Source organism: Pseudonocardia sp. Ae150A_Ps1 (assembly GCF_001932315.1).
In the GTDB taxonomy this organism is placed as follows: Bacteria; Actinomycetota; Actinomycetes; order Mycobacteriales; family Pseudonocardiaceae; genus Pseudonocardia.
The window spans coordinates 1,264,773-1,320,761 of sequence record NZ_MCIJ01000001.1 but is presented as its reverse complement, the minus strand read 5'-3'; the positions used below and the strand labels follow the sequence as shown (position 1 = coordinate 1,320,761).

At 74.7% G+C, this 55,989-nt stretch carries 51 protein-coding genes and 2 pseudogenes (1 of these 53 cut by a window edge); 22 read left to right on the top strand and 31 right to left on the bottom strand.

The genetic code is table 11. The annotated features are described in order from the left end of the window. Together Ae150APs1_RS05705 and Ae150APs1_RS05700 are read right to left on the bottom strand one after the other, a co-directional pair. A protein-coding gene (locus Ae150APs1_RS05705; RefSeq protein ID WP_010231968.1) for an SDR family oxidoreductase crosses the window boundary here: on the bottom strand, nt 1-76 show its 5' end (the start). It extends 686 nt beyond the left edge of the window; 76 of the gene's 762 nt are visible here — the first part of the coding sequence; the start codon lies at nt 74-76; the stop codon falls past the left edge of the window. A 12-nt stretch (nt 77-88) separates the two neighbouring features. Beyond that, nucleotides 89-1,090, bottom strand: coding sequence for an acetamidase/formamidase family protein (locus Ae150APs1_RS05700; RefSeq protein WP_029239618.1), 1,002 nt, complete (start codon nt 1,088-1,090; stop codon nt 89-91). An 81-nt stretch (nt 1,091-1,171) separates the two neighbouring features. On the opposite strand from Ae150APs1_RS05700, the gene Ae150APs1_RS05695 reads away from it, so the two are divergent. Together Ae150APs1_RS05695 and Ae150APs1_RS05690 are read left to right on the top strand one after the other, a co-directional pair. Next, nucleotides 1,172-1,609, top strand: coding sequence for an AraC family transcriptional regulator (locus tag Ae150APs1_RS05695; RefSeq protein ID WP_010231972.1), 438 nt, complete (start codon nt 1,172-1,174; stop codon nt 1,607-1,609). 10 nt (nt 1,610-1,619) lie between these two features. Beyond that, nucleotides 1,620-2,057: a VOC family protein gene (locus tag Ae150APs1_RS05690; RefSeq protein ID WP_010231974.1), complete on the top strand. Its 438-nt coding sequence runs from the start codon at nt 1,620-1,622 to the stop codon at nt 2,055-2,057. 484 nt (nt 2,058-2,541) lie between these two features. Here the strand turns inward: Ae150APs1_RS05690 and Ae150APs1_RS05685 are convergent, their stop codons facing one another. Both Ae150APs1_RS05685 and Ae150APs1_RS05680 read right to left on the bottom strand, forming a co-directional pair. Continuing rightward, nucleotides 2,542-2,970 carry a zinc ribbon domain-containing protein gene (locus tag Ae150APs1_RS05685; protein ID WP_075296258.1) on the bottom strand — a complete coding sequence of 143 codons (429 nt, stop codon included), beginning with the start codon at nt 2,968-2,970 and terminating at the stop codon, nt 2,542-2,544. A 77-nt stretch (nt 2,971-3,047) separates the two neighbouring features. Next, nucleotides 3,048-3,866: an N-acyl homoserine lactonase family protein gene (locus tag Ae150APs1_RS05680; protein WP_060575565.1), complete on the bottom strand. Its 819-nt coding sequence runs from the start codon at nt 3,864-3,866 to the stop codon at nt 3,048-3,050. Nucleotides 3,867-3,981: 115 nt separating this feature from the next. Between Ae150APs1_RS05680 and Ae150APs1_RS05675 the strand changes: the two genes are divergently transcribed. Both Ae150APs1_RS05675 and Ae150APs1_RS05670 read left to right on the top strand, forming a co-directional pair. Beyond that, a complete protein-coding gene (locus Ae150APs1_RS05675) occupies nt 3,982-4,602 on the top strand; it encodes an L-threonylcarbamoyladenylate synthase (protein WP_010231985.1) in 621 nt (206 codons plus the stop codon). Between the two features lie 287 nt (nt 4,603-4,889). Further along, complete coding sequence (locus Ae150APs1_RS05670; RefSeq protein WP_075296256.1) at nt 4,890-7,118, top strand: hypothetical protein; 2,229 nt, start codon at nt 4,890-4,892, stop codon at nt 7,116-7,118. 26 nt (nt 7,119-7,144) lie between these two features. On the opposite strand, the gene Ae150APs1_RS05665 is transcribed toward Ae150APs1_RS05670, so the two are convergent. Then, a complete protein-coding gene (locus Ae150APs1_RS05665; RefSeq protein ID WP_075296254.1) occupies nt 7,145-8,107 on the bottom strand; it encodes a pseudouridine synthase in 963 nt (320 codons plus the stop codon). Nucleotides 8,108-8,173: 66 nt separating this feature from the next. Between Ae150APs1_RS05665 and Ae150APs1_RS05660 the strand changes: the two genes are divergently transcribed. The 5 genes and pseudogenes from Ae150APs1_RS05660 to Ae150APs1_RS34190 all read left to right on the top strand — a co-directional run bounded on the left by Ae150APs1_RS05660 (nt 8,174) and on the right by Ae150APs1_RS34190 (nt 12,655). Further along, nucleotides 8,174-8,944: a hypothetical protein gene (locus Ae150APs1_RS05660; protein ID WP_075296252.1), complete on the top strand. Its 771-nt coding sequence runs from the start codon at nt 8,174-8,176 to the stop codon at nt 8,942-8,944. Nucleotides 8,945-9,018: 74 nt separating this feature from the next. After that, nucleotides 9,019-10,485: an SLC13 family permease gene (locus Ae150APs1_RS05655; protein ID WP_075296250.1), complete on the top strand. Its 1,467-nt coding sequence runs from the start codon at nt 9,019-9,021 to the stop codon at nt 10,483-10,485. Nucleotides 10,486-10,500: 15 nt separating this feature from the next. Further along, nucleotides 10,501-11,718 carry a CoA transferase gene (locus Ae150APs1_RS05650; RefSeq protein WP_010241745.1) on the top strand — a complete coding sequence of 406 codons (1,218 nt, stop codon included), beginning with the start codon at nt 10,501-10,503 and terminating at the stop codon, nt 11,716-11,718. Next, nucleotides 11,719-12,138 (top strand): annotated as a pseudogene (locus Ae150APs1_RS34195) (hydroxymethylglutaryl-CoA lyase); the annotation flags it as partial. Nucleotides 12,139-12,247: 109 nt separating this feature from the next. Further along, nucleotides 12,248-12,655, top strand: a complete 408-nt coding sequence (locus Ae150APs1_RS34190; protein ID WP_254849424.1) for a hypothetical protein — start codon at nt 12,248-12,250, stop codon at nt 12,653-12,655. An 18-nt stretch (nt 12,656-12,673) separates the two neighbouring features. On the opposite strand, the gene Ae150APs1_RS05640 is transcribed toward Ae150APs1_RS34190, so the two are convergent. The 3 genes from Ae150APs1_RS05640 to xylB form a co-directional block, all read right to left on the bottom strand. Next, nucleotides 12,674-14,290 carry a BCCT family transporter gene (locus Ae150APs1_RS05640; RefSeq protein WP_075296248.1) on the bottom strand — a complete coding sequence of 539 codons (1,617 nt, stop codon included), beginning with the start codon at nt 14,288-14,290 and terminating at the stop codon, nt 12,674-12,676. A 282-nt stretch (nt 14,291-14,572) separates the two neighbouring features. Continuing rightward, nucleotides 14,573-15,346, bottom strand: a complete 774-nt coding sequence (locus Ae150APs1_RS05635) for an IclR family transcriptional regulator (protein WP_010241742.1) — start codon at nt 15,344-15,346, stop codon at nt 14,573-14,575. After that, entirely contained in the window at nt 15,343-16,734 is a 1,392-nt protein-coding gene (gene xylB / locus Ae150APs1_RS05630; RefSeq protein ID WP_075296246.1) for a xylulokinase, read from the bottom strand. Before xylB ends, Ae150APs1_RS05635 begins: the two co-directional genes overlap by 4 nt. 72 nt (nt 16,735-16,806) lie before the next feature. On the opposite strand from xylB, the gene Ae150APs1_RS05625 reads away from it, so the two are divergent. Beyond that, a complete protein-coding gene (locus Ae150APs1_RS05625) occupies nt 16,807-16,998 on the top strand; it encodes a hypothetical protein (protein WP_075296244.1) in 192 nt (63 codons plus the stop codon). Between the two features lie 45 nt (nt 16,999-17,043). On the opposite strand, the gene Ae150APs1_RS05620 is transcribed toward Ae150APs1_RS05625, so the two are convergent. Further along, nucleotides 17,044-18,492 (bottom strand): cytochrome P450, encoded by a 1,449-nt coding sequence (locus Ae150APs1_RS05620; RefSeq protein WP_075301717.1) that lies wholly within the window; start codon nt 18,490-18,492, stop codon nt 17,044-17,046. A 101-nt stretch (nt 18,493-18,593) separates the two neighbouring features. On the opposite strand from Ae150APs1_RS05620, the gene Ae150APs1_RS05615 reads away from it, so the two are divergent. Further along, complete coding sequence (locus tag Ae150APs1_RS05615) at nt 18,594-19,154, top strand: TetR family transcriptional regulator (protein ID WP_075301715.1); 561 nt, start codon at nt 18,594-18,596, stop codon at nt 19,152-19,154. A gap of 9 nt (nt 19,155-19,163) precedes the next feature. Here the strand turns inward: Ae150APs1_RS05615 and Ae150APs1_RS05610 are convergent, their stop codons facing one another. Next, on the bottom strand, nt 19,164-20,219 hold the full coding sequence (locus tag Ae150APs1_RS05610; protein WP_075296242.1) for a phosphotransferase family protein: 1,056 nt from the start codon (nt 20,217-20,219) through the stop codon (nt 19,164-19,166). Between the two features lie 136 nt (nt 20,220-20,355). Between Ae150APs1_RS05610 and Ae150APs1_RS05605 the strand changes: the two genes are divergently transcribed. Genes Ae150APs1_RS05605 through Ae150APs1_RS05590 form a run of 4 tightly spaced genes read left to right on the top strand, consistent with a single transcriptional unit; the run spans nt 20,356 to nt 24,576 of the window. Beyond that, nucleotides 20,356-21,471, top strand: a complete 1,116-nt coding sequence (locus Ae150APs1_RS05605) for an LLM class flavin-dependent oxidoreductase (protein ID WP_075296240.1) — start codon at nt 20,356-20,358, stop codon at nt 21,469-21,471. Then, the gene (locus tag Ae150APs1_RS05600) at nt 21,462-23,012 is read left to right on the top strand and encodes a long-chain-fatty-acid--CoA ligase (protein WP_249266226.1); all 1,551 of its coding nucleotides are present in this window, start codon (nt 21,462-21,464) and stop codon (nt 23,010-23,012) included. Before Ae150APs1_RS05605 ends, Ae150APs1_RS05600 begins: the two co-directional genes overlap by 10 nt. Before the next feature lie 5 nt (nt 23,013-23,017). Next, the gene (locus tag Ae150APs1_RS05595; RefSeq protein ID WP_029239690.1) at nt 23,018-23,827 is read left to right on the top strand and encodes an alpha/beta hydrolase; all 810 of its coding nucleotides are present in this window, start codon (nt 23,018-23,020) and stop codon (nt 23,825-23,827) included. Between the two features lie 2 nt (nt 23,828-23,829). Continuing rightward, nucleotides 23,830-24,576 (top strand): SDR family oxidoreductase, encoded by a 747-nt coding sequence (locus Ae150APs1_RS05590; RefSeq protein WP_249266225.1) that lies wholly within the window; start codon nt 23,830-23,832, stop codon nt 24,574-24,576. Nucleotides 24,577-24,636: 60 nt separating this feature from the next. Here the strand turns inward: Ae150APs1_RS05590 and Ae150APs1_RS05585 are convergent, their stop codons facing one another. From Ae150APs1_RS05585 to Ae150APs1_RS05575, 3 genes and pseudogenes are all read right to left on the bottom strand, one after another. Continuing rightward, entirely contained in the window at nt 24,637-25,044 is a 408-nt protein-coding gene (locus tag Ae150APs1_RS05585) for a nuclear transport factor 2 family protein (protein ID WP_075296238.1), read from the bottom strand. Between the two features lie 4 nt (nt 25,045-25,048). Then, nucleotides 25,049-25,657, bottom strand: coding sequence for a TetR/AcrR family transcriptional regulator (locus Ae150APs1_RS05580; protein ID WP_010233322.1), 609 nt, complete (start codon nt 25,655-25,657; stop codon nt 25,049-25,051). Nucleotides 25,658-25,755: 98 nt separating this feature from the next. Next, nucleotides 25,756-26,788: pseudogene (locus tag Ae150APs1_RS05575) on the bottom strand (LLM class flavin-dependent oxidoreductase). Nucleotides 26,789-26,965: 177 nt separating this feature from the next. Between Ae150APs1_RS05575 and Ae150APs1_RS05570 the strand changes: the two are divergent. The 3 genes from Ae150APs1_RS05570 (at nt 26,966) to Ae150APs1_RS05560 (ending at nt 30,450) form a co-directional block, all read left to right on the top strand. After that, nucleotides 26,966-28,270 (top strand): helix-turn-helix domain-containing protein, encoded by a 1,305-nt coding sequence (locus Ae150APs1_RS05570; protein ID WP_075296236.1) that lies wholly within the window; start codon nt 26,966-26,968, stop codon nt 28,268-28,270. A 120-nt stretch (nt 28,271-28,390) separates the two neighbouring features. Continuing rightward, nucleotides 28,391-29,155, top strand: coding sequence for an SDR family NAD(P)-dependent oxidoreductase (locus Ae150APs1_RS05565; RefSeq protein WP_010229190.1), 765 nt, complete (start codon nt 28,391-28,393; stop codon nt 29,153-29,155). Then, nucleotides 29,155-30,450 carry an acyl-CoA dehydrogenase family protein gene (locus tag Ae150APs1_RS05560; protein ID WP_060575580.1) on the top strand — a complete coding sequence of 432 codons (1,296 nt, stop codon included), beginning with the start codon at nt 29,155-29,157 and terminating at the stop codon, nt 30,448-30,450. Before Ae150APs1_RS05565 ends, Ae150APs1_RS05560 begins: the two co-directional genes overlap by 1 nt. A gap of 16 nt (nt 30,451-30,466) precedes the next feature. Here Ae150APs1_RS05560 and Ae150APs1_RS05555 read toward each other — a convergent pair whose 3' ends face one another. Genes Ae150APs1_RS05555 through Ae150APs1_RS05540 form a run of 4 tightly spaced genes read right to left on the bottom strand, consistent with a single transcriptional unit; the run spans nt 30,467 to nt 32,571 of the window. Further along, a complete protein-coding gene (locus tag Ae150APs1_RS05555) occupies nt 30,467-30,976 on the bottom strand; it encodes a gamma carbonic anhydrase family protein (RefSeq protein WP_075296234.1) in 510 nt (169 codons plus the stop codon). A 34-nt stretch (nt 30,977-31,010) separates the two neighbouring features. After that, entirely contained in the window at nt 31,011-31,526 is a 516-nt protein-coding gene (locus Ae150APs1_RS05550; RefSeq protein ID WP_075296232.1) for an O-acetyl-ADP-ribose deacetylase, read from the bottom strand. Beyond that, a complete protein-coding gene (locus Ae150APs1_RS05545; RefSeq protein WP_075296231.1) occupies nt 31,523-32,296 on the bottom strand; it encodes a 5-formyltetrahydrofolate cyclo-ligase in 774 nt (257 codons plus the stop codon). The genes Ae150APs1_RS05550 and Ae150APs1_RS05545 overlap by 4 nt, the downstream gene beginning before the upstream one ends. A gap of 20 nt (nt 32,297-32,316) precedes the next feature. Beyond that, nucleotides 32,317-32,571 carry a Rho termination factor N-terminal domain-containing protein gene (locus tag Ae150APs1_RS05540; protein WP_075296230.1) on the bottom strand — a complete coding sequence of 85 codons (255 nt, stop codon included), beginning with the start codon at nt 32,569-32,571 and terminating at the stop codon, nt 32,317-32,319. Between the two features lie 310 nt (nt 32,572-32,881). Between Ae150APs1_RS05540 and Ae150APs1_RS05535 the strand changes: the two genes are divergently transcribed. The 3 genes from Ae150APs1_RS05535 (at nt 32,882) to Ae150APs1_RS05525 (ending at nt 35,213) form a co-directional block, all read left to right on the top strand. Then, complete coding sequence (locus Ae150APs1_RS05535) at nt 32,882-33,364, top strand: helix-turn-helix domain-containing protein (RefSeq protein ID WP_010229210.1); 483 nt, start codon at nt 32,882-32,884, stop codon at nt 33,362-33,364. 83 nt (nt 33,365-33,447) lie between these two features. After that, nucleotides 33,448-33,972 carry a hypothetical protein gene (locus Ae150APs1_RS05530; RefSeq protein ID WP_010229213.1) on the top strand — a complete coding sequence of 175 codons (525 nt, stop codon included), beginning with the start codon at nt 33,448-33,450 and terminating at the stop codon, nt 33,970-33,972. A gap of 5 nt (nt 33,973-33,977) precedes the next feature. Beyond that, nucleotides 33,978-35,213, top strand: coding sequence for an MAB_1171c family putative transporter (locus Ae150APs1_RS05525; RefSeq protein ID WP_075296229.1), 1,236 nt, complete (start codon nt 33,978-33,980; stop codon nt 35,211-35,213). On the opposite strand, the gene Ae150APs1_RS05520 is transcribed toward Ae150APs1_RS05525, so the two are convergent. The 3 genes from Ae150APs1_RS05520 to Ae150APs1_RS05510 all read right to left on the bottom strand — a co-directional run bounded on the left by Ae150APs1_RS05520 (nt 35,189) and on the right by Ae150APs1_RS05510 (nt 36,940). Then, nucleotides 35,189-35,701 carry a 2'-5' RNA ligase family protein gene (locus tag Ae150APs1_RS05520; RefSeq protein ID WP_075296228.1) on the bottom strand — a complete coding sequence of 171 codons (513 nt, stop codon included), beginning with the start codon at nt 35,699-35,701 and terminating at the stop codon, nt 35,189-35,191. The genes Ae150APs1_RS05525 and Ae150APs1_RS05520 overlap by 25 nt on opposite strands. A 181-nt stretch (nt 35,702-35,882) precedes the next feature. After that, nucleotides 35,883-36,365, bottom strand: coding sequence for an NUDIX domain-containing protein (locus Ae150APs1_RS05515; protein ID WP_075296227.1), 483 nt, complete (start codon nt 36,363-36,365; stop codon nt 35,883-35,885). Next, a complete protein-coding gene (locus tag Ae150APs1_RS05510) occupies nt 36,353-36,940 on the bottom strand; it encodes a GNAT family N-acetyltransferase (protein WP_249266224.1) in 588 nt (195 codons plus the stop codon). The genes Ae150APs1_RS05515 and Ae150APs1_RS05510 overlap by 13 nt, the downstream gene beginning before the upstream one ends. 243 nt (nt 36,941-37,183) lie before the next feature. Between Ae150APs1_RS05510 and Ae150APs1_RS05505 the strand changes: the two genes are divergently transcribed. Beyond that, on the top strand, nt 37,184-38,050 hold the full coding sequence (locus Ae150APs1_RS05505; protein WP_249266223.1) for a VTT domain-containing protein: 867 nt from the start codon (nt 37,184-37,186) through the stop codon (nt 38,048-38,050). A 13-nt stretch (nt 38,051-38,063) separates the two neighbouring features. On the opposite strand, the gene recD is transcribed toward Ae150APs1_RS05505, so the two are convergent. The 11 genes from recD to Ae150APs1_RS33320 all read right to left on the bottom strand — a co-directional run bounded on the left by recD (nt 38,064) and on the right by Ae150APs1_RS33320 (nt 55,886). Next, nucleotides 38,064-40,079 carry an exodeoxyribonuclease V subunit alpha gene (recD, locus tag Ae150APs1_RS05500; protein WP_075296216.1) on the bottom strand — a complete coding sequence of 672 codons (2,016 nt, stop codon included), beginning with the start codon at nt 40,077-40,079 and terminating at the stop codon, nt 38,064-38,066. Further along, complete coding sequence (locus tag Ae150APs1_RS05495; protein WP_075296214.1) at nt 40,076-43,558, bottom strand: UvrD-helicase domain-containing protein; 3,483 nt, start codon at nt 43,556-43,558, stop codon at nt 40,076-40,078. The genes recD and Ae150APs1_RS05495 overlap by 4 nt, the downstream gene beginning before the upstream one ends. Further along, complete coding sequence (recC, locus tag Ae150APs1_RS05490) at nt 43,555-46,920, bottom strand: exodeoxyribonuclease V subunit gamma (protein ID WP_075301709.1); 3,366 nt, start codon at nt 46,918-46,920, stop codon at nt 43,555-43,557. Before recC ends, Ae150APs1_RS05495 begins: the two co-directional genes overlap by 4 nt. Nucleotides 46,921-46,967: 47 nt before the next feature. After that, nucleotides 46,968-48,386 carry an SDR family NAD(P)-dependent oxidoreductase gene (locus Ae150APs1_RS05485; protein WP_060575590.1) on the bottom strand — a complete coding sequence of 473 codons (1,419 nt, stop codon included), beginning with the start codon at nt 48,384-48,386 and terminating at the stop codon, nt 46,968-46,970. A 26-nt stretch (nt 48,387-48,412) separates the two neighbouring features. Next, complete coding sequence (locus Ae150APs1_RS05480) at nt 48,413-49,072, bottom strand: biliverdin-producing heme oxygenase (protein ID WP_075296212.1); 660 nt, start codon at nt 49,070-49,072, stop codon at nt 48,413-48,415. A 68-nt stretch (nt 49,073-49,140) separates the two neighbouring features. Beyond that, nucleotides 49,141-49,740, bottom strand: coding sequence for a TetR/AcrR family transcriptional regulator (locus tag Ae150APs1_RS05475; protein ID WP_075296210.1), 600 nt, complete (start codon nt 49,738-49,740; stop codon nt 49,141-49,143). Nucleotides 49,741-49,793: 53 nt separating this feature from the next. Then, complete coding sequence (locus tag Ae150APs1_RS05470) at nt 49,794-50,279, bottom strand: peroxiredoxin (protein WP_075296208.1); 486 nt, start codon at nt 50,277-50,279, stop codon at nt 49,794-49,796. Nucleotides 50,280-50,624: 345 nt separating this feature from the next. Continuing rightward, entirely contained in the window at nt 50,625-51,560 is a 936-nt protein-coding gene (locus tag Ae150APs1_RS05465; protein WP_075296207.1) for a hypothetical protein, read from the bottom strand. 943 nt (nt 51,561-52,503) lie between these two features. Beyond that, nucleotides 52,504-54,405: a primary-amine oxidase gene (locus tag Ae150APs1_RS05460; RefSeq protein ID WP_075296206.1), complete on the bottom strand. Its 1,902-nt coding sequence runs from the start codon at nt 54,403-54,405 to the stop codon at nt 52,504-52,506. Beyond that, nucleotides 54,402-55,079, bottom strand: a complete 678-nt coding sequence (locus tag Ae150APs1_RS33325; protein WP_249266222.1) for a hypothetical protein — start codon at nt 55,077-55,079, stop codon at nt 54,402-54,404. Before Ae150APs1_RS33325 ends, Ae150APs1_RS05460 begins: the two co-directional genes overlap by 4 nt. Before the next feature lie 21 nt (nt 55,080-55,100). Beyond that, nucleotides 55,101-55,886 (bottom strand): APC family permease, encoded by a 786-nt coding sequence (locus tag Ae150APs1_RS33320; RefSeq protein WP_249266221.1) that lies wholly within the window; start codon nt 55,884-55,886, stop codon nt 55,101-55,103. Between the last annotated feature and the right edge of the window lie 103 nt (nt 55,887-55,989).

The window sequence follows — 55,989 nt, the reverse complement described above, 5'->3', positions numbered from 1 at the left end:
GCTCGACCACCGCGCGGCCGATGCCGCGCGACCCTCCGGTGACCAGCACGACGCGGTCGCCCAGCAACATGTCCATGACGGATCTCCTCTACAGGGACCGGGCCTGCTCGCGCAGGTGGCGGTGCACGCCGTTGTAGGCGGCGGCGTCCGGCAGCAGCGCTTTGGCGATCTTGGTGACGGCGCTGTAGTTGGTGTCGACGACGTTGGCCAGCGGCGACTCCGCGGCCTGGGTGAGCAGCTGGTAGGCGTCCAGCCGGTCCAGCCCGTAGAGCTCGCCGAGCCAGGCGATCATGCCGACCTGGGACGCCCGCCAGGCGTCCTCCAGCGGCCGGGACGACCCGACGACGACGTAGTGCGTGTCCGTCTCGATCCGCGGCCACGCCGGAGCCGGCGCACCCTTGACGAGCTCCACGAGCAGGACGACGTCCATGGCGCCCTCGACGGCCGTCCCGCAGCTCTCGCCCTCGCCCTGCCGGTAGTGGCCGTCGCCGACGGAGAACAGCGCGCCCTCGACGTTGACCCGCAGGAAGCACGTCGCACCGGCCCGCATCTCCGGGGTGTCCATGTTGCCGCCGAACACGTCCGGCACCAGCGAGCTGCGCACCTCACGGGCCGGTGGCGCGACGCCGACCGTGCCCAGCATCGGGTTGCACGGCAGGTCGAGCTGCAGGTCGGCGCTCGTCGCCTCGAACCGCACGGTGCCGGCGTCCCGGTCGAGCTGGTAGATCCAGACCCGCTCCGGCAACGGTTCGTGCAGCAGCGCGGTCCGCTCGGTGACCGACAGCGCGCCGAAGAACGGGATCGTCGTCGACGCGCCCCAGTCCCGGGCCGGGGTCAGCTCGACGATGTGGAGCGCGAGGGTGTCGCCCGGCTCGGCGCCCTCGACGAAGAACGGCCCGGTCTGCGGGTTCACCTCGGCCATGTCGAGGACGTCGGTCGGCCGGTCCGTGGTGGAGGTGATGCGCCCGGAGAACGCGTCCTCGGTCCAGAGCCGCAGGCAGGTGCCGGGCGCGATGCGGTGGGTGGGCGGGGCGCCGCCGAACGTCCAGGCGAACTCGTGCCGTTCGGGGCGGTACTCGACGACCTGCATCATCCGATCCTGGCGTGCCGGGTGTGACGGCGGCAACGGTTGCGTCGCGCGCGGCTCCCGGCGCGGGCGTACGGTGCGTCGGTGCCCCGGGTACCGGAGGGTCTGCTTCCGCATCTCCGGCGGGCGCACGACGAGATCGACCGGCGCTACGCCGAGCCGCTCGACCTGGCCGGGCTCGCCGCCGTCGCCGGGGTGTCGAAGTACCACTTCCTGCGCTGCTTCGCCGCCGTCTACGGACACACCCCCGCCGCGCTGCTCACCCGGCGCCGGATCGAGCGGGCACAGGACCTGCTCCGGGCGACGAACCTGACCGTCACCGAGGTCTGCACGCTCGTCGGGTACTCGTCGCTGGGGTCGTTCAGCAGCCGGTTCACCCGCCTCGTCGGGGTGAGCCCGTCGGCGTACCAGGCGCGGTGGGCCGCGCGCGGCGCTCCGCGGATCCCCGGGTGCTACGTGTTCATGCACGGGCTGTCCGACACCGCAATCGCGGAGAAGCCGCCGGGTACCGGCCGGGACTAGCGTCCGCCGCATGCTCACGAACATCTCGCTGGTCACGCTGTACGTCACCGACCAGGACGCCGCCAAGCGCTTCTACTGCGACGTCCTCGGCTTCGTCGAGGGGACCGACGTCGCGATGGGCGACGGGTTCCGCTGGGTCACCGTCCACCACCCGGCCCACCCGGAGCTGGAGGTGACCCTGATGAAGCCCGGCCCGCCCCTGGACGAGGGCATGGCCGAGGCGGTCGCGCGCTCGCTCGCCGCCGGCCGGATGGGCGGGTTCGGCCTGACCACCGACGACTGCCACGGCGACCACGCGAAACTCGTCGCGCAGGGGGTGGAGTTCACACAGCCGCCGTCGGAGCGGCCGTACGGGATCGAGGCGGTGATGCGGGACAACTCCGGGAACTGGCTGGTGCTGGTGGAACCCAGGCCCTACGACGGCTCCGACTTCCCACACGCGACCTGACCGGCCGCAGGCAGTGGCCCGGCCCCCGAGGCGCGGCCGCACCGATGGAGGTCCGGTACGGCGGCGGGCCGAACCGCACAGGTTCGAGCTCGTGCGGGAACCCCGAAGCTGTGCGGCCACCTGGTGGCGCCCGCCCTGGGGTGGCGGGGCAGCACCGCGTGGCGGGGCAGCGCGGCGTGGCGGGGCAGCAGGGGAACGGCCTCGCCGGGAGGCTGGAACCGGGTGTCCGCCGGAAGGGCTCAGAGGCAAGAGGCCTGCCGCGAGGTGGGAGTGCCGTTGTCAGGGTCCATCGCCCCGTCGCCACGCGGCCGACGACAGCCGCACAGGTTGCCGGGTGACCGCACGGCGTCGAGCCCGTGCGGCAGTCCTTCAGCCTGTGCGACTGCCCATGATCCTCTGCGGCAGCACCTGAACCTGTGCGGTTGTACGCGGACGTGTGCGGCGCCACCCGGACCTGCGCGGCCTCGGCGCAGGGGCGGGCGGGTCAGTCGGTGGGAGGGGGCGGTGTGCGTCGGGCGCGGCTGGCCTCGGCGGCGGCCTGACCGGCGTCCTTGCTGGTCGCGGCGCGGGACGCGAGCTCCTTGTAGGTCAGCGGCTTCCGTTCGAAGCGGCCCTCGTGGGCGGCGATCGCGTCGCGGTGCTCGGGATGGTTCGATTCGAACTCCTGGCGGGCCTCCACGGTCCGGCGCCAGTGCGTGATCGTGTCCCGGTCGCCGTTGTTCAGTCCCTCCCAGGACTGCGGTGCCGACGACATCGCCGTCGGCGGGGCGGCCCGGCCGCGCATCGCCGGGCTCGGTGGGCGACGGCTCGTCGCCGCGCCGCAGTCCGGGCAGTCGGGCGCCGGCGTCGACCAGGACGGGACCATCAGTTCGAAGCGGGTGCCGCAGGAGCACGCGTAGTCGTAGACCGGCACGGCGACGACCTTCCGGGGCGGGGCCCGGCCGCGGAGGTCGCGGCCGGGCCGGGGGACAGGACGGGCGGGCGGACGGGTCAGGTGTAGGAGTTGCCCGGACCGGTGCGGAGCTCTTTGATCTGGTTCGCGTCGTGTCCGAAGACGACGGTCGCGTCGGTCCGCTCCTGGATGGCGCGGATCTTGTCGACCGAGTTGAACCAGGCCACGGTGTCGTAGACGATCCCGGCCGCGATCGGCGGCGGGCCGTAGGACTCCTTCAGGTAGAGCGAGTCCGATGCGAAGATCATCGTGCCGGAGTCGGCGAGATCGACCTGCAGGCTCATCGTGCCCCAGGTGTGGCCCGGGGTGCGCAGGAGCGTGACCCCCGGGAGCAGCTCGGTGTCCTCGGAGATCGTGTCGAGCTGGAGGGTGTCGTAGTCCGACTTGATGTGTGCACCCTTGTTGTGGCCGTCGAAGGAGAACGCCCCCTCCTTCTCGGCCTCGTCGACGATGATCTTCGTGTCGGCCTTCTCCCAGAACTTCGCGTTCGCCGCGTGGTCGAGGTGCAGGTGGGAGAGGACCAGGTAGTCGATGTCGTTGGGCTCCAGGTTCAGCTGCTTGAGCCGGGAGTCCAGCCAGTCGTCCTCGGTGGCGGCGTCGACCGGGAAGAACTGGCCCAGCCCGGACGGGGCCCAGCGCGTCTCCCAGTCGCGGGGGACACCGGCGTCCCACATGAGTTTCTGCCCGTTCGGGTGCTCGACGTAGACGACGTGCGTCGGCACCTCGATCCAGTCGCGCTGCTTGTCGGGCTGCTGCTGGGTGGCCATCCGGCCCGGATCGATGAGCAGCCACGTCAGGTCGGCGTGCATCGTCCCGGTCGGAAGGATCGTGACCTTGATCTTGTCGGTGTCGGACATCGCTCTCCTCGTCGAGTGCGGGCGCCCGGGGTGACCCCGGTCTCACCGGATACATGCACACTGCCGCACCGATCGCGCGGGCGACAAGCCGTGATCGTCGTCGCAGGCTGCCGGGATGGCGAGGTACTACGACGTCCACCCGCAGAACCCCCAGCCCCGCAGCATCGGTCAGGTCGCCGACCTGGTCCGGGAGGGCGGCCTGATCGCGTACCCCACCGACTCCTGTTTCGCCCTCGGTTGTTCCCTGGGCAACAAGGAGGGCATCGACCGGATCCGGCAGATCCGCAAGCTCGACGACAAGCACCACTTCACGCTCGTCTGCGCCGAGTTCGCCCAGCTCGGACAGTTCGTGCAGATCTCCAACGCGGTGTTCCGCGCGGTGAAGGCGTCCACGCCCGGGAGCTACACGTTCATCCTCCCGGCCACCAAGGAGGTGCCGCGCCGGCTGCTGCACCCGAAGAAGAAGACCGTCGGCGTGCGGATCCCGGACCACGCCACGACCCAGGCGCTGCTCGCGAACCTCGGTGAGCCCCTGCTGTCGTCGACCCTGCTGCTGCCCGGCCACGACGAGCCGCTGACCCAGGGCTGGGACATCAAGGAGGAGCTCGACAACCAGGTCGACGCCGTCATCGACTCCGGGGACTGCGGCACGGAGCCGACGACCGTCGTGGACCTGTCCGGCGACGAGCCCGAGATCATCCGGACGGGTGCGGGTGATCCGTCCCGGTTCGAGTGATCCGGGCCCGGCGGCGCGCAGCGTGATCGCGCCGTCACGGTCCTGACCACGGCCGTCGCGGGAACCCGGCCGTCGGTCGTGCGCGACCGGTTGGTGCGAAGGCTCCCGGTCGCGGGCCCGGAGCCGCCCGTCTGTCCGTCGCCCACCGCCCACCGCATCGGGCCGGGCGGGGAGCCAACCGCCGAGTAGGGTTCGTGAGCGACCCTGTCCGGACCCGTCCCCGTGCGGGCCCGGGTGGAACGTGGCATCCGGCCGGATGTCGTATCAGCCGTTCGGAGGACGATCGCGTGGCGCGAGACGACCCGTCGTACAGCCCGTCCGGTCCGGGGCAGGACCCGCCGGCCGGGCCGGGCGAGGGCGCGAGCGGCGACGCCGTACTGGCAGCCATCGCGCACCGGCTGCGCGCGCGGTCCGAGCGACAGCAGCTCCTGACCGAGCGGTTGCGCTCGGGCGAGCTGCGCCCCGGGGCCCTCGCCGATCTCGCCGAGCTCGCCGGGGCGGCCCGTCGCGGCGTCCGTGACGGCGAGCACATCCTCGTGCTGGCGGGCGCGCCGCGCGGCCGGCGGATGTCCCCGCCGACCCCGCTGGGGCAGGCGCTGGACTCGATCGTCGCCGCGAGCGAGGCGGCCTCCCGGACCGTCGTCCCGCCGACGCCGAGCGTGTCGGTGGACGTCTCGGCCCTGCCCGTCCTGGAGCAGATCCTCGCCGAGCTGCTCGCCCACGCCGCCGGTGCGACCCCGCCCGGGGAACGGCTGGAGCTGCACACACGGTGGGGTCCCGACGGCGGCGTCGTCGTCGAGCTGCAGTGCGCCACGCCGCCCCGGCACCGGACCCCGGTCGAGGAGCTCGACCGCGCGCTGAACACGGCCACCCCCGCCGGTCCCGTCGCGCCGCAGGAGATCGGGCTGCACGTCGCCGCACGCCTGGCGCGGGCGATCGGGGCGCGGCTCGGTGTCCGTGACCCGGCCGCGAGCACCGGGGTCTCGCCGGTCGCGGTGCTGCACCTGCCCTCGTCGGTCGTCGGAGGGGGGCAGCAGCCCGCCGCCGCTCCGGAGGCCGTCGGTCCGACCGCGTCGCTGCGCCGGCCCGCCTCGCCCGACGCCGTCGGAGACGCGCCCTGGCCGCCGCCGCAGAGCAGCCGGCGAGACGACGACTCCCTGCCGAGCCGGCCGCCGGCCGCGGCCCAGGCCGGGCCCCCGGCGCCGGACGAGCCCGGGGCGCTGCCCCGCCGGGACACGCCGGGCCGTCCGCGGGGGATCGCCGGGGCGCAGCCCTTCGGCGCGCCGGACCGGAACGGTGCCGCGGGGCTGTGGACCGCGTCCCCACAGGACTCCGGCTCGCAGGACTCCGGCCCGCAGGACGTCGCCGCGCAGGAGCCCGGGCCGCAGGACTCCGGGCCGCAGGACGTCGCCGCCCACGGGCACGTCCGGCCGGGCGCCGATCCGGGTGTCCCGGATGCTGGTGTGCACGGTGCCGGAGCGCCGAGTTCCGGCCAGCCGAGTTCCGGTCAGCAGGGTCCCGGTCAGCGGGGCCCCGGCCAGGGCCCCGGGCCTCAGGGGCCGGGACAGTACGCTCCGGGCCGGCCGGGGTCCGGTCTGTCCGGGCCTGCTCAGCACGGTCCAGGTCCGCAGGGTCCCGGTCAGCCGAACACCGGTCAGCACGGATCGGGTCAGCCGAACTCCGGCCTGCCGGGATCCGGTCAGCAGGGTCCTGGCCACCAGGGCGCCGGCCACCCGGGATCCGGTCAGCCGAACCCCGGGCAGCAGGGCATCGGGCTTCCGGGCCCGGGCCGGCAGGGGCCCGGTCCGTTCGGCCCCGGCCGGCCCGACCGCTGGGGCACCGGACTGCATCTCCCCGCCGGTCGCCCGTCCGCCCCCGGACCGGACCGGACGTCCAACGGGGCGGGTCCGGATCCCGCCGGCCCCGACGCGCCCCCGGTCACCGAGGCGCTACCGGTGTCCGGAGCCCCCGGCACGACCCCACCGGTCGAGCTGTTCGGTCCGTTCGACTCGGAGGTACCGGTCCCGGTGGACGACGCCGACGACACCCCCATCTTCGCGTCGGTCGCCTCGGCCTGGTTCCGTGAGCCGTCGACGCCCGAGGCCACCGCGCTGCCGGTGAGCAACGGGACCAACGGCAACGGTGCCCCGTCGGGCAACTGGCAGACCCCCGGCGACGCCGAGTTCGACGCCGCGCGGATCCGCGCCGACCGCGTCGTCGACCTCCCGACGACCGCCCAGGGCCTCCCGCAGCGGCTTCCCGGCCAGGCGATGGTCCCGCCGCCGTGGCGGGAGACGCCGAACGGCGGTCAGCCGAGCGGCTCCCGGGAGCGGCAGCCCGACCGCGTCCGCAGCCGGCTGGCGAGCTACCAGCGGGGCCTGCGTGAGGGCAGGCACCGCGCGTCCGAGGACCAGCCGGAACCGGTCAACGGGGCCGCCGTCAACGGGCACTCCGGCGGTGGCCCGGCGTCGAACGGGCACGGGCTCCACGGCGAGGGCGGCCGCAACGTCGGCTGAGGCGCGGTGGCCCCGCGGCGGCCGCGTCAGGACCCTGGTCCGGCCGCCCAGCCCTCGGGGTCGTCCCACGCCTGCAGTGTCCGGCGGCTCACGAACGTCCGCCGCTCCCCGCTGACCGGGTCGTCGAACTCCAGGGAGCGGGAGAGCAGCTGCAGCGGACGGGTGAAGTCGCCGTCCGGACGCTGCCGCAGCTCGGGGTAGACGTCGTCGCCGAGGATCGGCACGCCCAGCTCGTTCAGGTGGACCCGCAGCTGGTGGGTACGTCCGGTGCGGGGGAACAGGCGATATCGGGTCAGCCCGGCGCGGTGCGTGTCGAGCTCGATCCGGGTCTCGGCGTTCGGCGTGCCCGGCTCCGTCACGGCTGCGAAGATCCCCGGCCGCTTCACGATCCGCGACACCTCGGTGCGGGGCAGTGTGAGCGACGGATCGTGCCGGGCGATCGCCTCGTAGGTCTTCCCGACCCGGCCCTCGGCGAACAGCATCTGGTACGCCCCGCGCAGCTCCGGGCGCGCGACCAGCAGCAACACCCCGGCCGTCGCACGGTCCAGCCGGTGCGCGGGGCTCAGCTCGGGCAGTCCGAGCTCGTGCCGCAGCCGCACGAGCACGGTCTGGCGGACGTGCGAGCCGCGCGGGATCGTCGCGAGCAGGTGGGGCTTGTCGACGACCACGACGTCGTCGTCGGCGTGCAGCACCTCGACCGGGAACGGGACCTCGGCCTCATCGGGCTCCTCGCGGTGGAGCCACAGCGTCGTCGACGGCGTGAACGGAGACGACGGCGTCAGCGGCCCGGCCGCCGTCACGATCTCCCCGGCGGCGAGCATCGCGTCGATCCGCCCGGGATCGACGCGCGGCAGCCGGTCGGCGAGGTGCGCGCGCATCGTCGTCCACTCCCCGGCGGGCGGGGTGCGCAGCCGGGCCGGATCGAGCCCGTCCCGGGCGGGGAGCGGCGGCACCTCCCGGGACGCGCGTCGGCGGCGGCGGGACCTCACCCCTGCGAGCCTACGGCGGCGGCCACGAACGCTCCGGCGGCAGGGCCCGGGCCGTACCGTGGGGCGATGCGGCTCGCAGCGGTCCTGCTCGTGATCGCCGCCGGGCTTGCCGGGTGCGGTGCCGGGCCGCCGGGCGGCGGGCTCACCGGCGCCGTCATGCAGTACCGCTCGGACATCGCGTCCCGCGTGGTGACCGTCCGGCTGCGCGCCGGCGCCGACGTGCGGGTCGAGCGCGTCGAGCTGCGCCCGGCCGGGTTCACCCCGTCGGCGCCGGTCGTGCCGGGTGCCGCGCTGGGGGCCGGGACGACGACGGACGTCCGGGTGCCGCTCGGCGCCCCGGACTGCCGTACCGCACCGGCCCCCACCACCGCGCTCGTCAGCACCGACGGGACGACGGAGACGCTCACCCTCGCCGACGAGCACGACGCGATCGGCGCGCTGCACCGCGCGGAGTGCGCCGAGCGCGCCGCGCGGGACCGGGCCGACGTCACGTTCGATCCGGTGTGGACGCGGTCCGGGAACCGGCTGCTCGGCACGGTGCGGCTGCACCGCCGCGCCGGGACGGAGCCGGTGTCGATCACCGAGCTGGGCGGCACGACCCTGTTCGGCATCACACCCGCGCCCGGGAGCCGCCTCCCGCTGACACTCGGGCCGTCGGCGCAGGACGTCACTGTGCCGGTGCGCATCGAGGCGGCCCGGTGCGACCGGCACGCGCTGGCGGAGAGCAAGCGCGCGACGGCGTTCGCGGTCGTCATCGGGGAGCCGCCGGTGCGGCTCACGGTGTCGCCGCAGGACCGTGTGCCGCTGCTCGACTTCGCGGCCGACGTCTGCACCTGACTTGCCCGCATGGTGGGTAAGAGTTCATGATGTGGGTCCGCGACAGTGCCGTCGGACCTGCAGGGAGCCCTATCGTGTCGGAGACCGTCATCGTGGTGAACACGGTGGTGGCCGTGCTCGCCACCGTCGTGCTGATCGTCCGGTTCCGGTTGAACCCGGTGATCTCGCTGGTGATCGGCGCGGTCTACCTCGGGCTCACCGCGGGCCTGGGCGTGCAGGGCACCGTGGACGCCGTCACCGGCGGGTTCGGTGACATCCTCGCCGACGTCGGGCTGCTCATCGCCTTCGGCGTGCTCACCGGGGCGATGCTGCACCGGGCCGGCGCCATCGAACGGCTCGTCGCGTCACTGCTGAGCATCTGCGGGCCGCGCGGGATGCCGTACGCCACGGCGGTCACGGTCGGCACCGTCCTCCAGTCGATCTTCGTGGACGTCCTGCTGGTCATCTCGGCGCCACTGGCCCGGCGGATCGCGCCGCGCATCGGGAGCCACGGTCTGCCGCGGATGGCGACGGCGCTCGCGATCGGGCTCGAGTGCGGGATCGTGTTCATGGTGCCGGGCGTCGGCACGGTCGCGCTGGCCGGTGTGCTGGGCGTCCCGATGGGGCAGATGCTGCTGGCCGGGCTGATCGTCGTCGTCCCGACCGTCGTGATCGCGACCGGGATCATGACCTTCCTCTTCCGGCGCGGCTGGTGGGACCCCGAGCGCGACGAGCAGGAGCCGACCTGGGCCGGGATGGCGCCGTCGGGGACGGACGGCGACGAGGGGCCCGGCCCGGACACCGACGCCGCCGGCTCCGGTGCGACGGCCGACCCCGCCGGTCCCGACGGGACGTCGCCGCAGCCGTCGGGCGCGGCCACGACCGTCGCCGGCCGGCCGGACGGCGCCCGTCGTCGCCCGCTGCCGCTGATCCTGCTCTTCGCACCGCTGCTCGTCGGCCTGCTCCTGATCGCCGCGGGCGCCGTGCTCGACGCCGCCGGTGTCGAGCAGCCGGTGCTGGTCTTCCTCGGCGAGCCGGTGATCGCGCTGCTGATCGCGCTGGTCGGGACGACCGCCGTCGTCGGGCTGGCGCACGGCCGCGAGCTCGTCGAGGGCGCGGTCGGCGACGGGTTCCGCGAGAGCGGCCAGATCCTGATCCTCACCGGTGTCGGCGGCTCGCTCGCCACGACGATCTCCGACGCCGGGCTGGGCGAGATCCTCGGCCGCTACTTCTCGGCGAACACCGCCGCACCGCTGCTGATGGTGTGGCTGATCGCCGCCGTGCTGCACGTCGCGATCGGCTCGGTGACCATCTCGGCGATCACCGCGGCCGGCGTCCTCGCCCCGGTCGCGCCGGTGATCGGCCTGGCGCCGGTGCTGATCGCGCTGGCCGCGGGCGCCGGTGCGCTGTTCGCCGTGCACGTCACGTCCAACACGTTCTGGCTGCTGCAGTCGCTGCTCGGCCAGTCCGTGCGGGGCGCGCTCAAGACCTGCTCGGTCGGGGTGTCGGTCGCCTTGGTCGTGGCGATCCTGCTGATCCTGCCGCTGTCCTACGTCTTCTAGAAGGGAGGCCGAGACGTGTCCGACCTGCCGCTGTCCGGTATCCGGGTGCTGGAGCTGGGGAACTACATCGCGGCGCCGACCACGGGCCGGCTGCTCGCCGACTTCGGCGCGGACGTGATCAAGGTGGAGCGTCCGCGCACCGGCGACGAGCTGCGCAACTGGCGGCTCTACGCCGGTGACACCTCGATGCTCTACCGCACCCTCAACCGCAACAAGCGGTCGATCACGCTCGACCTGCGCTCCGACGCCGGGCGCCGCGCCGTGCTGGACCTGGCCGCGTCGTGCGACGTCGTGCTGGAGAACTTCCGGCCCGGCACGCTGGAGAAGTGGGGTCTCGGGCCGGGCGAGCTCGACGCCGCCAACCCCGACGTCGTCCTGGTCCGGATCTCGGCGTTCGGCCAGACCGGCCCGATGTCGGCACGTCCGGGCTTCGCCGCCGTCGCGGAGGCGATGGGCGGGCTGCGCGCGCTGGTGGGGGAGGAGGACCGGCCGCCGTCGCGGACCGGGGTGTCGATCGGCGACTCGATCGCCGGGCTCTACGGCGCGTTCTCCGCGGTGATGGGCCTCTACCAGCGCGAGGCCGCCACGGACCGGCCGCCGCTGGACCGCCGCTCGATGGACGTCGCGCTCAACGAGGCGGTGTTCTCGATGATGGAGTCGCTCGTGCCCGACCACCTGGCCTACGGCGTCGAGCGTCGCCGGGTCGGCGGGCGGATGGAGGGCATCGCGCCGTCCAACGCCTACGAGTGCGGTGACGGCGGCAGCGTCGTCATCGCCGGCAACGGCGACTCCATCTACGGCCGGTTCATGCAGGTCATCGGCCGGCCGGAGCTGGCCGACCAACCCGATCTGGCATCCAACGCGGGTCGCTGGGAGCGCCGGGACGAACTCGATGCGGCCATCGAGGCGTGGACGCGGTCGATGCCCCGCGACGAGGTGCTCGCCCGGCTGGAGTCCGCGGGCGTGCCGGCCGGGCCGATCTACTCGGCCCCCGACATCGTCGGCGACGCGCAGTTCCGGGCTCGGAACATGGTCCAGTACTTCGACGTCGACACCGGCGGTCCGGAGCCCGCCCGGGTCGGTTTCCCGGGCGTCGTGCCGGTGCTGGGCGGGGAGTCGGTGCCGGTCCGGCACGTCGGCCCCGACCTCGGCGCCGACACCGGCGACGTGCTCGGCGGCCTGCTCGGGTACACCGACGACGCGGTCCGCGCCGCGTCCGGAGAGGAGTCCTGAATGGACGTGCTGCTGCGTGACGTGACGCTGCGGGACGGGTTGCAGCTGACCGGCAAGCCGCTGCCGACCGGGCGCAAGGTCGCGCTCGTCCGGTCGCTGCTGGCGGCGGGCGTGCCCGAGCTGGAGATCGGCTCGCTGGCCCGCGGCGACCTCGTGCCACCGCTCGCGGACACCCTCGACGTGGTCGCCGCGCTGACCCCGGAGGAGCTGGAGCGCTGCTGGGTGTGGGTGGCGACGCCACGGCACGTGCAGAAGGCCGTCGCGGCGGGCGCCCGCAACGTGCAGTACTGCTTCTCGGTCTCCGACGCCCACAACAACGCCAACATCGGTCGCGACACCGCGGTGTCCCTGGACGCGATGCCCGAGGCCGTGCAGTACGCCCGTGACGCCGGTGGACGGATCCAGCTGTGCCTCGCGACGTCGTTCACCTGCCCGTTCGACGGCCCGGTCGACCCGGAACGGGTGCTGGAGATCGTCGCGGACCCGCGGACCCGCGGACCCGCGGACCGACAGCTCGTGCGACGTCGTCGTGTGCGACACGCTCGGGCAGGCGGCACCGTTCGAGGTCGGGTCGCTGGTCGAGCGGGTCGCGGGCGTCGCGGACGGCCGGCGGATCGCCTTCCACGGTCACGACACCTGGGGTCAGGGCGTCGCGAACGCGCTCGCGGCCGTGCAGGGCGGCGCGACCCTGCTGGACGGTGCGCTGGGCGGCCTCGGTGGCTGCCCGTTCGCGCCCGGGGCCAGCGGGAACACCGCGAGCGAGGACCTGCTGTTCGCGCTGCGCCCGTCCTGGCTCACGCCCGACGTGCTGGCCGGGCTCGTGACGGAGGCCGAGGACGTCCTCGCGGAGCTGGGGGAGCCGAACCGCTCCCGCGCGGCGCAGGGTGTGCGGTCGAAGGCCGAGGCGTTCCGCTGGACGGCCGGGCCGCGGGACTGACGCCCCGCGGCCCTGCGGTCAGGTCGGCTGTCCGCTCGGCTCCGTCTCCGCGTCGCGCGTCGCGGACGACGGCTGCTCGGACGACGGCGGGCCGGACGACGGCTGCTCGGCGGGGACGACGCCCTGCTCGACACCCATCTCCCGGACCACCCGGGGCGCGATCCACAGCAGCGGGAGCATGAGGAACCCGGCGGGCACCGCCGTGATCACGATGACGTTCTGCAGGGCGGTGATGCCGCCGTCGCCGACGACGATCAGCACCGCCGCGGCGGCGCCCATCAGGAGGCCCCAGAAGACCCGGGTACCGCGGGCCGGCTCGCCGCGCGTCGTCGAGGCCGCGGCGATGGCGTAGGACATCGAGTCCGTCGTCGTCGCGACGAACGTGCAGGTCAGCAGGAGCAGCACGATCCCGAGCAGTGATCCGAGCGGGAGCTGCTCGGCGGCCGAGACGACGGCCGCCGCCATCCCGGTCGACTCGAGCGGCCCGGACAGCGCGCCCGGGGCGTTCTGCTCCAGGAACATGCTCGTGCCGCCGAAGGCGGTGAACCACACCGCGGTCGCGACCGGCGGGACGATCGAGGTGCAGACGATCAGGTCGCGTACCCGGCGCCCGCGCGAGATCCGCGCCACGAAGATCGACATCAGCGGGCCGTAGCCGAGGAACCAGCCGAAGAAGAACACCGTCCACGAGCCGAGCCACGCCTCGTCACCGCGGTACAGGGCCAGCGGCGCGAAGTCGCGCAGGTACAGGCCGAACCCGCCGAGGAAGGCGTCGATCAGGAACCCGGCCGAGCCCAGCACGAGGAACGCCGCCAGCACGCCCAGCGCCATCCAGATGTTGATCCGGCTGAGCAGCTGGATGCCGCGGTCGATGCCGGTGAGTACCGAGACCACCGCGACGGCGGTCAGACCGAGGATCACGGCGAGCTGCACCGGGTAGGTGTCCGGCGTCCCGATCAGCCGGGACAGGCCGTAGGACACCTGCAGACCGAGGAAGCCGATCGGCCCGACGGTGCCGGCCACCACGGCCAGCACGGTGACGATGTCGACGGCGGTGCCGAGTCTCGAGTGCCGCACCTTCTCGCCGAGGATCGGGTGCAGCAGTGTCCGTGGTCGCAGCGGCAGGCCCTTCTCGGCGCCGCGCATCATCACGATCGCGCCGAGCGAGCCGAGCACCGCCCAGGCCAGGAAGCCCCAGTGCGTGAAGCTCTGGGCCAGCGCCGGGGCGACGGCGTCCGGCGAGCCGGGCGCGACGTGGTCGTAGTACGGCGACGGCGAGACGAAGTGCTGCAGCGGCTCACCCGCGGCGAAGAAGACCCCGCCGCCCGCGAGCAGCGTGGACATGATCATCGCGATCCACTTGAAGCGGGCGATCTCCGGCTCGCTGCGGCCGCCGAGCCGCACGGCGCCGTAGCGGGAGCACGCCAGCCCCACCGCGACGACGAAGGTCGCGAACAGCAGCACCTGCCACAGCGGGCCGAACCAGCGGGCCGCCAGGTCGAACGCGACGGTCACGCCGTCGTCGGTAGCGACGGGGACGATCAGCGCGGCGATCACGAACGCCGTCAGCAGGCCACCGGCGATGCCCAGCACCGCCACGTCGGTGGACCGGGAACGGGTCGCCGGGGCGGTCACCGCCCGCCCCCGGCGGTCGGTACCGCGCTCGGCAGCGGTCGGTCGGTGGCGCCCACGAGGGGTCGCACGGATGTCATCGGGATCGTCGCTCCGCGGAGTCGGGGATGATGTGGAGCTGGGCGGCATGCGCGCCGTCGGCCAGTCCGTGGCCGGGAGGTGCAGCCCGTCTCGCAGCGTTGCCGCGCGCTCGTGCTCCCGAAGTGCCGAAGCATCCACCGTAGCCGCTGATCGGACGCGTGCCACAAACGGCCACAGTGGACGAAACGTTCGTGGTGTGTCCGGTCAGGACGGCGGGCGGCCACCGAGGGTCCGGGTCAGCCGGTCGGCAGCCCGGACCAGCAGCTCCACGTGCTGCTCGCACCGCTCCCGGGTGAGCCGGATCGTCGGCCCGCTGATCGTCAGCGCCGCCGCGACCGCCCCGGAGTGGTCGAAGACGGGGGCGGACAGTCCGGAGCCGCCGTCGTCGCGCTCGGCGGCGGTGATCGCGAACCCGTCGCGGCGGGTCTCGTCCACCAGTGTCCGCAGCACCGCCGGGTCGGTCACCGTGTGGTCGGTGATCGTCTCCAGCGGCCCGGACAGGACCTCGTCGGCCAGCGGTGCGTCCCACGCCAGGAGCACCCGGCCCGCCGAGCCCGTGTGCAGCGGGATGATCTTGCCGACGTGCATCTCCCGGCGCAGCGCGTGCCGGGTCTCGGCCACCGCGACGCAGACCCGGAAGCGGGTCTCGGCCCGGAACAGCGCCGCCGTCTCGCCGGTGGTGTCGCGCAGCTCGCGCAGCACAGGGCCGGCCAGGTCGAGCAGGTCGACGCCGCGGGCAGCGGCACCCGCCCAGTAGGCCATCCGGACGCCGACCCGGACCCGGTCGCCGACCCGGTCCAGCAGCCCCTCCGTGACCATGTTGGACACCAGCCGCTGCACCGTCGACGTCGGGATCCCGGTGGCCTGCTGGATCTCGCCGAGGCTGAGCACCGGGCGCTGCAGGGTGAAGGCGTCGAGGATGTCCGTGATCTTGCCGAGGACCAGGAGCGGCTTCGGCCCGGTGACCTCGGAGGTCATTCCGGGATCCGGTCCAGGAACGCCGACGCCGCCTCCCGGTAGCGCTCCCAGGCGTGCGGGGCGGGATCGGCGTCGTACCGGGCGGGCTCGGTCGCCGGGGCCCAGGACGGCGGGGTGTCGCCGCCGCGCAGCGCCCACGCCGCCTGGCGGGCCGCGCCGTCGGCGACGTACTCGCCGGGCTCCGGTACCCGCACGGGCACCTCGAAGACCTGCGCGGCGATCCGGCACACGGCTTCGGACCGGGTCGCGCCGCCGACCAGCGTCACCCCGGACACCGAGACGCCCTGCTCGCGCAGCGCCTCCAGGCCGACCCGCTGCGCGTAGAGCATTCCCTCGACCGCCGCCCGGGCCAGGTTCTCCCGGGTCCCGGAGGCGAGGGTCCAGCCGTGCAGCGAGCCGGTGGCGTCCGGCAGGTTCGGCGTCCGCTCGCCCTCGAGGTAGGGGACGACGACGAGGCCGCCCGCCCCCGGCTCCGCGGCCAGCGCCAGCTCGCCGAGCTCGGCGTGGTCGACGCCGAGCAGCCGCCGGGTCGCGTCGAGCACCCGGGACGCGTTGAGCGTGCAGACCAGCGGCAGGTAGGCGCCGGTCGCGTCGGAGAACCCGGCGACGATCCCCGACGGGTCCTGCGCCCGCGTCGCCGACCGGGCGAACACGGTGCCCGACGTCCCGAGCGAGACGACGACGTCGTCGCCGGCGTCGACCCCCAGCCCGGCGGCGGCGTTGTCGCCGGCCCCCGCGCCGACGCGGATCCCGCCGGGGCCCTCGACGGACTCGGCCGGGCCGAGGACCCTGGGCAGCGCCGGTGTGGCACCGAAGCCGCGTTCGAGCAGGTCCGTGCGGTAGCCGGCGCCGTCGTAGTAGCCGGTGCCGGACGCGTCGGAGCGGTCGGTGGCCAGCTCGTCCAGTCCGGCCGCGCCGCGCAGCCGCCAGGTCAGCCAGTCGTGCGGCAGGCACACCGCCGCCGTGCGGGCGGCGTTGTCCGGCTCGTGCTCGGCGAGCCAGCGCAGCTTCGTCAGGGTGATCGAGGCGACCGGGACGACGCCGGTCGCCTCCGCCCAGCCACCGGCCCCGAGCTCCTCGGTGAGTGCGGTCGCGGCCGGGGCGGAGCGGGTGTCGTTCCACAGCAGCGCGTCACGGACGACCTCACCGCCGGAGTCGAGGCAGACCATCCCGTGCTGCTGGCCCGCGACCGACAGCGCCTCGACGCCGTCGAGACCGCCGGCGTCGGCGAGGGCCTCCTGCAGCGCGTCCCACCAGAACCGCGGGGCGATCTCGGTCCCGTCCGGGTGCGAGGCCCGGCCGGACCGGACGAGCTCGCCGGTGTCCGCGTCGCGGACGACGACCTTGCAGGACTGGGTGGAGGAGTCCACCCCGAGCACCAGTGCCATGCCCCCCAGCCTGCCACGGAGATCCCGGCGCGGCGGGCGGCACGCGGTCGCCGGCGGTGCCAGGCTGGACCCATGAGCGACGAGGAATGGTTCTACTGCCTGAAGCACAACACGGTGGAGCCGAAGGACGGCTGCCGCGCCGCCGACCGGCTCGGCCCCTACCCGGACCGCGAGACCGCGGCCCGCGCGCTGGAGCTCGCCCGCGAGCGGACCGAGGCCGAGGACCGCAAGGACCGCCGGTGGAGCAGCGGGGACGGCGAGTAGGCGCTTCGCGCTCGTGAGTGGAAAACACGGCCCTGACCGCGTTTTTCACTCACGGGCGCGCAGCGCCACAGGAATCCCGCCCACCGGCACCGGCAGCGAGGTGTTGTCCCAGCGCAGCCGGTAGCCCGGGTCGACGGTCCACCGGTACCGCCGCAGCATCTCGTGCAGGACCGCGGTCACCTCCAGCGTGCCGAAGTGCAGGCCGATGCACTTGTGCACGCCGCCGCCGAACGGGATCCAGGCGTCGCGGTCGGACCGGTCCTCGCGCCGGTCCGGGCCGAACCGGTCGGGGTCGAAGCGCTCCGGGTCGGTCCAGCAGGAGCGGTCGTAGTGGTTCACCGCCTGGGCGACGACGACCCGGGTGCCCGCCGGCACGTGGTGCCCGGCGACCGTGGTGTCACGCACCGCGGTGCGCATGACGACCGGGACCGGCGCGTCCATCCGGAGCGCCTCCTTGATCACCAGGTCCAGCCCGGTGAGCGAGCGCAGGTCCGCGACGGTCGGCACGGCGTCGCCGAGCCGCTCCGCGAGCGCGTCGGACTCGGCGCGGCAGCGCTCCTGCCACTCCGGGTTCCGCGCCAGGTGGTGCGCGGCGGCGGCCGCGGTCGTCGTCGACGTGTCGTGCGCCGCCATCATCAGGAAGATCATGTGGTTGACGACGTCGTCGTCGGAGAACGCCTCGCCGTCGTCGGTGCGGGCGTGGCAGAGCGCGGAGAACAGGTCGGTGCCCTCGCCGGTCCGCTTCGCGTCCAGGTTGGACCGGAACCAGTCCTCCAGAAGCGCGCGGCCCTGCAGCCCGCGCCGCCACCGTGTCCCGGGGAGGTCCTTGCGCACGAACGAGTTCGCCGCCCGGACGCAGTCCACGAACGCCCGGTTCACCGCCTCGGCCTCCGGGCCGGAGCGGGCGTCCATGAAGACCGACTGGGCGACGTCCAGGGTCAGCCGCTTCAGTGCCGGGTAGAGGCGCATCCGCGACGGCCACTGCGGCATCACCTCGCGCAGCACCGGGGTGGTGGCGGCGACGTAGCTCTCGATCCGGGCCGGGGTGAACGCCTCCTGCATGATCCGCCGGTGGGCCCGGTGCTCGTCGAAGTCGAGCAGCATCAGGCCGCGGTGGAAGAACGCGTCGACGGTCGCCCGCCAGCCCTCCTGGGAGAACGCCTTGTCCCGGTTGACCAGCACCTCGCGGGTCGCGGCCGGCCCGGTGACGACGATCGCCCGCCCGGCGGGGGAGCGCATCCACCACACCGGGCCGAGCGCCTCGGTCCGGGCCCGGGTGAAACGGTGTCCGAACCGGACGTAGGCCAGCGCGTGGCCGAGCAGCGGCAGGCCGTCGTCGCCGGGGACCTCCCTGGTGTCCCCGGGGGCCGGGCCGAACGGCGCGGGCATGCGGCCCTCGGCGCCGGTGCTGAGCAGCGCGTCGTCCAGCCGGTCGGGGGCGGGCAGGGTGAGCACCGACGACCAGCGCTCGCGTGCGTGCTGCACCAGGCTCACGGGGGGTGCCTCCTCGCGTTCGACCACCGTGTCGGACCTCAAGTTAGACACTTCTTCCGAAACTGTCCAGGAGCTGGACATGGCATGCCATGATGTCCGCGATGGAACGGCGGACGATGGCGCGGCGGGCGCGCGACGAGCTGCGGGACGAGGTGCTCGACGCCGCCGAACGGCTCGCCGTCGCGGGGGAGCGGCCCTCGATGCCCGAGCTCGCCCGCCGGGTCGGCGTCAGCAGGCAGACCCTCTACAGCGAGTTCGGCGACCGGGACGGCCTGGCCGCCGCGCTGGTCCTGCGGGCCACCGGCCGGTTCCTCGACCGCATCGAGACCGCGCTCGACGGGGAGGACGACCTGCACGCCGCATGGGTCGCGGCCGTCGGCGCGGCGCTGACGGAGGCCGCGGAGAACCCGCTGGTGAAGGCCCTGCTGACCGGTGCGCCGTCGGCGTTCGGGAGCCAGTCTGGGCCCATCGTCGCCGCCGCGGCCGACCGGGCGGCCGGGTACCTGCGCCGGGTCCGGCCCGGAGCCGCGGACGGCACCGTCCGGCTCGCCGCGCAGACCGCCGCCCGGCTCACCGTCAGCCACCTGGTCCTGCCGCCCGGGCCCGCGGAGCGCTCCGCGGAGGACATCGCCACCGTCGTCGTCCGGCTGCTGGGGGAGTGAGCCGGACCGTCAGCGGGCGAGCGGCGCGACCCGCTCCAGGGTCCGCACGGCGGCGTCGTGCAGGTGCTGCCCGACGTCCGGGTCGGCCTGGCCGGCGAGCGCGCGGGCGTGCGTCCCCTCGATGACGATCGCGAACTTGAACCCGGCGAGGACGGTGTACCAGTCGACGGCCGACGGCTCCCGGTCCCCGGCGTCCGCCCAGGCCCCGACGAGCTCGTCCCGGCCGGGGAGCCCGCCCGCGGCGGCCAGCGCGGCCCCGGTCAGCGGGTCCGGCCCGCCGTCCGGCCAGGTCACGAGCAGCCAGCCCAGGTCGAGCAGCGGGTCGCCGACCGTGCACATCTCCCAGTCCACGATCGCCGCGACCCGGGGCCGCACGGGATCGAGCAGCAGGTTGTTGAGGTGGTAGTCGCCGTGCACCAGGCCCGGGGGCGACGGCGGCGGGCGGTGCGCCTCCAGCCACCGCGCGAGTTCCGCGACGTGCGGGAGCCGGTTCCCGCCGTACTCCGGGATCCGGTCGTAGGACGCCAGGTGGTCGAGCCACCGCGGCACCTGGCGCTCGAGGAAACCGTCGGGCCGCCCGAGGTCGCCGAGCCCGATCGCCTCGTGGTCGACGGCGGCGAGGCGGGCGAGCGCGGTGGCGGTGTCCGTCGCGGCGGCGGCGCGGGCGGCCGCGTCGTCGCGGTACAGGGCGCCGACCGTCGCACCCGGATTGTCCCCGTCGACGGCCTCCATCAGGTAGAAGACGACGCCGAGCACGCTCTCGTCGGTGCAGCCCGCGACGAACCCGGGGTGCGGCACGTCGGTGCCGGCGAGCGCCGACAGCACCCGCATCTCGCGGGCCAGCGTCGCGTTGCTGGCGGGCCGGGGGTGCTCGGGCGGCCGGCGCAGGACGAGGTCGCGGCCGCCCCAGTCCAGGCGCAGCACCACGTTCTGGGTGCCGCCCCCGATCCGCTCGACGGCGGAGACCGGGCCGTCCGGCAGACCGGCCTCTCGTCCCCAGCCGGCGACCGCCGCCAGGTCGACGAGGTCGCGGGGGAGCCAGTCGGGCTGTGTCGTCGTCGGCACGTCAGCGAGGTTACGGCCCGCGGGCCCGCACGTCGCGGGACCGGCGCCGACCCGGCCCCGGGGCGTTGAAGGAGTCCACAACGACCACCACGGGAGCGGAGTGACAGCGGTCACCCCCGGACGCCAGGGTGCCGCCATGACCAGCACGCACGAGACGCCCGCCCGCACCGGACCGGCCTTCGGGCTCTGGTACGACTTCCGCGACCCCGACCCCGACCCCGACCCCGACCCCGACCCCGACCCCGACCCCGACCCCGACCCCGACCCCGACCCCGACCCCGACCCCGGCCGTCCGTTCGGGGCGTTCTACGCGGAGGTGCTGGACCAGATCTCGTGGGCCGAGCAGCGGGGACTCGACTCCGTCTGGCTGACCGAGCACCACTTCTGCGACGACGGGTACAGCCCGTCGCCGTTCGTCCTCGGGTCCGCGATCGCGCAGCGGACGTCCCGCATGCGGATCGGGACCAACCTCATCGTCTCGCCGCTGCACGACCCGGTGCGGCTCGCCGAGGACGCGTCGACCCTGTCACTGCTCTCCGGCGGCCGGTTCGACCTCGGCGTCGGGCAGGGCTACTGGGCCCGCGAGTTCGACGCGTTCGGCAGGACGCTCACCCACCGGCCCAGCCTGCTGGAGGAGGGGGTCGAGCTGATCCGCCACGCGTGGTCGGGATCGGCGGAGGGCTACCGGGGGAGGCGCTACACGCTCCCGCCGCTGCCCGTGACGCCGGTCCCCGAGACACCGCCGCAGCTGCTGGTCGGCGCGATGGCCGACGTCGCGATCGAGCGGGCCGCGCGGATCGCCGACGGGTTCCTGTCCACCCAGAACGCCCACCACCGCAGCTACCTCGACGCGGTGCAGCGGCTCGGCCGGCCGGTCGACGACGCCGCGATCTACGCCGGTCAGTGGGCGATCGTCGCCGACGACCCCGAGCGCGTCTGGTCCCGGATCGGGGAGCACGCGCTGTACCAGCTCAACGAGTACATCTCCTGGGGCGCGTTCGGACCGCCGGAGAGCACACCGAGGTTCACCGACCCGGCGCAGATCATCGAGGCGGGCGCGTACCAGCTGATGGACGCCGAGGCCGCGACCACCCACTTCACCGAGCTGCTGCGCGGGACGCCGCAGATCCGGGACGTGCACTTCTGGGCGATGCTGCCCGGCGAGCCGGTCGAGAGCGGCTCCGAGCGCATCGCCTACCTCGCCGACAAGGTCGTCCCGGCGGTGCGGGAACGGCTGCGGGCGTGGCCGTGACCCAGTTGCTGATCACCGAGTTCGCCGACCGGGCCCGGCAGCAGCATCCCGGGCGGCCGATCGTCGGCTACGAGCACGGCGAGGAGGTGCTCCGCTACGACTACGGCCGCTACCACGACCGGGTCGTGCGGCTGGCGGGTGCGCTGCGCCGGCTGGGGGTGCGGCCGGGCGACCGGGTCGGGTCGCTGTGCTGGAACCACCACCGTCACCTGGAGCTCTACGCCGCGGTGCCGCTGGCCGGGGCGGTGCTGCACACCCTCAACCTGCGGCTGTCCGCGGAGGAGATCGCCTACATCGCGGGGCACGCCGACGACCGGCTGATCGTCGCCGACGACGACCTGGTGCACCTGCTCGACGGCGTCCGGCCGGAGCTGGGCGTCGTCGGCTCCGGTGCCGAGTACGAGGAGCTGGTCGCGCAGGGACCCGCAGTGACCGGGGCCCCGGAGCGGTCCGAGCACGACCTGGCCGTGCTCTGCTACACGTCCGGGACGACCGGGCGCCCGAAGGGCGTCGGCTACACCCACCGCGGCCTCTACCTGCACACCTTCGGCGCGTGTCTGGCCGACGGGCACGCGATCTCCGCCCGCGACACCGTGCTGCACGTGGTGCCGCTGTTCCACGCGAACGCCTGGGGCGTGCCGTTCGCGGCCACCATGGCCGGGGCGGCGCAGGTGCTGCCCGGCCCGCACCCGACCGTCGCGGAGATCGCGTCGATCGTGCAGCGCGAGCGGGTCACCTACCTCGGCATGGTCCCCACGGTCGCGACCGACCTGCTGGAGCACGTGCGCACCCACGGGACCGACGTCTCCTCGGTCCGCGCGCTCGTCCTGGGCGGGTCGACGCCGTCGACCGCCCTGATCCGCGCGTGGGACGAGCTCGGCGTCCCGGTGTTCCAGGGCTGGGGGATGACCGAGATCTCGCCGATGGCGACCTTCACCCGCGATCCCGACCCGCCCGGCGACGACGAGGAGCGGTACCGGAGGATCCGCAGCCAGGGCCGGCTGCTGCCCGGCCTGCAGTGGCGGATCGTCGACGACGAGGGCACGGAGCTGCCCCGTGACGGCGTCGCGTCCGGCGAGCTGCTGGTCCGCGGGCCGTGGGTCGCGACCTCCTACTACCTGGGAGAGGCGCCCGAACGCTTCGTCGACGGCTGGCTGCGGACCGGCGACGTCGCCACCATCGATCCCGCGGGGCGGTTGCGGATCGTCGACCGGGCGAAGGACCTGATCAAGAGCGGGGGCGAGTGGATCAGCTCGGTCGCGCTGGAGCAGGCACTGCTCGACGATCCCGACGTCGCCGAGGCGGCCGTCGTCGCGGTCCCGCACCGCCGGTGGCAGGAGCGCCCGCTCGCCGTCGTCGTCCTCCACGCCGGACGGGACGCGACCGGCGGAGAGGTGCTCACCCGGCTGGGCACCCGGGTGCCGCGGTGGTGGCTGCCCGAGGACGTCGTCCCGGTCGACGCCCTGCCCCGCACGAGTGTCGGCAAGACGGACAAACGGCGGCTGCGCTCGCAGTACGCCGGCACCGACGAGAAGGAGTGATCCACATGGCGTTCCTCGAGGTGGAGGACGGCAAGCGGGTGTACTACGAGCACCACGCGGGACCGGGGCGCCCGGTCGTGCTGGTGCACGGCTGGGCCGCGGACGCGCACTGCTGGGACACGACCCTCCCGGCGCTGCTCGCCGCCGGGCACTCGGTCACCGTCCTCGAGCACCGGGCGTGCGGCCGGTCGGACAAGGACATCGCCGACACCTCGATCGGCGCGATCGCCTCCGACGTCGTCGCGCTCGTCGAGCACCTCGGGCTGCGCGAGCCGGTGCTGAACGGCTGGTCGCTGGGCGGCGCGGTCGTCGTCGAGGCCGCCCGGCGGCTCGGGGCGAACCTGGGCGGGCTGGTGCTGACCGGCGGGGCGACCCCGCGCTACACCGCCGCGGAGGGCTGGCCGCACGGCGGCACCCCGGACGACGTCGAGGGCGTGCTGGCCGGGCTGGCCGTGGACCGGCCGGGCACCTTCCGGGCGGTCGCCGACGCGGTGTGCGCGAAGGAGGTGGGGGAGCCGGTCGTGCAGTCGATCTGGCTGGCGTTCCTGGCCTGCGGGCCGGGCGCCGACCGCACGCTGCGCGACCTCGCCCACATCGACCAGCGGGAGATCCTGCCGGCCATCGACCGTCCGGTCCTGCTGCTGTCCGGCCGGGAGGACGGGTTCGTCCCGTTCGACGCCGTGGCCGCGTCGCGCACCCTGTTCCGCGACGCCCGGCTGGTCGAGTTCGGCGGCGTTGGCCACGCGCCCATGCTGGAGGACGGCGAGACCTACCGCGCCGAGCTGCTGGGCTTCCTGGCGGGCCGGGAGGCCTGAGGGTGGGACGGATCTGGGTGGTCACCGGCGGTACCCGCGGGATCGGCCGCGCCGTCGTCGACCGCGCGCTCGGCGAGGGCGACACCGTCCACGTGCTGGCCCGCACGGTCGATCCCGCGGACTGGCCGGTGGCGGTGCGGGACCGGGTGGTAGGCGTCCCCGTCGACGTCGCCGACGCCGGCTCGGTCGAACGGGCCGTCGCCGCCGTCGAGGAGGTCTCGGGTGCGGTCGACGTCGTCGTGCAGGCGGCGGGGGTGCACCGCGGGGGCCGGATCGACCGGCTCGGCGACGAGGCGTGGGACGAGGTGCTGACCACCAACCTCACTGGGGCGTTCCGGGTCGCGCGGGCCACCCGCCGGCTGCTCTCCGACGGCGGCTGCGTGGTCAACATCGGGGCGGTCGTCGGGCTCCGCGGCTATCCCGGCGACGCCGCGTACGGGTCGGCGAAGGCGGGCCTGTCCGGTCTCACCAGCACGCTCGCGATCGAGCTGGCGCCGTACGGCGTGCGGGTCAACCTGGTCGTCCCGGGGTTCGTGGACACCGACATGACGGCCGGGATCCCGGAGGGGTCCCGCCGGACCGTCGTGGACGGCATCCCGATGGGACGGCCGGGACGGCCGGAGGAGATCGCCGACGTCGTCTGGATGGTGGCGGGCGCGAGCTACATGACGGGCTCGACGGTCGCCGTCGACGGCGGCCTGCTGGCCTCGTTCGGCGCGCCGCGCACCCGGCGGTCCGGCCGCGGCTGAGTGCCCCCCGGCACGACGGTGCCCCGCAGCGCGCAGCTGCGGGGCACCGTCGTCGTGGGGTCAGGGGGTGACGAACACCGCGGTCGTGTGCTCGGTGTCCAGGTACTCCTTCACCGACGAGATCTTCCCGTCCCGCACGGTGAACAGGAAGTGGTACAGGTTGTTGTAGACGCGGCCGTTGCGCAGCTCGGTGTAGGACTCGGTCTCCACCGCGACCCGGTCGCCCTCGGCGGTGAAGGCCAGCGGCGTCAGCCGGATCGCCCCGCTGGTCGTGGACTCGGTGATCCCGGACACCATGTCCTTGAACCCGGCCCTGTCCTTGGTCCCGGAGATGCCGGGGATGGTCCCCGCGACCCACCAGGTCGCGTCGTCGGTCATCCGGGACAGGATGCCGTCGACGTCGCCGCTGGTGAACACCTCCATGAACTCGGTGACGGTCTGCTTGTTGCGCTCTTCGGGAGTGCTCACGAACTCACCTCTTCGACAGCTGGCGGACGACCATGTCCGCGTACCGCTCCGCGATCTCCTCGATCGGCAGCCGGCCGGACGGGTCGAACCACTCGTTGGGTCCGTTGATCAGGTCGAGCAGGGCCAGGGTCGCCAGCCGGGGGTCCGGGCAGTGGAACTCGCCCGCCTCGACGCCCTCGGCGAGATGCCGGGCGATCCGGCGCTGGTAGTCACGGCGGTAGGACTGGACGGCCTCCAGGTGCTCCGGCGACAGGGCGCGGAGCTCCCGGCCGGCGACCCACCAGGCGTCGCGGTTGGCGCCGATGTGCAGGACGTGCGCCCGCACCAGCCGGGCCAGTCGCTCGCCGTGGCCGCCGGCGCCGTCGAGGAGCGGCATCTGCTCGACGATCATGTCGCGGTCGACGACGTAGATCGCGTGGAGCAGCAGCTCCTCCTTGTTGCGGAAGTGGTGGTAGAGCGACGCCGCCTGCATCCCGGCGGCGTCGGCGAGCGCGCGCATGCCCACGCCGTGGTAGCCGTGCTCGCGGAACATCCGGCTGGCCAGGGCCACGATCTCGGCCTTGCGGCTCCCGTGCCGGGCGGGCCCGCGGTGCGCACCCCGATCGGCGTCCATGACCGGAGACCCTGTCATCGCCCCCACCTCCACCGGGCACCGGGACGGCGGACGTGCCGGTGCACGGCCTGCCGGTCCCGCGTACCCCGTCGCACTCCTCAGGCCGGGACCGCGGTCGTCACGCCCATCTTCTGCAGCTCCGGGACCACCTTCTCGCCGAAGAGCCTCAGGCTGGCCCGCACCTTGTCGAAGGGCAACCCGGCGAACGACGGCGCCACGTTCGGCTGGTGGTCGCCGAACAGCTCGACCCGGCGGCGGTACTTCTCGACGATCTGCTCGGGGGTGCCCCAGATCTGGGTGTCGGCGTAGCCCGAGGCGGCGGCCTCCATCCCGGCCTCGCGGATCATGTCGGCACCCACCTGGTAGGCCTCGTAGCCCTTGGTCTCCCGCCAGTGCTTCCCGGCGAAGTCGTAGTGCTTGACCACCGACAGGAAGTAGCGCGACAGGTACTCGCGGGCGGTCCGCTCGGCGACCTCCGGGTCCTCGTGGCAGTAGATGAAGTCCTTGGGTGAGCACCGGGCCCGGCTCGGTGCCGTGCTCGCTGCGGTAGCACTCGCGGTAGCGCTCGATGGCCGGGACGTGCTGCTCGGCCGGATACTGCATGAAGGTCATCATCCGGGCGCCGACCTTGGCCACCGCGGGCACCGAGTCCGGGGACATCGCGACGCCGTACAGCCGGTCCGACCAGTCCCGGCCCGCCTCGGGTGCGGGGCGGACGTCGACCCGGGGCTGGCGGTAGAACGGGCCGTCGTTCTCGACGTAGCCGTTCCGCAGCCCGGCCAGGATCAGCGGTGCCGCCTCGTCGAACCGGCCGCGGGACGCGTTCATGTCCTGGCGGAAGCCCTCGTACTCCATCTTCGCCAGGCCCCGGCCCATACCGAAGATCGCCCGGCCACCGGAGAGGATGTCGAGCATCGTGACCTTCTCGACGACCCGCAGCGGGTCGTTCCACGGCAGGATCACCGCCCCGGTGCCCAGCTTGATCCGGCTCGTCCGGGCGGCCAGGTAGGTCATCAGCTGCAGGTTGTCCGGGCACATCGAGTAGTCGTCGAAGTGGTGCTCGGCCGCCCACACGGAGTCGAAGCCGAGCTCCTCGGCGAGTACTCCGAGCTCCGTCTCCTGGCGGAACATCTCCGCGTCGCTGAGGTCCTCGTGCCAGTTCTGGAAGACAAGCAGGACACCGACATCCATGGCGGTTCGCCTCTCTCGAAGGGGTCTCGGGACGGGGTTGCCTAACGAACGTTAGGGCTACGATGGTAGTGCGGTGGATCACAGCGGGTCAAGGCACCGACGGAGGTGACGGGGACCATGGCAACCCCTCTCGGGACCGGGCCGCCGCCCGTCCGCAGGCCCGGTCCGGTCCTCGTCCCCGAACCGTCCGATCCGCTCCCCCGGTTGCTCGCCGGGTTGTCGGCGGCGGTGCTGTCCGGTGTGGACGACGAGCGGCTCGTCGACCGGGTGTCCGGCCTGCTCGGTCTCCCCGTGACGCTGCGGCGCCCCGATCTCCGGGTGCGAACCTGGGCGGCACCCACCGCCTTCCGGCTCGACGCCCCGCCCGCCCTGCCCTCCTCGGTGCTCGGGACACCGGGGGTGTCCCGGCTCGGTCCCGGGTGGCCGTCGGTGGTGCTGCCGCCGGATCCGGTGCACGGCCCGGCCCGCCGGCACCTGCTGGCGGTGCTCGTCGCGGAGGGCGCGGTCGCCGGGTATCTCGACGTCGGTGAGCTCGGCCGGGCGCTGCGGCCGTCCGACGCGCAGGTCGCCGAGCAGGCCGCCGCGGTCCTCTCGGTCCGGCTCGCGGGCGAGGCCCGCACCGAGCGGGCGATCGCCCGCAACCGCGACGACGTGCTCGCGGACCTGCTCCGCGGCACCCGGCCCGAGCCGGACCTGCGCCGGCTCGCCGGGCAGGTGGGACTGGACCTGGACACCGGCCACGTCCTGCTGCGCTTCCCGGTGGCACCCGGGCGGTCCGCGTCCGGGAGCCGCGACGCCGTCGTCGCCGCGGCGGGGGCCGCGCTCGGGGCCGCGCCGCCGGTGCTCGTCGAGCCGGACGCCGTCGTCGGGCTGGTGGCGCTGTCGCCCGACCCGTCGCCGGGCGAGCTCCGGTCGCTGCACCGGAGCCTGCTCGAGGGGCTCGACGCCGTCGTGGCGGCGACAGGGGTCCGGCGGATCGTCGTGTCCGGCGCCGTCCGCGAGATCGGCGGCTTCCCGGCTGCCCTGGCCGAGACCCGCGAGGTCGACGGGATCGCCGGCGCGCTCGGCGGCGCCGCGGACGTCGTCGCGGTGACCGAGCTCAGCACCCTGCGCCTGGTCGTCAACGCGGACCGGGCCGGGGTCGCGGTCCGCTTCGCCGAGCAGTACCTGGGCCCCCTGCGGCGCAACGACGAGTCCTCCGGCGGCGACCTCGTCGAGACGCTGCGCCGCTACCTGGCCGCCGGGGCGCAGGTCCGGGCGGCCGCCAAGGAGCTCGGCGTGCACGAGAACACCGTGCGGTACCGGCTGGGCCGGATCGAGCACCTCACCGGCCTGGACACCCGTCGCTTCGACGCGTTGCTCGCCGCCCAGCTGGCGTTCCAGGTCGACGGCCTGGCCACCGCGGGCCTCGGCGTCCCGTGAGCCGCTGGAGACCTCGACAACGCCCGCATCCGCGTCCCGTTGTCCGCACCCGGCGCCGTTCCTAGTGTCCCGGCCCGGCCCATCCGCCCCATCGCCCCGCACCCACCGGAGGACACCGCCATGACCGTCGAGGACACGCTGCAGGACCGGGTCGCGATCGTGACCGGCGCGGCACAGGGCATCGGCCGCGCCACGGCGCTGCGGCTCGCCGCCGAGGGCGCGGTCGTCGCCTGCGCCGACATCCAGGACTGCGCCGGGACCGTGGCGCTCGCGGAGAAGGAGGGCGGCCGGGCGGTCGCGGTGGAGCTGGACGTGCGCCGGGCCGCGGACTGGGAGGGTGCGGTCGCCGGGCTGGTCGCCGAGCACGGCCGGATCGACCTGCTCGCCAACGTCGCGGGCGTGGTGAACCTGCTCAGCCCGGACACCGTCGTCGGGCTCACCGAGGACGCCTGGGACGTCGTGATCGACACCGATCTCAAGGGCGTCTGGCTCGGGATGCGGGCGGTGATCCCCGCGATGGTCGACGCCGGTGGGGGCCGGATCGTCAACATCGCCTCCATGGCGGCGCTGCGCGGGCTACCGAATCTGGCCTCGTACTCCGCGGCCAAGGGCGGGGTGGTCGGCCTGACCCAGCAGGCCGCGTTCGAGTACGCCGACCAGGGCGTGCTGGTCAACGCCATCGCACCGGGGACGATCGACACCCCGATCCTGGCCGGGATCACCGACGAGATGCGCGCGGCGAACGCCGACGCCCACCTCGTGCGCAGGCTCGGCCGCCCGGACGAGATCGCCGCGATGGTGGCGTACCTGTTCCGCGAGGGCTCCTTCCAGACCGGCATCACGTTCCCGGTGGACGGCGGCTGGGCGGCCAAGGGCAACTTCTGATGTGGGACTTCTCGACCGACCCCGACTACCAGGCGACGCTCGACTGGGTCGACGCCTTCGTGCGCGACGAGATCGAGCCGCTCGACCTCGTCCTGGGCGACCCGTACGACAAGACCGACGCCACGGCACGACGGTTGGTGCGCCCGCTGCAGCAACAGGTCCGTGAGCGCGGGCTCTGGGCCGCCCACCTGGGCCCCGAGCTCGGGGGGCAGGGCTACGGCCAGGTCCGGCTGGCGCTGCTCAACGAGCTGCTCGGCCGGTCCCGGTGGGCGCCGACGGTCTTCGGCTGCCAGGCGCCGGACTCGGGCAACGCCGAGATCCTCGCCCGGTTCGGCACGCCCGCGCAGAAGGAGCGCTACCTGCAGCCGCTCCTCGACGGCGAGATCTCGTCCTGCTACTCGATGACCGAGCCGCACGCCGGGGCCGACCCGACGCTGTTCACCACACGCGCCGTCCGCGACGGCGACGACTGGGTGATCGACGGCGAGAAGTGGTTCTCCTCGAACGCCCGGCACGCCGCGTTCGTGATCGTGATGGCGGTGACCGACCCGGACGCCGCACCGCACGACTCGATGTCGATGCTCATCGTGCCGCGGGAGACCCCGGGCCTGGAGATCGTGCGGGACGCGGGCGTCGGCACCGAGTCACCCGAGCACTCCAGCCACGCCTACCTGCGCTACTCGGGCGTGCGCGTCCCGGCGGATCACCTGCTCGGGGAACGCGGGCGCGCGTTCGCGATCGCACAGACCCGGCTCGGCGGCGGGCGCATCCACCACGGGATGCGCACGATCGCCCAGATGCGGCGGGCGTTCGATCTGATGCGGGAACGGGCGGTCTCCCGGACCACCCGGCACGGGCGGCTCGCCGACCTGCCGTCCACCCAGGACGCGGTCGCGGAGAGCTGGATCGACCTGGAGCAGTTCCGGCTCCTGCTGCTGCGCACGGCGTGGCTGATCGACCGGCACCAGGACTACCGGGCGGTCCGCGCGGACATCGCCGCGGTGAAGGTGGCGATGCCGCGGGTCTACCACGACGTCGTGCAGCGCGCGATGCACCTGCACGGTGCGCTCGGCATCTCCAACGAGATGCCGTTCGCCGCGATGATGGTCGACGCCCAGGTCATGGCGATCGCCGACGGCCCGACCGAGGTGCACCGCCGGACGCTGGCCCGCGGGCTGCTCCGTGACGTCGAGCCGGGGGAGCCGCTGTTCGGCTCGGGGCACCTGCCGACCCGTACCGAGGCGGCCCGGGCGCACGTCGCCGCCCGGCTCGAGCACGAGGTCGCGAACGCGTGAGGTGCGCCCGGGGCCGCTAGCGGGTGGCGTCGCGGTGCAGACCGAGCAGGTGGACGTAGGCGGCCGCCGACAGCGGGATCGAGTCCCGCTCCTGCTCGGTCAGCTCGCGGCGCACCTTCCCCGGCACTCCCGCGACGAGCGACCCGGGCGGCACGACCGTGCCCTGGGTGAGCACCGCCCCGGCCGCGATCAGCGACCCGGCGCCGACCTCGACGCCGTTCATGAGGACGGCGCCCATCCCGACCAGCACGTCGTCGCCGACCGTGCAGCCGTGGACGACCGCGCGGTGGCCGACGGTGACGCCGTCGCCGATCGTCGCGGGGAAGCCGGGATCGGCGTGGACGACGCAGCCGTCCTGCAGGTTGGACCGGGTCCCGATGCGGATCGGGGCGACGTCGGCCCGGACGACGGTGGTGTACCAGACGCCGGACTCCGCGCCGACCGTCACGTCGCCGGCGAGGACGGCGCCGGGGGCCACCCAGGCGTCGGGGTGGACGTCGGGGGAGTGGCCGTCGATCTCGATCACGGGAGCTCTCCGGGTGGGGTCGGGGACGGGGTTCTCAGGTACCGGCGGCGGCCCGGAAGGCCTGCAGCACGTCGTCGCCGAACAGGACGAAGCGCACCTGCCGGACCGAGGTCGGGGTGTCCCGCGCGGTGGCGACGGCGATCCGTGCGGCGTCGTCGATCGGCCAGCCGTAGACGCCGGCCGACACCGCGGGGAACGCGACGGTGCCGGCGCCGAGCTCGTCGGCGATCCGCAGCGACTCACGGTAGGCGCTCGCGAGCAGGTGCGAGCGGTCCTCGGACGTCGCGTACACCGGCCCGACGGTGTGGATCACCCATCGCGCCGGGAGGTCGCCCGCTGTGGTGGCGACGGCGCGGCCGGTCGGCAGGCCGTCGGGCCAGGTGTCCGCGCGCAGCCTGCGGCACTCGGCGAGGATCGCAGGTCCGCCACGGCGGTGGATGGCGCCGTCGACCCCGCCGCCGCCGAGCAGCGACGAGTTGGCGGCGTTGACCACGGCGTCCACCGCGGCCTCGGTGATGTCCCCGCGCTCGGTCACGATCTCGGGGCTCATCGGCCCGCCTCCGTCCGGAGCCGTCCCAGCAGGGGGATGGCGTCGATCTTCTCGTCGGTCAGCGACTCCCAGACGATGCCGCCGTCCGGCCGGGTGCGCCGGTGCTGCCGGCAGTCGATCACACGGTCCGGGGTGACGACCAGGTCGACCGGGGCGTCGTGCGAGGCCCACGGGACGACGCCCGCATCGCGCAGCTGCAGCTCGTGCACGGTCGTGACGACCAGGGTGTTGTCGGAGACGAGCCCGGCCTCGCGGGCGAGCGCGAACTCCAGGTCGGCGAACCCGCCGCCCTTCCCGAGCCGGGCACCGTCGGCGCCGACGGCGACGCAGCCGGTCACCACGAGATCCACGGGTTCCAGCTCGTCGACGGCGACCCGGCGGGCCGAGCGGGTGGCGTTCGTGATCGACACCGCGCGGCGCGGCGGGTCCGCGAGGTGGTCGGGATCGAGCAGGAAGAACGGATCGTCCTCGGCGAGCCGCGGAACGGCCATGTACACCGTCTTGCCGTCCTCCAGGGCGTACTGCCGCACCGGCAGCTGCGCGGAGTCCGGGTTGGACTTGACCGTGCGGGCCGCCCGCCAGACGTCCAGCTCCCGCAGCCGCCGGGCCGCGGCCTCGGCGCCCACGAAGTTCGAGATCCGGTTGCGGGCGCCGGGGAACCGCGACGCCCTCTGCTCGGTGAGCGCGGTCCAGACCTCGTCGCGCAGGGCCGCCTTGCGCTCGAGCGTCTCCGGGTCGCCCCCGGCGTCGTGGTCGTGGCGGCGGCTCATGCCCGCGACTCTGCCACGGCTCAGTGCTCGCGCAGCGCCCGGATCAGCTCGTCCTTGCTCATGTCGGACCGGCCCTCGACACCGACCCGCTGGGCACGCGCGTAGAGCTGGTCGACGGTCATGTCCTCGTAGTCGCCGGACCCGCCGCCGCGCGCGCCGATCTCGTCCCGCCCCTCGGCGGCGGCCGCGTTGGCGATCCGGGCGGACTTCTCCTTCGAGTTGCCCTCCTCGCGGAGGCGCTCGTACATCTCGTCGTCCTTGATGCTGTCGGGCATGCCGGAGGGGTACCCGGCGGGTGGCAGCCCAACCGGCGGCCGGGCCGACCGCACCCCCCGGTGGCGGCCGGCCCGGTTCCCGCGTTCCCGCGTTTCAGCGTTTCAGCAGGGACGTTCGACCGCCCCGGACCGGGCCCGGTGTGCGGGCCCGGCTCGCGGCCGGGGTCCCCCCTGCTCACCCGTCACCGGGTCCGGTCCGCAGCGGTCGATTGCCAGCGAATTTCTGTGCACATGAATATGCTGGCGTTGTAGGGTGAATGTCAACTCCGTTCCGGGCACATCCCGGAACCGCCGATCGAGGGAGGACCGCGTGACCGGACCCGGGGAGCCGGACGGCGCCGACCACCCGGCCGCACCGACGCTCGGGGAGCGCCTGGCGCGGCTGCGGACGACCGTGCACCCGGCGGACCGCGGGCCCTACACGCTCGAGGAGGTCTCGGAGGGCATCCGGCTGCGGGGCGAGACGATCTCCCCGGCCTACCTGCACCAGCTCGAGACCGGCAGGCGCCCCAACCCGTCGCTGCAGAAGCTCGAGGCGATCGTCGGGTTCTACGGCGTGACGCTCGCCTACCTGTTCAACGACGGGGTGGCCGCCGAGATCGACGAGGAGATCGCGCTGCTGCAGGCGATCCGCGACCAGGGGGTCAAGGACATCGCCATGCGCGCACTCGATCTCGACCCGGAGTACCGCCGGTCGCTGGCGCGGATCATCCAGGAGATGGGCGACCTGCAGCAGCGCAGCGGTTCCACCGGCCGCCGCCGTCGTCGCGGTGCCGACGGACCGTCCGGATGAGACCATTCCTCCCGACCGGGGAGGTTCCGGGCCACGGCCCGCACTGCACGCGACTCGCCGCACGGCAGGCAGGGGGGAGGACCGTGCGCTACTCGACGCTGCACCGTCGCTGCGCCGCCCTCGTACACCGGCTCGACCGCGACATCGGCGGCATCCCGCGCCCGTTCGACCTGGACGAGCTGCTGGACCGGATCGAGCGCCACCGGGAGCGGCCGATCGACCTGCACGCCACCCGGATCGCGGGTGGACCGTGCGGGCTGTGGCTGCGCCGCGACGACGCCGACGTCATCGTCTATCCGGAGAACACCAGCACCGTCCACCAGACGCACATCGTCCTGCACGAGATCGGGCACATGGTGTGCGAGCACCGGGGTGCCTGCGCTCTCGACCTCGGGTCGGTGGGTGGTCTCGTCTCCCCCGAGCGGGCCCTGCTGGCCGAGCACATGCTCGCCCGCTCGACCTACGGCACGGACGACGAGCAGGAGGCGGAGATGGTGGGCACCCTGATCCGGCTCGCCGCGGAGACGCCGTCCGCCGAGCTGGTCGACGGCCGGGTCGGCGGTGACGAGTCCGGTCTCTACCGGCGCATCGCCGACCTCTTCGGCTGACGGCGATGGTCAGTCTCGTCTTCCTCGGCGTCGCCCTGCTCTGCTTCGGCACCGCCGTGCTGCGACAGCGCTCCTGGCGGGCGCGGCGCGGGGCGGGGGCCACGCCGGTGCTGCCGGCGCTCGCAGCACTGGGGTGCGCCCTCGTGCTGATCGCGCCCGTGACCCAGGAGCTGCTGAGCGCGGTCGTCCCCGGTGCGGGGCGGCTGTCGTCGAACGCGTGCACGCTGATCGCGGCGTTCGCGTTCTCCGAGATGCTCGGCTACCTGCACGGCACCGGCGGGACGCCCGGGGGCCGGCGGCGCCGCGCCGGCCTGCTGGTCGTCGTCCTGACCGTGCTGGTCGTGACGTTCGCGCTGGGCCGACCGCCCCAGGGACCGGTCGCCCTGTTCTCCTACCGGGACGACCTCGCACTCACCGTCTACGTCGTCGTCTACGCGCTCTATCTCGGGTTCAACCTCGTCCGGATGCTCCTCCTGGCGGTACGGGCGGTCGGCCGGACGCGACGGCGTCTGCGGCTGAGCATGGTCGTCCTCGCTGCCGGGTGCGTGGTCGGTCTCGCCTACGCCGTGTCGCGGGTGACGACCGCGGTCGGTGCCTACGCCGGAGCGGGGCCGGACGGGGCCGAGCGGTGGTGTGCCGGCCCGTTCGAGAACCTGCACTGCTCGTTGGCCGTCGGCTTCCCCGCGCTGTCGGTGGCGCTCATCGTCCTCGGCCTGGGGGTGCCGTTCCTGCTGGACGCGCCCGCCGAGCTGCGCCGGTGGGTCACCGATCTCCGGCTCGCCCGCGCTCTGCGCCCACTGTGGCGTGCCATGTACGAGGCGCTCCCGCAGATCGCGCTGACCTCGCCGGGTGCGGTCGCCGGCAGCGTCCCCCACCACGACGCGTCGCTGCGGCTCTACCGGCGCACGGTCGAGCTGCGCGACGGAGCGCTGCTGCTGCAGCCCTACCGCACCGCGGCCGACACCGCCGAGCACCGGCGCCGGGCCGCCGCCGGTCTCCGGGGCGAACGTGCGGACGACGCGGTCGAGGCCCCGGACCTCGCGGTGGCACTGGCGCGGTACCGCGAGGCGGGGTCGGCGCCCGGAGCAGGCCCGGTGGGCGGACCCGGACCCGGCGAGCCCGGGGAGCCGGGCGCGGACGATCCCCGCGCCGAGGCCCGGCGGCTGGCGCGGGTGTCGGCGGCGTTCGCCCGGGGCGATCTCGCGCCGCCCGCGGATCAGAGCGGGAACGTCGCGCGCTGACGCCAGCCGTCGCCGGTCAGCTCGACCAGCACCGCGGTGTCCAGGTGGGCCTCGAGCGGAAGCAGGGTGTCGGCAGGGCCGGAGATCCCGCCGGGGTCCTCGACCGGTCCCAGTGCGAGGGTGACGTGCGGTTCCGGGTCGGGGCCGAAACGGCCGCCGTAGGGCGGGTGGTCCGGCCACTGTGCACGCAGCGCCGTGGCCAGCGCCGCGACCGGACCGGCGGGCTCCGGAGCGGTCGAGATCATCGTGGGTCCGACGTGGGTGCGGGTGAAGCGGCAGGTGAGCCGGCCCGTACCCGCACAGAGCGCGCGGCACCGGTCGACGACGCCCTCGGTCACCTCGGTGGTGGGCAGGAACGGGTAGAGCAGCGTGAGGTGGGCGGGGATCCCGGGCCGGACGGCGTCCGGTCTGCGGCCGGCGATCACGGCGAGCACCGGGTCGAGCTCGGCCACCGGGAGGAGGACCGCGGTCTGTCCTGGCTGGGGCACGGTCGCATTGTGGCATCGGCGGGCCGACGCGCCCGGCCCGTGGCGGTGTCCGGATCCCCGCACCCGGGGGGGCGCGCGGGGATCCGGCACCTGCTCCGTCCGGGGGGATGGCCGGAGCGACTGCGAGTGTACGGACGGTGAGCGCCGGGAGGCGAGGGTCGCGGACGATCGGGTCCGACGTTCAGCCCAGCAGGGAGGTGACGCGGTCGAGGAACGGCAGCTGGCCCTTGACGATCTTCTCGCGTGCCGTGGCGAGGTCGAACCACCCGGCCCGGTCGAGCTCGGGGAACCGGACCGTGCGCCCGGACCGGGGCGGCCACTCGATCTCGACCCAGGTGCCGTCGTCGGGGCGGCCGGCGACGGCCTCGGCGCCGGTGAACCCGCTGCCGTCGAGCGCGAAGGCGGCGACGGTCTTGCGGGACTGGCGCACCGTGCCCAGGTCGACGGGCTCGCCGTCCGGGGGAGGGGCGCCGATCTCCTCGGTGAACTCGCGGCGGGCGGCGTCGAGCGGGGACTCCTCCGGGCCGTGCTCGCCCTTCGGGACCGACCAGGCGTGCGCGTCCTTCCGGGCCCAGAACGGGCCGCCCATGTGCCCGAGCAGTACCTCGACGCCGTCCGGGCCCCTGCGGTGCAACAGGATCCCGGCGCTGGTCACGGGTGGCACGGCGACTCCTCGGGACGGTCGACGCGCAGGACCAGGCTCCGCGGCGGGTCGATCGGGTTGTCGGGAGCGAGGTCGCCCTCGGCGACCCGCCGGAAACCCGCCTTCTCCAGCGCCCGCCAGGACGCCCGGTTCGTCGCCACCACGGGGACGATGATCGCGCGCGCCTCCGGGTAGCGCTCCCACACCCCCGCGACGGCCGCGACGAGGATGCGCGGCCCGAGCCCGCGGCCGACGAGCCCGGGCTCGCCGATCAGGTAGTCGATCGTCGCGGCGCCGGGCGGGATCTCCAGGATCGGCGCGATCTCCTCGACGTACTCCGGGTAGTCGTGCCACAGGCAGCGTTGCAGCAGGCCCACCGGTGCACCGCCGACCACGACGACGAGATCCTCGGACGGCTCCTCACCGCGCATCGCCGGGTCGAAGTCCCGTTCGACGGCCTCCGGCGACGTGTCGTGGAACCACCAGCGGTGCACGTGCGGCTCGGCCAGCCAGCCGCGCAGCATCGGGAGATCGGCGGGGGTGAGCGGACGGAACCCGGGAGGGCCGTCCGGGAGGTCGTGCTCGGCGGCGGACACCACCCGGACGGTAGCGAGGGCGGCAGCGGGCCGGGAGCGGGTTTCCTCGGCACGGGTTCCGGCTCCTCCGCCGGGACGAGACGCACGGTCCGGTGATCTCGTCCCCGCCGACGACGACCGGGCGAGCGCCGACGTCCTAGCCTCTGGAGCGTGGTGGTGCGCAGGCCCGCCACGGGAGGGGGAGAGATGTCCGAGGCGGACGCGCGGGGGACGGACACACCGGACGGACGGCCGGAGGGGCCCGTGCCGGGCGGTCCCGGGCCGGACGCCGCCGGGCCGGAGGCTTCCGGGCCGGGCGCGGCGGCGGACGGCACCGGGGCTCCGGCCGGGACGCCGAAGAAGCGGTTCCGGTGGCGGAACAGCGACTACACCCCCGAGGAGCTCGCCGAGGCCAAGAAGGCCTGGCGGGACGCCATGCCGTGGGACCACCCGATGACCCGTGGCGACAAGTTCCTCGTCTTCTCCACGCTCGGGATCATCGCGTTCATGGCGCTGACGATGCCGCTGCGGCCGTTCCTGCTGGCGTCGCACCCGATCGGTCTGAGCTTCGTCACCGGCAGCCTGTCCGCGATCGGCGCCGGTGCGGCGTTCGCGCGGATCGGCGAGGCGTCGCTGTGGCTGGTGGTCGTCGCCGGGATCGTCGGCATGATCAAGTTCGACTGGCTGTTCTGGCTGGCGGGCCGCCGGTGGGGTCCCAAGGTGGTCGAGCTGTTCGCCCCGGGCGAGGCGGCACAGCGGTTCGTGAGCAAGGTCCGGTCCTGGCCCCGGTGGGCGCTGGGGCTGGTCGTCGTGCTGTCGACGATCCCCGGCGTCCCCGCACCGGCGGTCTTCGCGCTCGCCGGGCTCGGCCGGATGCGGCTGGCGACGTTCCTGCTGTTCGACGCCCTCGGCGCGGCCCTGATGACCGGTCTGGTCGCCGGACTCGGGTTCGGGCTCGGGCAGCACGCGGTCGACGTCGTACTCATGATCGACGAGTACGCCCTCTACGTCACCCTCGGCCTGGTCGCCGTCGTGACGGTCGGCTCGGTCCGCCGGGACCGGAAGGCCCGGGCCGAGCGCGAGGCCGCGACGGCGTCCGCGTCGACGACCACGACCGGCACCGCGGAGTGATCCCGGCGGGGCGTCACGCGCCGTCCGTGGCGCCCAGCCGGTTCCTCAGACCGCTGGCGCGCCCCGCCGGGCGCGCGATCGCGGCCCGCACCGCGGCCTCCGTACCGATGATCCGCACGTGCCGCCGGGCCCGGGTCACGGCGGTGTAGAGCAGCTCGCGGGTCATGAGTGGCGAGTCCGCGGGCGGCAGCACGACGGTGATCCGGTCGAACTGGCTGCCCTGGCTGCGGTGCACCGTCATCGCGTAGACGGTCCCGACGCCGCCCAGCCGGGCCGGTTCGAACTCCTGCGGCCGCCCGTCGGTGGGGAACACGGCACGGCGGCCCTCCGGGGTCCGGACGACGACGCCGGTGTCGCCGTTGAACAACCCCAGGTCGTAGTCGTTGGTGGTGACGAGCAGGGGCCGGCCCGGGTACCAGGGGGCCTCGGCGTCGTAGCCGGGGCGCGCGGTGGAGATCCAGCGCTCGATCTCCGTGGTCCACCGGGCGACGCCGTAGGGCCCGCGCCGGTGCCCGCACAGCACGCGGTGCTCGTCGAGGACCTCCAGCGCCCGGTCGACGTCCCCGCCGTCGGCGGCGTCGATCAGCCCGGTCGCCGAGCCGACCACCTCGGAACGCAGCGGGTCCAGCGCGGCCGCCGGGACCTCGGCCGGGTCGGCGTCGACGAAGGTCAGCTCTCCGGAGTCCCGGCTCAGCAGCGCCGCCGCGGCGTCGCCGTCGCCGGCCTGCACGGCGGCGGCGAAGTCCGCGATCAGTCCGCCGAACCGCCAGTTGCGCTGCAACTCCACCACACCGTTGCGCACGACGACCGGCTCGCCCGGTTCCCCGGGGCCGACGTCCGGCTCCGCGGTGGCCGCCGGGATCGGGCGGTCGGCGCGGAACGCACCGCACCGCTCCAACGCCTCCTGCAGGGCGGGCTCGGGCCGGCCGCCTGCGGCGGCGAGGTCGCCGAGCACGGCACCCGCCTCCACCGAGGCGAGCTGCTCGGGGTCGCCGACCAGCACCAGGCGGGCGTCCGGCCGCACGGCCTCCAGGAGCCGGGCCATCATCGTCAGCGACACCATCGAGGTCTCGTCGACCACGACGACGTCGTGCGGCAGCCGGTTCCCGCGGTGGTGGCGGAACCGCCCGGAGCTCCCGCGCGAGCCCAGGAGCCGGTGCAGGGTCGACGCCGTCGTGCCCGTGATCGCCTTGCGATCGTCCTCCGACAGCTCACCCGCGGCCTCGGTCACCGACTGGGTCAGCCGGGCGGCCGCCTTGCCGGTGGGCGCGGCCAGCGCGACCCGCAGGCCGGGACGGCCCTGCGTGCTCCCACCGTGCAGGTCGTGCAGGACGGCGAGCAGCCGGGCGACCGTCGTCGTCTTACCCGTGCCGGGCCCGCCGGCGATCACCGTGACCGGGCGCAGCGCGGCGACGGCGGCGGCGAGCCGCTGGCGCTCGGCACCGGGACGGCCGAGCAACCGGTCCAGGGCGGCGCACAGCCGCTCCGGCACGACCTCGGTGACCGGCCCGGAGCGCGCGGCGAACTCGCGCCGCACCAGCTCCTCCTCCTGCCAGTACCGCTCCAGGTACAGCAGGTCGCCGAGCAGCCGCAGCGGACGGTCCGCGGGCGCGTCCGCGCCGTCGGCGACCAGGGGGCTCGCCGCCAGCTCGGCGCGCCACGCCGCCGGTTCCGGCCACGGCAGGCCGGACACGTCGACGGCGATCTCCCCCTCGCTCGCGGTCGACGTCGCGGCCGCCGAGAGGTCCACGCAGACCGAGCCGTTGCGGATCGCCCGCACCGCGAGCGCAGCGGCCAGCAGCACCGGCACGGGCTCGGCGGCGGCGCCGTCGGCCACACCGGTCGGGTCGCCGCGGCCGCCGAGCCGCGCCAGCCGGCGGGCCACGTGCAGGTCGCCGGGCGCGAGGACGTCCGCGACGTTGAACTCGGCGAGGACCCCCGACGCGGTGCGCGCGGCCCGCGGGCCGAGCGGGTCGCGCTCCGGTGCGGCGGCGGTCGTCGTGGTGGCGGGGCTCGTGGGGACGGTCATCGGGCGCCTCCGTCGAGCAGCTCGGACAGCTCGGTCACCAGAGCGGAGGGTGGGCGCCACGTGAACACCCCGCACGGCGCCGCGAGCGGGCCGGTACCGGTGACCGGTGTGGCCGGGCCGCACATCCCGCGCAGGAACAGGTAACCGACCCCGCCCAGGTGCTCCTCCGGGTCGTACCCCGGGAGCCGCCAGCGCAGGTAGCGGTGCAGTGCGACGGCGTAGAGCAGCGCCTGCAGCGGGTAGTGGGCGTCGGCCATCGCGGCGGCGAGCCGGGGCTCGGTGTAGTGCGCGGCGGTGAGCGGCTCCCGGGGCCCGGAGACCGACGGCGGGCCGAGCCAGTTGGTCTTGTAGTCGACGACGAGGAAGCGCCCGTCGACCCGCAGCACGGAGTCGATGCTGCCGGTGAGGTAGCCGCGCAGGTTCTGCCCGGCCAGCTCGGGGGAGCCGAGCCGGTCGGCGTAGCCGTGCAGCAGGTCGCCGGGGCCGAGGTGCCGCCCGACGACGGCGGCCAGCCCGGCCAGGGTGAGCCGGCCCGACGGCACGTCGCCACCGCACAGCGGCAGCTCGAAGTCCAGCTCGGACAGCCGATCGGCCGGTGCGACGTCGGCCAGCGCCCGGCCGCCCGCCAGCGGCCCGAGCGGGGTCCGCAGCACGGGGACCAGGGCGTCGGCGAGCTCCTCGGGATCGACGTCGGCGGGCTGGCGCCGCAGCTCGGCGGTGACGTGCGCGACGAGCTCGGCCCGCAACGCGTCGTCGCCGCCGGCGGCGACGGTCGTGTCGAGGTGCTCGAGGACGGCGTGCACCAGGGTGCCGAACCCGGCGCCCATCGGCAGGTCCGCCATGGGGGAGGGGACGCTCGCGGGATCCATCGTCGAGGTGGCACCGCCGGTCGCGGCCCCGGCGGGACCGGTGCCGCCGTCCGTGGCGGGCTCGTCGCTCAGGCCCTCGTCCTCGGGCTCGGTGAGCACCCCCGGCGTGGCGGCCGGCCCCGCGTCGGCCTCGGCGGTGTCGTCGAGCGGGTGGTGCGCGGCGTGGGCGGCCGCGGTGAGCGCGGTGTACGAGGTCCGCCGCCAGGCGGTGTCCAGGGTGCGGCCGAACCCGGCCGCGGCGAGCCGCACCCCGTCCGCTTCGGCCGGGAGCCGCACCGGGTCCCGGTCGTGCAGGGTCTCGACGACCGCGTCGCTGCCGGCGAGCCGTTCCCGCAGGTACTGCACCGCGTTCGCGTCACCGGGGACGGCGGCGGCCGTCTCGGGCCCGGTGCCCGGGCCGCGGTTCCCCGCCAGCATCCGGTGCAGCGACGACGACGCGGTCGTCGTCGACGGCACCCACCACGCGACGACCTGGCTGCAGGCCCGGGTCAGCGCGACGTAGAGCAGCCGCAGGTCCTCCCCGGCCTCCTCGGCCAGGTGCAGCGCGGTGCGGTGCGCGCGGTCGGGCCCGGAGGTCCCGCCGACGTCGAGCAGCCGGCGCGCGTCGCCACCGGAGCCGCCCGGGACGTCGTGGTAGAGCAGCGGGTCCGGGGTGTCGTTGACCCAGCGGTCCCAGGCGAACGGCAGGTACACGACGGGGAACTCGAGCCCCTTCGACCGGTGCACCGTGACGATCTGGACGGCGTCGGCGTCGGACTCGAGCCGACGGCTGCGCTCGGCGGAGGTGTCGCGTGCGGCCTCACCGATGCGGTGCCGCAACCACTCGGTGAGCGCGGTCGGGCCGAGGTGACGCTCCAGCGCGACCGAGTGCAGCACCTGACCGACGTGCCGGAGGTCGGTGAGGTCGCGTTCGCCGTCGGGGCGCGACAGCAGCCGCTGCGCCGGGGCGTAGCGGGCGAACACCGCCTCCTGCAGCGCGGCGACCCCCCGCTCGGCGAGCACCTGGTGCCACGCGCGCAGGTCGGCGCCGAGGCGGTCGACGAGCCGGTCGGCCTCGGGTCCGCAGAGATCGGCGACCGTGTGCCCGACGAAGCGGGTCAGCGCCGCTGCGCGCAGCCGCATCGACCGCTGCGGCTGCTCGACCGCCTCCAGCAGGGTCAGCCAGTCCTGGGCGACCGGCGTGGTGAACACGCTGGTGCTGCCGGTCAGCACCGCGGGCACCCCGGCCTCGGCGCAGGCGTCGCGCACCAGCAGGCCCTGTGCGTTGGTGCGCACGAGCACCGCGACCTGGCCCGGGCGCAGGGGCTCACCGTCCCAGGTGGCGGAGCCGTCGAGCAGCTCGGACAGGTCGACGGCGACGTCGCGGGCCACGACCCGCCGGGCCGCGGGTGCGCGGCCGAGCTTGCGGCCGGTGAGGTCGAGCCGGTCCCGGTCGACGGCGCGCAGTCGGAGCGGGGCGTCGCGCCGGGCGGTGAGCCGCCGCGCGGTGTGGTGGGCGTCGACGGGGTGCACCACGATCTCGGAGTCGCCGAGCGCCGCCCCGTCGAAGACCCTCTCCAGCGCGGTGAGCAGGGCGGCGTCGCTGCGCCGGTTCGTCGCCAGCGTCCGCCGGTCGGTCGCGGCGTCGGCGGCGCGCAGGTAGCTGTGCACGTCGGCGCCGCGGAAGGCGTAGATCGCCTGTTTCGGGTCGCCGATCAGCACTAGCGTCGTGGCCGGGGCGCCGTGGAAGGCGAGCGAGAGGATCTCCCACTGCAGCGGGTCGGTGTCCTGGAACTCGTCGACCAGCACCACCGAGAAGCGGGACCGCAGCCGCTCGCGCGCGGCCGGCCCGCGCAGCGGGTCGCGCAACGCCTCGGCCAGCCGGGAGAGCATGTCGTCGTAGCTGTAGATGCGCAGCCGGCGCTTGCGGGCGTCGACCTCCCGGCGGACGGCCGTGGCGAACCCGTGCCGGGTCGCGGCCACCGAGCGGGGGTCGGCGTCGCGCGGCTCGAGCTCGGCCTGCGGGTCGGCGACCGCGCGGCGGGCCAGCGCCAGTGCCTCGGCCCGGGTGAAGGCCGGTTTCCCGGCCTGCGGGTTCGCGTACTTGCGCACGTAGAAGTCGTCGACGACCTCGGTCACGACGTCGTCGACGTGCTCGACGAACTCCGCGTCCGGGTCGTTGTCACCAGCGACCCCGAGCCCGGCCAGCATCTGCCGGCAGAACTGGTGGGTGGTGGCGATCGTCGCGGCGTCGAACGACGCCGACGCCTCCGCCAGCCGGGCCCGCCGGAGCCCGATCTCCTCCGGCCCGGCGTCGGCGAGGTGCGCGACCACCGGGTCGGACTCCCGGGACGGCGGCTCGGCGCCGGCGAGCACCGCGGCGAGCGCCCGCTCGGTGCCGACGAGCCGCTCCCGGACCCGTTCGCGCAGCTCCTGGGTCGCGTCCCGGCCGAAGGTCACCAGCATCAACCGGTCCAGCCCGGCGACACCCTCGGCGACGTAGCGGGTGGCCAGCGCGGCGATCGTGTAGGTCTTGCCGGTCCCGGCACTCGCCTCCAGCACGACGGTGCCGGACGGCAGCGGACCGTCCACGGCGAAGGTCGGTGCGGAGAGGACCGCGGTCGTGCTCACGGTGCGTCCTGCCTCTCGTGGTCGAGCAGCGGCGCCCACAACCGGGCGGCGAGCGAGCCGAACCGGGTCGGCTCGGCGCCGCTCCCGGGCTCCTCGCGGGTGAGCAGCGGTGCACCGGAGCCGCGGACGAACACGTGCGCGGCGTCGTCGCGCTCGAACCGGGACCACTCGGAGTCGGCCGCGGCGAGCGCGTTCGGCGGGACCACGCCGCGGGAACGGTTGCGGGCGTAGACGGCCGCGGCGTCGGTCGGCAGAGGCAGCGGCTCGCGCAGCCCCTCACGCCGCAGCGCGACCAGGTCGGCGAGCACGGACCGGGCTCGATCCGGGGGCACCGGTCCGAGGGTGGAGCGGGCGGCGCCGCCGGTGCCGCGGCCGATCGTCACCGCCGTCCACGGTCGGTCCGGGTGCGCGGCGGTCAGGGCGAGCAGCTGCACCCACGCCCGCAGCCGGTGCTTGGCCTTCAGCCGCGAGTACCCGACCCGCACCACGACGTCGCCGTGCAGACCGGGCACGGTGCCGGTGACGGTGATCCCGTCCAGCGGGGTTCCGCCCAGCGGTGCCACCAGGTCCTGCGAGGTCGCCTCGCCGGTCCGGACGGCGGCGGCGAGGGAGACCAGCGGCTCCACCCGGCCGCCGACGTCGGTCAGCACGCGGTGCCCGATGCCGCCCGGGGGCAGGTCGCCGCGCAGCGTCTCCGCCCGGGCGACGGCCTGCGGCGGGGCTCCGGCGAGCCGGTCGGCGAGCAGCCGGTCGCCGATCTTCCAGGTGGCGAGCCCGTCGAGCTCGACCGGCAGCGCGTCGTCGGGCTCGGCGTTCTCCCCGGGCGGCAGCACCCGGACCCGCTGGCGCAGGTACGCCCGGACCGGGTGCTCGACGAAGGCGACGAGGTCGTCGAGGTCGACGGACTCCTCGGCGTCGGGCTCGGGCAGCGGATCGGGCGGGAACAGCGGCACCGCTGCCCGCGGTCCGTCCGCGGCCTCCGCGCCGCGGAGCGCGGCACGGTCGAAGCTGAACGGCCCGGACGCGAGGAGCGACCCGGCGGTGAAGTTGCGCCGGTCGTGGGGCTGCAGCGGGTGCCGGGCACGCAGCGCCTCCGACGCGTGCTGCCCGGTGCCGGTGGTGACGGTGGCGTCGATCGCGTCGCACAGCTCCCCGATCGGCACCGACGGCGGCCGCTCCGCACCGGTCCGCTCGTCCGCACCGGAGCTGACGACGACCAGGTGGTCGGTCGCCGAGCCGATCGCGTCGAGCAGCAGCTGCCGGTCCTCGCCGCGCGGGTCCCGCTCGCCGACGACGGGATCGCGGGCGAGGACGTCGTCGCCGTCCGGGGCGCCGGCCCGGGGGAACACGCCGTCGTCGCAGCCCAGCAGGCAGACGACCCGGTGCGGGACCGCCCGCATCGGCACCAGCGTGGCCACCGTCAGCGTGCCGGTGCGGAAGTTCGCCCGGCTCGGCCGCCCGCGCAGCCGTTCGGCGAGCAGGCCGCGGACGTCGGGCAGGTCGAGATCGACGGTGCCCGACTGGGGCCCGGCCGTGTGCAGCACGTCGGCGAGCTCGGCGCGGGCCTGCGTGGCCTGCCACGCCTCCGACGGCGGGGTGTCGGTCAGGGCGGCGAGGCCCTCCTCCAGCGCGGCGACCCACGCCGACAGCGGCTGCGGCCCGCGCAGACCGTCGACGACGGTGCCCAGACGGTCGACGATCTCGGCGAGCCTGCCCACGAGGTCCACGTCGGACGAGTCGATCTCGTCGAGCGGCAGCGCGGTGCCCAGCCACGCCGGCGCCCCCGGTGTCTCGGCCATCGCGACGCCCACGAGCAGCCGGTCCAGCCCGGACCGCCAGGTGTTCTGCTCGACGCCGTCGAGCCGGTAGGGGGTGCGGTGCCCGGCGTCGAGGCCCCACCGGATCCCGGCGGCGGTGACCAGCTCGGACAGGCGCTCCAGCGCGTCGTCGTCGAGCCGGAAGCGGCGCCGCACCGGGCCGGTGGAGACGAGGTCGAGCACCTGGGACGCGGTGAGCCGGGACCCGGCAAGCTCCAGCAGCGTCGACACCGTGCCGAGCAGCGGGTTCGCCTGCCGCAGCGCCCGGTCCGCCAGCCGGACCCGGAGCAGGTGACCGGGGTGCAGCTCGTCGCGGGAGGGGCCCGGGCCGTCGGTGCCGGTGCCGTCGGGCGCCAGCCCGAACGACGCGGTGATCAGCGGTGCGAACACCTCGATGTCCGGGCACATCACCACGATGTCGCGCGGCTCGAGGGTGTCGTCGCCAGCGAGGAGCCCGAGCAGCGCCTCGCGCAGGACCTCGACCTGCCGGTCCGGGCCGTGGCACGAGTGCAGCACGACGCTGCGGTCGGCCGGGTCGAGCAGCGGCCGCGCGTCGGGCGCCGGGGGCGTGGCGTCGTCACGGAGCCCGTCCTGCAACCGGCGCAGGAGTGTCGGCGGCCCCGTGGGCGCGGGTGCCGGGTGGTGCGTGTCGGTGACCCCGGCGCCCGCGGCGGGCAGTCGCAGCGCCAGCTCACGGACGTCGCGGCCGAGGGAGCGCAGCAGCGGGTTCGCGACCAGCCGGGCGCTGCCGTCGTCGGTGCGGGCCGGCGGGGCCTCCGGGCGGGCCGCGCGCACCGCGTCCCACATGACGGGGGAGGGGTGCGGCAACCAGAGGTGTATGTCGCGGTGCTCCGCGAGCGCCCCGAGGACGGCGAGGTGCTCGGCGGCGAGCCGGGTCGGCCCGAACAGCGAGAGCCGCTGCGGCACATCGTCACCGGGGGAGGCGCCGGACCGCAGCGCGGCGACGGCGGCGTCGAGCCGCTCGGCGGGGCCGGGTACGTCGAGCCGGGCCCGCAGGCGCCGCCACAGCTCCGGCTGCCAGCCGAGGTCGGCGGGCACCCCGTCGTCGCCCGAGCGCCAGCCGCGCAGCAGCCCGGGCCGGTGGGTCGCGTAGGAGCCGAACAGCCCGGCGAGCGAGCGGGCGAGCGCGTAGCGGCGGCCGTGACCGCCGCGGTCGAGGTGGGCGGCGAGGCCGGTGAAACGGTCGTCACCGGACCAGGCGGCCTCGTCGACGATCTCCAGCAGCGGCCAGACCGCCCGGCCGGGCGCCCACGGGTCGGTCTCCGCGTCGACCCCGGCGACGTGCGTGACGATCTCGCCGAGCAGCTGCGCGGGCGACGGGAACCGCACGTTGGCGCAGACACCGCCGGAGCCGGACCCGGCCCCGAGCCGGTGCGAGAGCTTCTGGGCCAGCCAGCGCTCCACACCGCGCTCCGGGACGGCGACGAACTCGGCGGCGAACGGGTCGCCGGAACCCTCCGCGAGCACGGCGGCGAGCGCGTCGACGAGGGTGTCCGCACGCTCGGCCCGGTGGAGTTCCAGCACGGACGGCACGGTATCGGCGACCCCCGACAGGACCGGGGGAGGCCCCGCTACCAGGACGACACGGCGTAGTCCTTCAGGAACACCCCGTGCAGGTCCTCGCCGGCCTCACCGGCGACGATCGGGTGGTAGACCCGGGCGGCGCCGTCGGAGAGGTCCAGCGGGGCGTGGAATCCGTCGTCGGCCAGCCGCAGCTTCGTCGGGTGCGGGCGCTCGTCGGTGATCCAGCCGGTGTCCACCGAGGTCATGAGGATCCGGTCGGTCGTGAACATCTCCCCGGCGCTGGTCCGGGTCAGCATGTTCAGCGCGGCCTTCGCCATGTTGGTGTGCGGGTGCCCCGGCGCCTTGTAGCCGCGCCCGAACACACCCTCCATCGCGGACACGTTCACCACGTACCGGTTGCGGAACGGCGACGCCGCCATCGCCGGCCGCAGGCGGGAGACCAGCACGAACGGCGCGGTCTGGTTGCACAGCTGCACCTCGAGCAGCTCCAGCGGATCGACGTGCTCGACGTTGTCGACCCAGCTGTTGACGGCCGCGGTGTCGGGCAGCAGGCCGCCCGCGTCGACCGCGGTGCCGTCGGCGATCCGTTCCGGCGACGCCGAGCGGGCCGTCGTCGCGAGGGCGGCGAGATCGGCGCCCGGCACGGCACCGGCGAGCAGCGCCGGGTGCTCCCGGGTGGTCGCGTGCGCGAACGACACGATCTCGGGCAGCTCCCCGGGCGGCAGCGGCTCGGCCTCGGCCGCCTCGAGCGCCGAGTACGACCCCCGCGACCGCCGGACGGTCTGCGCCGCGTTGTTGACCAGGATGTCGAGCGGCCCGGCCGCGGCGACCTCGTCGGCGAGCGCGACGACCTGGGTCGGGTCGCGCAGGTCCACCCCGATCACGCGGAGGCGGTGCAGCCAGTCGGCGCTGTCGTCGAGGGCGGCGAACCGGCGGGCGGCGTCGCGCGGGAAGCGGGTGGTGATCGTGAGGTGCGCGCCGTCGCGCAGCAGCCGCAGCGCGATGTACATGCCGATCTTGGCCCGGCCACCGGTGAGCAGCGCACGACGGCCGGTGAGGTCGGTGCGGGCGTCGCGGTGCGCGTGGTGTGCGGCCGCGCAGTCCGGGCAGAGCTGGTGGTAGAAGGCGTCGACGAGGGTGTAACGCGCCTTGCAGACGTAGCACCCGCGGGCGCGGTTCAGCACGCCGGCGGTCGCGCCGGGTGCGGAGGAGACGAGCGGGATGCCGGCCGTCTCGTCGTCGATCCGGCCCGCCGCGCCGGTCGCGGTCCGCGCGGTGACGGCGTCGTCGGCGTCGCGCTCCGAACGCCGCTTCGCCGCCCGCCGGCGCAGGCGCACCGACTTCCAGATCCCGGCCGTGGCCCGCCGGACGGCGACCGCGTCGGGGTGCTCGGGCTCCAGCTCGTCGACCTGCGCGAGAACCCTCAGCGCGGTCGCGAGCTCGTCCGGGTCGATGCCGCTGGTCACCGCACCAGTCTAGGAATCACCGACGGTCACGAGGCGAGCGGCTGCTCCAGCCCGACCTCCTCGGCCATCTCGGACAGCACGTCGATGTTCAGCCGGAACGCGAGGACGGCCTCGGCGGCCACCCGGGACCGGGCCGCGGCGTCCCACGGGGCGGCGTCGAGCAGCGCGCGGTACCGGGTCCGGAACCGGGGCGGCGCGCCGAGCGAGGAGAAGTCGTAGAAACGGACGCCGTCGCCGGACAGCCCGTAGGTGCGCTGGAGCAGCCTGGCGACCACCTGGCCGCCGGCCAGGTCGCCCAGGTAGCGGGTGTAGTGGTGGGCGACGAACCGCTCGGGATCGGTCGCCGCGGTGTGCAGCCGCTCCACGTAGCGCGTGGTGGAGGGGAGGATCCGCGGGACGCCGCTGCCGAGCGCGTCGAGATCGTCGTGCAGGGCGGGCAGCCTGCGCAGCTCGTCGATGACGAACGGGCCACCGACCGGGTGGTCGGCCATCGCGTCGGAGGCCGCCTCGAGGGCGGTGTAGATCGCGCCGTACTGCTCGGCGAGCAGGGTGTAGGCGTCCAGCGGCAGGCTGCCGTCGAGCAGCTCGGCCATGTAGACGGAGTGGTGTGCCTGCTCGTGGACCTCGTACGTGGCCTGCCGGAGTTCGGCGGACAACGTCCCCGAGATCGGGGTCGTGGCGCCCATCGGCCCTCCCGTGGATCTGACACCGTGTCAGATCCGATGGTAGGCCGTGCGACGCGGTAAGGCTAGCCTCAGTCGTGGGTCGTCGTCGAGACCATCCGCAGGACGGCGGCGACCGCGGTGTCCACGGTGGCCTCCAGTTGCGGGGGTGCGACGTCGACGATCTTCCGGCTGGACAGTGCCGCGGCGACGAGCGCGGCGAGCACCGCCGGGTCGTCACCGACCATCGAGCCGTCGGCTGCACCGTCCCGGAGGATCGCGGTCAGCCGGTCGCCGATCGGGTCGGCGTGCGCGGCGATCCGCCGGTACGCCTGCGGGTCCAGCGCTCCGGCGAGCGCCTGACCAGGCGGGAGGTGGAACTCGGCGAGCCGGCGCAGCTGCATCCGGGCGAACACGGCCAGGCGCTCCGCGGGGGACGACACCCCGGCCAGTGCCGCGTCGAGGTCCTCGACGTAGCGGGCGGCCTCGTGCTCGACGAACGCGACCAGCAGCGCCTGGCGGTCCGGGAAGTGGTTGTACATCGCCGACCGGCCGACGCCGGCGGCAGCGGCGACGCCGGACAGCGTCACCTGCTCGAAGCCGCGCTCGTAGAGCTGCTCGCGCAGCGCGGCGAACACCCGCTCGCGCACCTGCTCGCGATGCGTCGCGAGCGAGCCCAGGACCTTCGGCACGCGGGCCAGTGTAGGCCCGCGCGCCGGGTCGCGAGGGGTGCCTCAGCGGCGGGTCAGAGCTGCGCGAGCACCGACTCGACGCCGGACACCTCGACGCTGGAGGGGACGTCCTCGACGCCGATCCACTGGACGACGCCGTCCTTGACGATCGCGGCGTACCGCTTCGAGCGGGTGCCGAGACCGAAGGCGGAGCCGTCCATGTCGAGACCGGCGGCCTTCGCGAAGTCGGCGTTGCCGTCGGCCAGCATGAGGACGGCGTCGCCCACGTTGCGGGCCTCGGCCCAGGCGGCGAGCACGAACGCGTCGTTGGCGGAGGTGCAGGCGACGGTGTCGACGCCCTTGGCCTTCAGCTCGTCGGAACGCAGCACGTAGCCGGGCAGGTGGGTGTCGGAGCACGCCGGGGTGAACGCCCCGGGCACGCCGAACAGGACGACCGTGCCCGAGCCCAGCGCGGTCGCGCTCTGGACCTTCGTCGGGCCGTCGGCGGTCGGGGTCATGAGGGTGACGTCGGGGATCTGGTCACCGGCAGCGAGTGCCACGGGGGTCCTCCACGGGGAGTGCACGGACGGTCGTGCGCAACCCTAGCCCCGGCGCGCGCCGGCGCCGGACCCACATGCCGCCCCGCCCGCCCGTTGCCGCTCTCGCGCCCGACCGACAGAAGCGCCACCCGCGGCGGACCCGCCCAGCTCGTGCCGGCCCCGCACGGCTCGTGCCGGCCCCGCACAGCTCGCGCCGGGCCCGCACGGCCCACCGCGGAACCGCACAGGTCGTGGCGGAACCGCACAGGTTCTGCCTCGTGCGGGGGCAGCACAGCCTGTGCGGTCTGCGGAGCATCTGTGCGGTTGCCGGACCGGGTGTGGTCCGGCGCGGCGCCCGACCCGGGGTCAACTGGCCAGGGCTCGGCGGAGGCGGGCTGCCGCCTCGGCGAAGTCGGCCAGGTCGGCCCAGGTCCAGCGGACGACCGCGAGTCCCTCCGCCCGCAACCTGTCCTCGCGCAGCTTCTCCTCCCAGAGCACCTCGGCCGGGTCCTGGTCGGGACGCAGCTTGCGGCCGTACTTGACCCGGCCGTCGAACTCGGCGACGACCCGCTGCTCCGGCCAGGCGAAGTCGGTGACGTGACGGTGCCCGCCGCAGTGCACCTCCCACTGCAGCACCGGCGCGGGGAACCCGGCCCAGGCCAGGGCGATCCGGCTGCGGGTCTCGCCGACGCTTCCCGAACGCCCGTCCGCGGCCGCCGCCACCCGGCGGACCGTGCCGATGCCGGACCGTCCGGCCGCCGCGGTGACCGTGGCGGCCAGCTCGTCGGGCGTCATCACCGGGGGCCGGCCCTGCGACCGGCGGGCGAGTGCACGGTCGGCGACGACGAGTCCGCGCTCGAACCCGGCCGTCCGTGCGATGTCGACGACCGTCCGCGCCGGGGTGGTCACGGCGATACCGCCGACCGTCGTCCGGTCGTCGGACGCCAGCGGGGACGGGTGGACGTGGAGGTCCCGGGTCCGGTGGCCACCGTGCGAGCGGTCACGGGTGACGTGCACGCGGTCGAGCGGAAGCCCCCAGGTGTCCAGGCCGCGCACGACCGCCGCCGACACGTGGCTGGCGACGGCTCCCGGTGCCAGCTGGCGGAGCGCGGCACGGACCGCCGCGCGGTGCCGGGCGCGGAGCTGCGTCAGCGCGGGATCGGCGGCCTCGAGGTATGCGCCGCGCCGGATCGCGACGAGCTCGCCGCGCGCGAGGGCCCGGCCGATCTCGTCCTCGTCGAAGCCGGCGGCGCGCAGATCGCTCCGGAGCCGTACACCGCGTGCGGGCAGGGAACCGTCCATGCCGCGCAGGCAACACTGCCGGCCCGTCGACCGGGCCGAGCCCGCCGATCCCGTTCGCGATCGCATCGCGCTCCGTCCACCGGCGGCCCGGTTGCGCCCGTCACCGCACACGGTCTCGGGCTGCCGCACGATCCCGGTCCCGTGCGGGAGCCCTACAACCTGGGCAGGAGCCGTACAACCTGTGCGGTACTGCAGCGGCCCCGCCCCGGCACGCGGCGACGGACCCGATTGGACCGGGCCGATCCGCCCGGCGCGATCCGGCCGGTGCGATCCGCTCGGCGCGACCCGCTCGCTTCGTTACCGCACAGGTTGTGGGGCTCCCGCACGAGATCGGGCTTGTGCGGCTCGAGCGAGACCTGCGCGGTTCCGCCGGGATGTGTGCGGCTGCCTCGGGACCTGTGCGGCTGGGTACGGGGCGACGAGCGCGGGTTGGTGTCCGCGGCGCATCGCCCTCGGGCTGAGAGCTGGGACGGTTCCGGAAGCCGCTGATCCCGATCACCGGATGCCGGGCTCCCGCACCGGACCGGCGTACTCCCGCACCCCACAGGGTCTGCCGCGCAGGGTGTGCGGCTCCCGCATCGGACGGGTACGCCGTCGCACCGGACAGGGGGTGTCGTACGAGGTGTGGGGCTCCGGCACCGGACGGGTGTGCGCCCTCCCCGGCCGGGGCGGGGCACACCCGGTGTGCGGCTACGGCATCGGAGGGCGCGCCCCCGCGCCGGGATGCCGGTGTTCGTCGGACAGCAGAGTGACCGGACGGCAGCCTGAGCACGGACAGCGTGCAGCCGCACAACTTCCGCGGCTCCCGCACAGGCTGGCGTGCTCCCGCACAGGACTGGTCCCGTGCGGGAGCAGCACACCCTGTGCGGGAGCGTGCGGCGGTGCGGCGGGTGCCGCGCGCGGTGCGGCGGTGCGGCGCGTGGTGCGGTGGTGCGGCGGCTGGTCAGTGGCAGTGCTTTCCTTCCGACGGCGGGACGTCCAGGGCCGGGTTGCGGTCGAAGAAGCCGGCGGGCTTCAGGGTGAAGCCGGTGTAGTCCACGGGCATGACCGGCCAGTCCTCGGTGCGCGGGAAGTGGGTCAGGCCGAAGGTGTGCCACAGCACGACGTCCTGCCCGTCGACGTCCCGGTCCGCAGCGGTCCAGGCGGGCAGCCCGGCCCCGCCCGGGTTCTGGTTGACGAAGTCACCGGCCGGGTACCGCTCGGCCGGGTCGTAGCGCGTCACCCACAGCGCCTTCGTCGCGAACGCCGCCCGGGCCGCGATCGACGACGCCGGGTCGGCCAGCAGCGTCGGCTGGCCGTGCGGGTGCAGGACGTACCCGACCGGCTGCCCGAGCGCGTTCGTCTTCTCGGTGTTGACGACGTGCCACACCCGTGCGGTGCCGGGCGAGGCGTCCCGCTGCGCGCCGGACTCGGAGCCGAGCCGGGTCGCGGAGCGGGCGAACGCGTTGCCGTAGCGGTTCCCGTCGCCCATCGGCACCCGGACCGCCTCGACCTCCTCGACGGCGTTGGCGAGGCCGTCGACCGTCATGTCCAGGCGTGCGGAGAACAGGTGCTGGTGGAACGGTGCGCCGCGGCCGGGTGCGATCTCGGTGGCGTGCTCCCCGGGGGTTCCCGAGGTGAACACGATGCCGGTGGCCTTGGCCTCCAGCTCGATGGTGCCGTCGAGGTAGAGGTACCAGTAGAAGCCGTAGTCGTAGTTCCCGATCGGGGTGAAGAACGAGATCACCAGCCGGCGCTGGCGGCGCACCTCGCGGGACCCGGTGAAGATGTCGGTGTGCTTCCAGAGGACGCCGTGGTCCTCCTCGTGCATGCAGATCGCGTTGCCGATCGTCTTCGGGTTGCCGAGGTCGTCGGCGATGGTGGCGTCGACGTAGTGGATGTCGCCGAGGCAGTCGCAGCCCAGCTGCAGCGAGTCGGCGTAACGGGCGAACATGTACTCGCCGCAGTCGAAGTAGTTCTGCCAGAACCGGACCGGCGCCGGGTCGGCGTACGGCACCACCATCTCCGCGACCGACGCCCGGTAGCAGACCTGGCGGTCGTCGAACGAGATCTGGTGCAGGGTCAGGCCCTCGCGCTCGTTGAACCCGATCCGCAGGTCCCACTTCCCCCAGCGGACGCGGCCGTCGTCGACGGTGAACGACCGGCCCTCGGGCTGGGTGATCTCGATCGGCTTCAGGCCCTCCAGCGGCGGGCCCTGCACGGCCGGGTCGTCGAAGTTCCCGCTGGTCTCCGGCACCGGCACGACACCGGTGTCGATCACCCGGTCGACCGAGCGGTTCGTCAGGTCGATGTAGGCGACGAGCCCGTCGATCGGGTGCGCCCACGGGTGGTCGGACTCGGAGTCCTGGCGGAACCCGAAGGCGCGGGCCATCCGGCGCCCGGTCTCCTCGGCGTAGTCGTAGACGCCCGCCGACAGCGGCACGGCCCGGACCGACGCCGGCTCGATGCCCCGCTCCGCGAGCGCGGCCAGCCAGTCCGGTGAGGCGTTCAGGACGTCCTCGATGAACTCGAACTCGGAGTCGATGATCGGTGGCTGGCCGTCGGACGCGGGCTCCAGCTCCCGGCTCGACACGAGCTCGCCCGCGGTCGCCGAGACGACGGTGTCCCAGGACCGGCCGGACGCCAGGTCCAGCAGCACCACCCGGAAGCGGCGGTCGGGGACGCCGTCGTCGAACGCGAGGACGTCGGCCTTCGGCGGCTCCTCGGGCGCGAAGAACGCGTACCGGACGTGCTCGCCGAGCATCCCGGCCGCTGCGAGCACCTCCCGGACGGCGGCGACCTCGGCCTCGGTGGTCATGGTCAGCGGGTGCCCGGAGCGCGTCCGGGGCTCCTCGACGGCGGTCATCGGTCCTCCGTGGTGTCGACGGTGTGCTGGGGCGAGATGTGAGCCGGGACGGGTGGCGGCACGCGCCGGGACCACACGGCACCCCCGGCGAACGCCACCACCAGGACGGCGCCGATCGCGGTCGCCAGCGCGGGCGAGCCCCCGATCAGCGTCGGGAAGTTCGCGACGGTCAGCGCGAGGCAGGTCAGCAGTCCGGCGAGGCCGAGTGCCGGCGCGAGCCGGGTGTTCCAGAGCCGGCGGTCGGCCCGGGTCCGGGCGAAGAACACGAGGACGGCGAGGCAGGTCAGCGCCATCAGCGTCAGCACGCCGAGGGTCGCGGTGCCGGCCATCCAGGCGAACACCTGCGTCACCGGGTCCATCCCGGTCACGGCGAAGACGACGATCAGCAGGAGCGCCGTCCCGGACTGGGCCAGCGACGCCGCGTGCGGCGACGCGTGCCGGGCGTGGCTGCGGCCGAACACCGCGGGCATCGTCCCGGCGTTCCCGAGCGCGAACAGGTAGCGGGCCAGGACGTTGTGGAACGACAGGAGCGCGGCGAACAGGCTCGTCACCAGCAGGACCTGGGCCACGTCCCCGCCGACGGGGCCGAGCACCGCGGTGATCGTCGAGACGATCATGTTCCCGGGGTCCTCGCCGGCCTGCGCGACGGCGTCGGCGTCACCCCAGGCGGACACCACGGCCCACGCCGAGAGCGTTTAGAACGCGCCGATCAGCACCAGCGCGAGGTAGGTGGCACGCGGGACGGTGCGCTCGGGGTCGCGGGCCTCGTCGCGGAACACCGCGGTCGCCTCGAACCCGATGAAGGACGCGATCGCGAACATGATCGCGATGCCGAGCGAGCCGGAGAGGATCTCCGACGGCACCAGGAGCGCCGTCGACCGGCCGGTGCCGAGCCCGCCGGTCACGGCGACGACGGCGTCGAACACGAGCACGATCGCGACCTCCGCGACCAGCAGGACGCCCAGCACCCGGCCGGACAGCTCGATGCGCCGGAATCCGAGCACACCGGCGACGACCAGTGCCCCGGCCGCGTAGAGGTACCAGGGCAGGGCGGGTCCGCCGTAGTGCTGGACGACGGCGTCGAGGGTGGCGCCGAGGTAGCCGTACACCGCCGCCTGCACCGCGGTGTAGGTGACCAGCGCGAGGAACGCCGAGCCGAGCCCGGGCGCGGCGCCCAGCCCGCGGGCGACGTAGGAGTAGAACGCCCCGGCCTCCGGGACGTGCCGGCTCATCGCGCAGAACCCCACCGCGAACAGCAGCAGGACGGCGGCGCAGAGCACGAACGTGGCCGGGAACGCGGCCCCGTTCCCTGCCGACAGGCCGAGCGGGACGGTCCCGGCGACGACCGTGAGCGGTGCCGCGGCGGCGACCACCATGAACACGATCGACCCGGCACCGAGCGAGCCCCGGAGCCGGTGGCCGGGCGGCTGCGCGGAACCGGTCGGGGCGGGGACCTGCGGGTCGGATGCTGGTGCGCTCATCGGCGCCTCCGGGACGAGATGTGGCGGACGGATGCCGGGCACCGTCTCGCCCGGCCCCCGCCGGTCACAACGACCGCTCCCGAGTGGTGCGAATCACGGTACG

Excerpts from the sequence above, each read along its gene's own strand:
- Ae150APs1_RS05700 (WP_029239618.1), bottom strand. The coding sequence starts at position 1,090 with ATGCAGGTCGTCGAGTACCGCCCCGAACGGCACGAGTTCGCCTGGACG.
- Ae150APs1_RS05690 (WP_010231974.1), top strand. The coding sequence starts at position 1,620 with ATGCTCACGAACATCTCGCTGGTCACGCTGTACGTCACCGACCAGGAC.
- Ae150APs1_RS05680 (WP_060575565.1), bottom strand. The coding sequence starts at position 3,866 with ATGTCCGACACCGACAAGATCAAGGTCACGATCCTTCCGACCGGGACG.
- Ae150APs1_RS05675 (WP_010231985.1), top strand. The coding sequence starts at position 3,982 with ATGGCGAGGTACTACGACGTCCACCCGCAGAACCCCCAGCCCCGCAGC.
- Ae150APs1_RS05660 (WP_075296252.1), top strand. The coding sequence starts at position 8,174 with ATGCGGCTCGCAGCGGTCCTGCTCGTGATCGCCGCCGGGCTTGCCGGG.
- Ae150APs1_RS05635 (WP_010241742.1), bottom strand. The coding sequence starts at position 15,346 with ATGACCTCCGAGGTCACCGGGCCGAAGCCGCTCCTGGTCCTCGGCAAG.
- xylB (WP_075296246.1), bottom strand. The coding sequence starts at position 16,734 with ATGGCACTGGTGCTCGGGGTGGACTCCTCCACCCAGTCCTGCAAGGTC.
- Ae150APs1_RS05625 (WP_075296244.1), top strand. The coding sequence starts at position 16,807 with ATGAGCGACGAGGAATGGTTCTACTGCCTGAAGCACAACACGGTGGAG.
- Ae150APs1_RS05615 (WP_075301715.1), top strand. The coding sequence starts at position 18,594 with ATGGAACGGCGGACGATGGCGCGGCGGGCGCGCGACGAGCTGCGGGAC.
- Ae150APs1_RS05605 (WP_075296240.1), top strand. The coding sequence starts at position 20,356 with ATGACCAGCACGCACGAGACGCCCGCCCGCACCGGACCGGCCTTCGGG.
- Ae150APs1_RS05595 (WP_029239690.1), top strand. The coding sequence starts at position 23,018 with ATGGCGTTCCTCGAGGTGGAGGACGGCAAGCGGGTGTACTACGAGCAC.
- Ae150APs1_RS05580 (WP_010233322.1), bottom strand. The coding sequence starts at position 25,657 with ATGGACGCCGATCGGGGTGCGCACCGCGGGCCCGCCCGGCACGGGAGC.
- Ae150APs1_RS05570 (WP_075296236.1), top strand. The coding sequence starts at position 26,966 with ATGGCAACCCCTCTCGGGACCGGGCCGCCGCCCGTCCGCAGGCCCGGT.
- Ae150APs1_RS05565 (WP_010229190.1), top strand. The coding sequence starts at position 28,391 with ATGACCGTCGAGGACACGCTGCAGGACCGGGTCGCGATCGTGACCGGC.
- Ae150APs1_RS05560 (WP_060575580.1), top strand. The coding sequence starts at position 29,155 with ATGTGGGACTTCTCGACCGACCCCGACTACCAGGCGACGCTCGACTGG.
- Ae150APs1_RS05550 (WP_075296232.1), bottom strand. The coding sequence starts at position 31,526 with ATGAGCCCCGAGATCGTGACCGAGCGCGGGGACATCACCGAGGCCGCG.
- Ae150APs1_RS05545 (WP_075296231.1), bottom strand. The coding sequence starts at position 32,296 with ATGAGCCGCCGCCACGACCACGACGCCGGGGGCGACCCGGAGACGCTC.
- Ae150APs1_RS05540 (WP_075296230.1), bottom strand. The coding sequence starts at position 32,571 with ATGCCCGACAGCATCAAGGACGACGAGATGTACGAGCGCCTCCGCGAG.
- Ae150APs1_RS05525 (WP_075296229.1), top strand. The coding sequence starts at position 33,978 with ATGGTCAGTCTCGTCTTCCTCGGCGTCGCCCTGCTCTGCTTCGGCACC.
- recD (WP_075296216.1), bottom strand. The coding sequence starts at position 40,079 with ATGACCGTCCCCACGAGCCCCGCCACCACGACGACCGCCGCCGCACCG.
- Ae150APs1_RS05480 (WP_075296212.1), bottom strand. The coding sequence starts at position 49,072 with ATGGGCGCCACGACCCCGATCTCGGGGACGTTGTCCGCCGAACTCCGG.
- Ae150APs1_RS05465 (WP_075296207.1), bottom strand. The coding sequence starts at position 51,560 with ATGGACGGTTCCCTGCCCGCACGCGGTGTACGGCTCCGGAGCGATCTG.
- Ae150APs1_RS05460 (WP_075296206.1), bottom strand. The coding sequence starts at position 54,405 with ATGACCGCCGTCGAGGAGCCCCGGACGCGCTCCGGGCACCCGCTGACC.
- Ae150APs1_RS33320 (WP_249266221.1), bottom strand. The coding sequence starts at position 55,886 with ATGAGCGCACCAGCATCCGACCCGCAGGTCCCCGCCCCGACCGGTTCC.